The following is a 54,149-nucleotide window of genomic DNA, read 5'->3' as shown; positions in this document are numbered from 1 at the left end:
AGCCGATCAGGAAATAGATGTGCGCAATTCCCCACAGCCACCAGGCCGCCCAACCGGTGAGCTTGATCCAACCGAAATCGATCACCGCGGCGCGCTTGCCGATCGTGGCGAGGTCGCCGTCATGCCTGTAGCGGAATGGCCGTGGGCTGATGTCACCGGCAAGCCGCGCCTTCAGCGCGGCGGCAACATGCCGACCCTGCTGCTTGGCAGCCGGCGCCACACCGGGAACAGGACGTCCATCCGGCCGCAGAACGTGCGCGGCATCGCCGACGACGAAAACCTCCGGGCTGCCCGGTACGGTCAAATCAGGCTCAACGAGCACCCGTCCCGCGCGGTCCGCCGCCGCGCCGAGCCATTCGGCGGCTGGCGAGGCGGCGACGCCCGCCGCCCACAGGATCGTGCCTGCCGCCAGATGCTTGTCGCCGAAGACGACGCCCTCCGCGTCGCACCGCGTAACGGCCCGGCCGAGCTCTATCGTCACGCCGAGCCGCTCGAGCGCCTTCACGGCATAGTTGGAAAGTTTCGGGGCAAAATTGGCCAGGATACGATCGCCGGCCTCGATCAGCACCACGCGCGTTTGCCGTGTATCGATGTTGCGGAATTCACCGCGCAGCGTGTCATGCGCCAGTTCGATGATGGTGCCGGCAAGTTCCACGCCGGTCGGCCCGCCACCGACGATCGCGATGGTCAGCAGCGCCTGGCGCTTGGCGGGATCGGTCTCCCGCTCGGCCTGCTCGAAGGCCAGAAGAATGCGCCGTCGAACCGTGGTGGCGTCCTCCAGTGTCTTCAGGCCGGGCGCGAAGGGTTCCCATTCGTCATGGCCGAAATAGGCGTGGCGGGCACCGGTGGCGAGCAGCAGCGTGTCGTAGGCGACCGCGCTGCCATCATCGAGCAGAACACGTTTACCGGCGCGGTCGACGCCGACGACATTGGCGAGCAACGTCGTCGCATCCTTGCGCTTGCGCAGGAGGTGGCGGACCGGCCAGGCAATCTCGGACGTCGCCAGCGCCGTAGTCGCCACCTGGTAGAGCAGCGGCTGGAACAGATGATGATTGCGCTTGTCGATCATGGTGATGCGGACTGGCGCACCCGCGAGCGCTCGGGTGAATTCGAGACCGCCGAAACCCGCGCCGACAACGACGACATGATGGCTGGCCTGGTTCATCTCATTCACCGCTAACGGATTGCCTAGCCTAGATGTAGGTACTTTTGTGCATCGCAGCAACGCAAGGGTGGTGCCTGAGACTCGTCGTTCTATGTCGTGAACGCACATGTCGTATCGTGTCACGAGGTATAGCGTGATCAAATACGCGATGAGGTAAAGCATGGCTAACGATCATGACGACCAAGGTCCGGCGCAATATGCCTCTCCTCCCTGCTTCATGCATGAACTCGATCCCGCGTTTCAGATACCACTAACCGACTGGACCGACGTCCGGCGCTGGCGCAAGGCCGAGCGCGAACGCCTGATCGCCGCGCGTCTTGCCGTTTCGGCCGACGCGCGAACAGTGATGTCGCAACGCATTGCGGAAGGTCTCGACGCAATCGTCGGCGAGGTCGCCGGCCGCATGGTCAGCCTCTACTGGCCGTTTCGCGGCGAGCCCGACCTGCGGTCATGGATGGCGTCCATCAATGCGCGTGGCGGCCGCACCGCCCTGCCCATCGTTATCGAGAAAGGGCAGCCGCTGATCTTTCGCGCCTACGCGCCGGGCGACCGTCTGGAAAAAGGTGTCTGGAACATCCCGATACCGGCCGAGGGCGATCCGGTGCTGCCGGACATCGTCATCTCGCCGATCGTCGGCATCGATCCCGGCAACTACCGCCTGGGCTATGGCGGTGGCTTCTTCGACCGCACGCTGGCCGCGATGCCGTCCAAGCCACTGGTGATCGGCGTTGGCTACGAACTGCAACGCATAGCCACCATCTACCCGCAGCCGCACGATATCCCGATGGATCGGATCGTCACCGAGGCCTAGGAGGCTTTTTGGAAAATGAGACCGGCTGGATTTCTGTTTCGCTGCAAATATGATTCGCGATGTGGACACGACAGCAGCGAGGCTGGTTGGGCGGGATCACCCGACGTAAAACACCTCAGGTACGGACCCAACGCGTTTCAATCGAAACATACTCCCGCCGTGTAGCAGCGCAAATGTCACGTGACAAAAATCCGACTTGGTCGATAAACAATATGATCCTTAAGGGGACCATGCTGCGGCGGGCCGTTTCGACATGTGCTCTGGGCGGATCCAGCAGTGTCCGGTCGCTCTTTAGATTGGCTGCTTCAAGACAGATGATGATCGGACAAACTATAGCGGCTGCCCTTGCAATTGCTTTTTCCTTTTCGCCTTCGCATGCGCAACCACAGCATCGTTTACCGAGCGGTTATAAATGGGGCCGCTGCCTGCTTATTGTTAGCGGTCAGACACGCATATCCGGAAGATGCTCTTATCAAATCGAGAAGGGTGGCGATTTTAATATCCAGGGGCCTCGGCAAGTTTTTGCAGGCATCGACTATCCTGATACGAATAGTGGGGCTGGTGAAATGTCCGAAGATTACTGGGCAGTTGTCTACAAGGACGGTGATTTTTGGGAAGGCTATGGGAATTCGGACATTCGCGAAACTCACGGTGAACCAGGAGATTGGGGAGAACTTCGCCGCGAAGGCGCATGCTATGTTGGGAAGGACGTCCGGGTGTGCCTTTGGCATTAGGCCATTTCCGGCTTCATGCCCATCGCCGTGCGGTCGACGATCTCACGCAAGGCGAACGACGAGTTGATCTTGGTCACATGCGGCATCGCCGACAGCCACTCCTTGTGGATACGCTCGTAGTCGACGAGATCCTTTGCCGCGATCCTCAGAATATAGTCATATTCGCCTGACATCAGGTGGCAGGACAGCACGTTCGGACAGCGCTTGATCGCCGCCTCGAAATCCGACAGCGTCTTCTCGAACTGTCCCGACAGCGATATGTGCACGATCGCCGTCATCTGGTGGCCAAGTGCGGCATTGGAAAGCCGGGCGTGGTAGCCGCGGATGGTTCCGGATTTCTCCAGATTGTCGAGCCGGCGCGAGCACGCGGACTGCGATAGACCAACCTTCTCGGCAAGTGCTGCATTGGGTATCCTGCCATCCTTCTGCAAAGTCTCGAGAATGGCGATATCGATCCTGTCGAGCGGCATTTTTCGTGAATCCTGCGAACATCTCACTATTTTGCGCAACGATTATCGAAACGCGCCCCTTGGCGCAAGCGCATTCGCAAACACCTGCGCAACGATTCGTGGTTCACTCCACCAATACAGGGAACGAGCCCAAAAGGGCCGGATCAGGAGAAGAAAATGCGCGTCGGCTGCCCCAAGGAAATCAAGAACCACGAATACCGCGTCGGCCTCACGCCCGGCTCGGTCCGCGAATATGTCGCCCATGGCCATGAAGTGCTGGTCGAGACCGGCGCAGGGGCCGGCATCGGCGCCGACGACAATGCCTACCGTGCCGCCGGCGCCACGATCGCCAAGGCGGCTGCCGACGTGTTCGCCAAGTCTGACATGATCGTCAAGGTCAAGGAGCCGCAGCCCAATGAATGGGCGCAGCTTCGCGACGGCCAGATCCTGTACACCTATCTTCACCTGGCTCCGGATCCGGAGCAGACCAAGGGCCTGCTCGCCTCCGGCGTGACCGCCATCGCCTACGAAACCGTGACCGACGACCGTGGCGGCCTGCCGCTGCTGGCGCCGATGTCGGAAGTTGCCGGACGCTTGTCGATCCAGGCCGGCGCCACGGCTCTGCAGAAGGCCAATGGCGGCCGCGGCGTGCTGCTCGGCGGCGTGCCCGGCGTGCTGCCGGGCAAAGTCACCGTGCTCGGTGGCGGCGTGGTCGGCCTGCACGCGGCCAGGATGGCGGCGGGTCTTGGCGCAGACGTCACCATTATCGACCGCTCGATCCCGCGCCTGCGCCAGCTTGACGACCTCTTTGCCGGCCGGGTTCACACCCGCTACTCGACCGTCGAGGCGCTCGAGGAAGAGTGCTTTTCGGCCGACATCGTCGTCGGCGCCGTGCTTATTCCGGGCGCCGCCGCACCCAAGCTGGTTTCGCGCGAAATGCTGTCAGGCATGAAGAAGGGCTCGGTGTTGGTCGACGTCGCCATCGATCAGGGCGGCTGCTTCGAGACCTCGCATGCCACCACCCATGCCGAGCCGACCTATGAGGTTGACGGTGTCATCCACTACTGCGTCGCCAACATGCCCGGCGCGGTGCCGGTCACGTCGGCCCACGCGCTCAACAACGCGACGCTTCATTATGGCCTGCAGCTCGCCGACAAGGGGATGAAGGCGCTGGTCGACGACCACCACCTGCGCAACGGCCTCAATGTCCACAGGGGCAAGATCACCAACCGTGCGGTCGCCGAGGCGCTCGGCTACGAGCTGGTTGAGCCGAAAGCCGTTCTCGCGGCCTGATTTCACCTTAAAGCGACCTCTCGTCAGCCCGCCGGTTCATTCCGGCGGGTTTTTTCTTGACCTGACGGCGGGCAACAAAAAAGCGGAGCCAAAGCCCCGCTTCCTCGATGTCGAGATTTCCCGCCGGTTCATCCGCGGTCGGCAAATCAATCGACAATCGGTTTCTATCGCGACGATGCGACAGGAGTACGACAGCCCCTCCGCCGGCGGTCTCAACGCCTCAGGCGCGCTCGATGCGGCACTGGTAGCAGTTGTTGCGCGCCGAGCGGACATGGACGTAGGCGATATCGTGGCGTTCGAACAAGGTTGCGGCTCGCGCCGCGATCGCTGCGGTCGGGATGACGCCGCCGCTGCCATAGACGATACGATCATCGCTGCCATAGCCGCGCACGATGTAGTCGGGGCTTTCGAGGACCTCGGGCAGCGCGTCGGTCTCGGCGGCGCGGTCGCATTCTTCGGCATGCAGGAAGATCGGCCCGGTTTCGGCATAGGGCTGAAGCTCCGGGAATGGCCGGTAGGCCAGAGTGAGGTAGGCGTCGCCGGCGGCGATGTTTTTCAGACAGTGCCGGCAAGGCATGCCGTCACCATCGGAGATCTTTCGCTCGGGCGTCTGGCCGTAGGCATCGGGGCCGCCGCGCTGCAGCGCCCTGACATCTTCGGTCGGCAGAGCTTTGAACTGGATGGTCATGATGAGATCTCCGGTGTCGTTGACCGGAAATTATGCGCCCACGCCGCTACTTCCCACCCGATTCCTGCCAAGTGTCGAAGGACCGAACGGACCAACTGATGTCACGGCCGCATGACGCTGGCCGAGCGCTCGAGGAACGGCAGCGGATGCACGACTTCCTTCTTCTGCGCCACCGGTGCGAAACCAAGCTTCTGGTAGAGCGGCAGAGCCGCCGGATGATCGAGCGTACAGGTCTGCACCGTCACCCGCTTCGGCCCGTACGACCATGCCGCCGCGATCGCCGAGCCCAGGAACCATCTGCCGATGCCTTGCCCGGTCGCATGTTCCATCATGCCGAAATAGGCGAGTTCGACCTCTTCCGGCAAGTGCGGCTTGAGGTCGAAGAAGCCGGCGGGCGCGCCGTCGAGATAGAGCACCCTAATGTCGCGGTCCTCGCGGTGGATACCGGCTGAAAGCTCATCGTCATCCAGCCTCAGCACATTGACCCAGTGCCATTTTCGCCCCACCCGATCCATCAGGTAGCGGTAGAAATGCAGAGGAATTTCCTTGGTCTTCAAAAGCGCGACCTGGCGGTTGTAGGGCACCGGTGGCGAATAAGCCGGCGGCACATTCATCTCGAGAAACGTCACCGTGACTTCGATGTCTTCCAGAGCGCCGTTTTCCATCGTCCTCATTCCTTGCCGGTCACGACGGGCGTGTCGGAGAGCCCACCCCATTCCGTCCATGAGCCGTCGTAAAGCCTGTTGTCGGTATGGCCAAGAGTTTCCAGCGCCAGCGTCACCACCGCGGCTGTAATGCCGGATCCACACGAGGTGATGACGGATCTCGACAGATCGATGCCAGCCCCCTCGATCACCTTGCGCAGGCGGTCCTTCGACAGCAGCTCGCCATTTTCCGACAGCGCCGAATAGGGCAGATTGCGCGCGCCAGGCATATGGCCTGATCGGATACCCGCGCGCGGTTCAGGCTCCGTGCCGGTAAAGCGGCCCGGTCCACGGGCATCGGCGATCTGGCTTTCCCCGGTATCGACGATCCGGCGCATGTCGGCGAGGCTGGCGACGCGACCGGCATCAAAATCCGCATGAAATACACTTGGCGCGATCTTGGTCGGTTCGGCCGTTACCGGCCGGCCGGCCGCTTTCCAACCATCGAAGCCGCCGTCCAGAATATACGTCTGGAAGACGCCCATCACCCGGAACATCCACCACGCCCGAGGCGCGGAGAAGAAGCCCGGACCGTCATAGACGACGATGGTGTCGTCGGCCGAAACGCCCATGGAACCGACATACTGGGCAAAATGCTGCGGCGACGACAATGTATGCGGCAGCGCCGAAGCCGGGTCCGAAACCGCATCCTGATCCAGAAATCGTGCGCCCGGGATGTGGGCTGCTTCGTATTCGCCGCGCGCATCGCGTTTTTGCGCCGGCAGATACCAGGACGCGTCGACGATCGTCAGGCCGGGTTCGCCGAGGCGCTGCTGCAGCCAGTCCGCATCGACGGTGAAAGGGCTGTCCTCGGCCATTTTGTTCTCCTGCACGCCTTTTGGCGCTGGTTGTCTGATTAAAGCGCGTCGCGTTTAAGCGGATCTAGGCGACGCGCTTTAAGTCCTTGTGGCTTTAAGTCCTTGTGGTTGTCCCAAAACCGGGGCCACTTTTAGGCGACATGCATCAGTTCACCGGCATCGGGCCGAAGCGGATCCGAAAGCGCCGGTTCTCGCGGCCCTTCTTCTCGATCTTGCCGATATGGATTTCGCCGACTTCGCCGGTGCTTTTGACATGGGTGCCGCCGCAGGGCTGGCTGTCCACCGAAGCATTGTCACCGATGCAGACCAGGCGGATCTTGCCGGTGCCAACCGGCGGCCGGACGTTCTTGGATTTCACGAGGCCGGGGTTCGCGGCCAGTTCCTCGTCGCTGATCAACCTGGTGAATATCGGGTGATCGGCCCGCACCAGATCCATCAGGCTGGCCGTCACTTCCTCCTTGCTGAAGCTGGCATCGGGAATATCGAAATCGACTCGGCTGTCGTCCTCGGAAACCGCCGCCCCCGTGATCGGGAACGGGCAGACGACGGTGAGCAGGTGGCAAGCCGCGTGCATGCGCATCAAGAGGTGCCGCCGTTCCCAGTCGATGGCAAGTTTCACCCGCTCGCCAACCTCCGCCACCCCTTGTTCCAGCGCCGGCACATGGATGATCTCGTCCTTGGTCTCACCGGTGATGGTGGCGGCAATGGCGATGTGGCCGCCGTCGGCGCGTTCAAGATGACCGGTATCGCCCGGTTGGCCGCCCGAGGTGGCGTAGAAGATCGTCCGGTCGAGAATAATGCCGCCGCGGTCGTTGACGGCAATGACAGTAGCGTCCGCCGCGCGCAGATAGGCGTCGTCGCGAAAAAGCGCTTCCGTCTTGTGCGCCATTACGCGACCTTTTCGAACGGTACCGAAATGGTGCTGCGCTGCTCCATCCAGCCCGGCACCGGCAGGTTTTTCTCGCGCAGGAATTCCGGGTTGAAAAGCTTCGACTGATAGCGCGTGCCATAGTCGCAAAGAATGGTCACGATGGTGTGGCCGGGCCCAAGTTCGCGCGCCAGACGGATCGCGCCGGCAATGTTGATGCCGGTCGAGCCGCCGACGCAAAGGCCCTCTTCCTGGATCAGGTCGAAGACGATCGGCAGCGCATCCTCGTCTGGGATCTGGAATGAAAAATCCGGCGTGAAGCCATCGAGATTGGCGGTGATGCGCCCCTGCCCGATGCCTTCGGTGATCGAACTGCCTTCGGACTTCAACTCACCGCTGGTGTAGAAACTGTAGAGCGCGGCGCCCAGCGGATCGGCGAGCGCAATCTTGACGTCCTTGCTCTTGGCCTTCAGCCCGGAGGCGACGCCGGCCAGCGTTCCGCCCGAACCCACCGCCGAGACAAAGCCGTCGACCTTGCCACCGGTCTGGTTCCAGATTTCCTGCGCCGTGGTGCGGATATGGCCGTCACGGTTGGCGACATTGTCGAACTGGTTTGCCCATATGGCGCCGTTCGGCTCCGTCCGCGCCATCTGCTCGGCCAACCTCCCCGACAGTTTCACGTAATTGTTGGGGTTCTTGTAAGGCACCGCGGGTACCTCGATCAGCTCGGCACCGAGCAGTTTGATGGTGTCCTTCTTTTCCTGGCTCTGGGTGTCGGGGATGACGATGACGGTGCGGTATCCCAGCGCCTTGGCAACCAGCGTCAGCCCGATCCCAGTATTGCCGGCCGTTCCCTCGACGATGACGCCGCCGGGCTTCAGCAGCCCGCGCTGCTCGGCGTCGCGGATGATGAACAGACCGGCGCGATCCTTGACCGATTGGCCCGGGTTCATGAATTCGGCCTTGCCCAGGATCTCGCAACCGGTTTGTTCAGACGCTTTGTTGAGGCGGATCAGAGGCGTGTTGCCGATCGCGTCGATCACAGAACGGGGCATTCAGGATTCCTTGTGTAGGTGCGCCGAAACCCTAGAAACCCGAAGCTTCGGTTTCAAGGCAAGAATTTGTCTGGTCCAGTCGCATTTGCGGCACTGTTATCGCGCCAACGCTTCTCAACATCGCCTTCATGCCCCACAGTTCATTTCCGCGCGGCGATGAAAAGCACTCTTTTCATTCGATTTCTTCATCGCTAGAGCAGGACACGAACAAGTCGACAGGGCGCAGCATGACACTCTATCGGGCCAACCCGAAGCACGGCGTCGCTTGGATCACGGGCGGCAGCAGCGGCATCGGCCGTGCGCTGGCCAGGGATCTTGCGTCCCAGGGCTACGCCGTCGCGGTGACCGCGCTCGACGACGATCCGATCGACACGCTTGCCGTCGAGACCGCTCAGATGCCTGGCAGTGTCACGGCCTTTCCCTGCGACGTCACCGACGAGCCGCGCATGGCAAAGACCGTCGCCGCTATCGAGAAGGAGCTCGGTCCCATCGTGCTCGCCGTCTTCAATGCCGGAAACTACATATCGACACCGGGCGAGAATCTGGCCGTCGCCGACTTTCGCCGGTCCTTTGAGGTCAACTATTTCGGCATCGTCAACGGCTTGGTGCCTGCGGTCGAGCGCATGCGTGTGCGGGCGCGCGGCCACGTCGTGCTGGTCGGCTCGGTCACCGCTTATTTCGGCTGGCCGACCACGGCTGCCTATGGCGGCACCAAGGCGGCGATCAACATCCTGGCGGAATCGCTGAAGTATGATTTCGACAAGATGAACGTACGCATCCAGGTGATCAATCCGGGCTTCATCGACACCCCGCTGACCGAGAAGAACATGCTGCCGATGCCGGGATTGATGCCGGTCAGCCGAGCGTCGCGCCGCATGGCGCGTGGCATCAAGTCCGGCGGCTTCGAAGTCACCTTCCCGCGCCGATTGAGCTGGCCGCTGAAGCTGCTCAGCCTGCTGCCGAGGCCGCTGTGCAGAGGGGTGATCAGCCTCATGACCAGTTGGAAGGCCCGGCCGCTGCACTACGACCGCAAACCGCCAAGCGAGTAGAACGGCATCGCAATCGGCGAGCCGCCCGCTTTCGAGCCGGCACGTTGCCTGGTTGTGGCCGCCGCCATAGGCTGAGAAATTATTCTCTGGAGTCTGCGATGGGGCGACGGATCGTGCTTGCTGTGCTGGGCCTTGTCGCATTCCTTTCATTGGCTTTCGTGCTTGGCCCGCGTGTTCCTGTCGACACCACGATCCGTTTCGATCCCTCGGTCTTCGGCGACGATCCGCAGGCCTATGTGGCGAAGGCGGAAGCCGCCATACCTGGCATCCGGGACGGGCTGGAGAAAGAGATCGTCTGGGCCAATCCAATTGTGCATGCCAGGACGCCGCTGTCGATCGTCTATATCCACGGCTTTTCCGCCTCGAAGGGAGAGGTCCGGCCGCTGTCCAACGAAGTGGCCGACCAGCTCGACGCCAATCTGTTCTACACTCGCCTTACCGGCCACGGGCAGGACGGCGCGGCGATGACACAAGGCAGCGTCAATGCCTGGATCAACGACTGTGAGGAGGCACTCGCCATCGGCCGGGCGATCGGCGACAAGGTGATCGTCATCTCGACCTCGACCGGCAGCTCACTGGCGACGTGGGCGGCGACGCAGCCGGGCGCGTCGGACGGGGTGGCGGCGATTGCGTTCATCTCGCCGAATTTCGGCGTCCAGGCATCCGGTGCCGAGGTGGGGCAAACAGATCGCAAAACTCGTCGCCGACAAGGAACACAGTTTCGTGCCGCGCAACGCGCCGCACGAGAAATTCTGAACCTATAGATATCCAATTGCCGCGACGCTGCCGATGCAGGCGCTGACCGAGCTTGCTTATGGCGCGCCGGTGGAGAAGGCGACCATCCCTGCCCTGTTCATCTTTTCGGACTCTGACAGAGTGGTGCGCGAAGACCGCACCCGCGAAATCGCCGCGCGCTGGGGCGGGCCGCACGAACTGGTTCCGGTCGAGAACAGCGGCGACCCGGACAACCACGTCATCGCCGGCGACGCGCTGTCGCCATCGATCACGGCCTTTCTGGCGCAAAGGATCGCCGTCTGGGTCGAGGCCGTGGCCAAGTAGCTTACCGACGAAAAGGGCGGCCGAAGCATCGCTTCAGCCGCCCTTTCTTTGTCAGTCACGAGCAATCAGCCAGCCTAGGCTTGACGGATTGCGAAGCGGTCTGGCTTACGCAGCCCGCGCCGCCGGACGCTTGCCGCCGAAGCGGCGCTTGTTGTTGCCCTTGAAGGGCTTGGCGCCTTCAGGCTTGCGCTCGCCAGCGAATGCCGGCTTGTCGCCGAAGCGCTTCTTGCCAAACCCGTTGCCCTTGTTCTCGCCACCGGGCCGCCTGCCGTCGCGACGACCATTGCCGTTGCGATCATTGGCCGGCTCGAAGCGCTCGTTCTTTTCAGCCGGATTGCGCTGCGGATCAGGGTTGCCGAGATGGTCGGCAACGATCGGCAGCTTGGTGCGGATGATGCGCTCCACCTGGCGCAGCTTGCTGTTTTCCGACGGGTCGCAAAGCGTGATGGCGATGCCGTCCATGCCGTTGCGGCCGGTGCGACCAATGCGGTGGACATAGCTTTCGGCTTCGTCAGGCAGGTCGAAATTGACGACATGGCTGATGCCGGGGACGTCGATGCCGCGCGCCGCGATGTCCGTCGCCACGAGAATGCGCACCGAGCCCTCGCGGAAATCGTTCAGCGCCTTTTGGCGGGCATTCTGCGACTTGTTGCCGTGGATAACGGCGGCCTTGAAGCCGTCGCGCTCGAGGTCCTTAGTCACCCTGTCAGCGCCATGCTTGGTGCGCGAAAAGATGATGACGGACTTCATCGCCTCGTCGGCGAGCATCGTCGACAGCACCTGGCGCTTCTGCTTGGTGCGGGCGAAGACGACGCCCTGCACGATCTCGGCCGCCGCCGTGCTGTGGGGGGCGACTTCGACGCGGATCGGGTTCTTCAACAGGCCTTTCGCCAGTTCGGCGATTTCGGCCGGCATGGTTGCCGAGAACAGCACCGTCTGACGGTCCGGAGCGGTCGCCTTGGCGATGCGCTTGACGTCGTTGATGAAGCCCATGTCCAGCATGCGGTCGCCTTCGTCCAGCACCAGCCATTTGGTGTCGGCAAGCACGAGGTCGCCCTCACGCACCAGATCGGTCAGCCGGCCTGGTGTGGCGATCAGGATGTCGACGCCGGGAGCGACCTTCTTCACCTGGCTGAAGCGCGAGACGCCGCCCAGCACGAGCGCGGTCGAGACATGCGCGCCCTTGGCGAGCAGCTTGATCATGTCCTCGATCTGCACGGCGAGTTCGCGCGTCGGCGCCAGAATCAGCGCACGCGCCGTCTTCGGCCGGCGCTTGGTGCCGAGAGCGATGATCTTCGACAGGATCGGCAGCGCAAAGGCCGCGGTCTTGCCCGAACCGGTCTGGGCGATGCCGAAAATGTCACGGCCCTCCAGTTGTGGCGGGATTGCCTGGGTCTGGATCGGCTTCGGCTCGGTGAAGCCGGCGGCATGGGTCGCCTTGAGCAGCGCGCCCGTAATTCCAAGTGCTGCGAAACCGGAGAGTTCCCCAGTACCGAGCAAAGTGTTTTCGTTGGTCAAAATATTCTTCTTTCACGCGGCTCATGGCCGCAAACATCAATGGCGGCAGGGCGCAACCTGCCGTCGGATAAATTGTCATGAAACGACAAGGCGGGCGGACGGTTTCGTCCACTCGGCTGCGCTGTCGTGCCCGCAGGCGTCATGCCACGGGGCTTTTTCGCCGCTTTGTGATGTACCGGAAAGAGGGCCGATATACCGGAAAGAGGGAAAACAGACGCAACCAGTCTCATTTGTCGAGAAGGCCGGATTGTTCCCGGCCCAAGCGCCTATGTCGCCGCATATGGCCCAGTTCGCTGCCAAATGCAAGAGGCGTCATGCTGCAGCGCAACAAAACCGCAGCGCAAGCGGTGCTTGCACTCGCTTGCCGGCACGATTACCACGAAATGCTGCTGGCCTGGGAGGATAACCGATGAAGGACGTGCTGAAGGAACTCGAGCGCCGCCGCGACATCGCCCGCATGGGTGGCGGCCAGGTCCGCATCGATGCCCAGCACAAGAAGGGCAAGCTCACCGCGCGTGAACGCATCGAGGTGTTTCTCGACGAGGGCTCGTTCGAGGAATTCGACATGTATGTCGAGCACCGCTCGACCGATTTCGGCATGGAGAAGACGAAGATCGCCGGCGACGGCGTCGTCACTGGCTGGGGCACCGTCAATGGCCGCCCGATCTATCTCTTCGCCAAGGATTTTACCGTCTTCGGCGGCTCGCTGTCGGAAGCCCATGCCGAGAAGGTGATCAAGGTGCAGGAGATGGCGCTGCGCAACCGCGCGCCGATCATCGGCCTCTATGATGCCGGCGGCGCGCGCATCCAGGAGGGCGTCGCTGCACTCGGCGGCTATGCCGAGATCTTCCAGCGCAACGTGCTGGCGTCCGGTGTCATTCCGCAGATATCGCTCATCATGGGTCCTTGCGCAGGCGGCGACGTCTATTCGCCTGCGATGACCGACTTCATCTTCATGGTCCGCGACACCTCCTACATGTTCGTCACCGGACCGGATGTGGTGAAGACCGTCACCAACGAGACGGTGACCGCCGAGAGCCTCGGCGGCGCCTCGGTCCACACCACGAAATCCTCGATCGCCGACGGCGCCTACGACAATGACGTGGAGGCGCTGCTGCAGATGCGTCGGCTGGTCGACCTGCTGCCCGCCTCCAACACATCGGAGCTCCCCGAGATCGAATGCTACCAGTCGGTCACCGACAATGATCTGTCGCTCGACCGGCTGATCCCCGACAACGCCAACAAGCCCTACGACATCAAGGAGTTGATCTTAAAGACCGCCGACGAAGGCGATTTCTTCGAGATCCAGCAGAATTTCGCCAAGAACATCGTCACCGGGTTCGGGCGGGTCGAGGGCCGTACCGTCGGCTTCGTCGCCAATCAGCCGATGGTGCTGGCCGGCGTGCTCGATTCGGACGCCAGCCGCAAGGCGGCGCGCTTCGTGCGCTTCTGCGACTGCTTCTCGATCCCGATCGTTACCTTTGTCGATGTCCCCGGCTTCCTGCCCGGCACGGCGCAGGAATATGGCGGGCTGATCAAGCATGGCGCGAAACTGCTGTTCGCTTATGCCGAAGCCACCGTGCCGAAGATCACCGTCATCACCAGAAAAGCCTATGGCGGCGCCTATGACGTGATGGCGTCAAAACACCTGCGCGGTGACATGAACTACGCCTGGCCGACGGCGCAGATCGCGGTGATGGGCGCCAGGGGGGCGGTCGAGATCATTTATCGCAAGGACATTGGCGATGCGGAAAAGATCGCAGCGCATACAAAGGCTTACGAGGATCGCTTCCTGTCACCCTTCGTCGCTGCCGAGCGTGGCTATGTCGATGAGGTGATCATGCCGCACTCGACCCGCCGCCGGATCGCCCGCGCACTGCGGATGCTGCGCAACAAGGACATGCAGAACCCCTGGAAGAAGCACGACAACATCCCGCTGTGAGGCGCTGATGTCGCGTCTGGTCCTTTCTATGGGAACGAGCTTCGGCAGGTTTGCCATCCTGCTTTTTGCCCTGCCGCTTTTCTGCCCTGTGCTGCTGTGGCTGTTGTTGCTCGACCGAAATCCGCTCGCGGTTATCGCGGGCGGGGTTATCGCCATACCGGCCGCAATGCTGGCTTTTGTTCTGTTGATCGGAGCATTGTTCGCCGGCTTTCGATCCAGCCAGGTACAAGGCATCTCCCAGCACTCGGCTCCCAAATTGTGGGCTGTGTGGGAAGGTGTTGCTGGCAAACATCGTGCCGGCCGAACAACGATCGTGCTGAGCGACAACCTCAACGCCAGTATAGGGGAAGAGCGTCCGTTTCTCGGCCTGCTTGGTCGTCGGGTGATCTTGACGGTCGGTATTCCGTTGCTTGCGGTGACCGACGACAAGGCGTTTGCGGCGATCTTGGCCCATGAGGACGCGCATCTGAGAAACAGAGATACAAACGGCGGACTCAATCTTGCCGAACTCGACAAAAGCTTCGACTTGATCTTCGACTACGCCCCTCCGGGGAGGACCGTTTCCGGCAGTTTGTTTTACTGGTTGCTCAGTCCACTGTCATCCGCCATGGAACGCGAAGGAATACGGTTGTCACGACGGGCGGAGATCGATGCCGATCGTCATGCAGCGACGTCCGGCGATGCATACCAGGCAGCGCGTGCGCTGCTGCTGATCGGCGCAGCCGACGCGTTCTTCGAGCATCGGGTTTATGATCCACTCAAGCGTGAATTGCTTGGCACGATGGTTCCACCTCCTCCACCGCTCGATAGAGTTTTGAGGGCAGCCAAGGAACTGTCGAGCCACTCCATCCTGCAAGAGTATGCTCAAAGGGCCTGGGATGCCCCAGACAACGAAAGTGCCGATCATCCGCCATGGTCCGAACGTTTGGCTGCGCTCGGATATAGCTCGGTCCCTGCGATGGAGCCGGTTTTGGTTTCAGCCCTTTCCAGCCTTTTGAGCAATGAAGTTGTTACCGAGCGCGTTCATCATTTCGATGGTGAATGGACATCGAAGGTCGCCGACCATCTTGATCGATAGATAGCCACCCGGATTGTTTCTGGGAGCGGCTACTCCTCTTCCGCCGCGCCAAATCCTGCCCCCATGGTGGCACGGACGGAACTGCCCCAGGGCGTCGCGTGGTTGTCGATGCGCATCTGGAAGATGAAATAGGTCGGCGAGCAGAAGCCGATACCCTTGATCTTACCGATGCCAGGCGTATCGGGCGGCAGCGACTGGCACATATAGTCCTCGCGGCAGAAATGATCGGCCGAACAGGTCGGCCGGTTGCCGCGATTGACGGCGCCGCCAAGGCATTGGTCGAAATTGTTGGTGGCCACGCAGATGTCAAATTTCTTGCCGCCGACCAGCCCGCAGATCTCGTTCGGCATCGGCTTGCCGGCTTTGAAGGCCGCGAAGACCCGGTCCTTGTCGTCGCAGCCGCGATAGGCGATGCCGGCAGGAACGCCGATCTTCGGCGGACGGCAGGTGTAGGCGGTGCGCGACACATCCGGCGCGAAGGCTGCCAACTGGCCTGATATGCTGTAGCGGTCGTTGAAAGGCTGCTCAGCGTTGCTGGCGATCGAGCCGGTCAGGCAGGGATGGCCGGAAAACATCTCAGGGCTGTCCTTGGGCAGCAGGCATTGCGCCAGCTTGGTCCGCACGCCCGATGCCGTCGCCAGTGGCGTGCAGACCGTGCCGCCACCGCACTGCCAGGTCCCGCCAAAACGGGCGGCATCTTCCGGCATCAGGCACGGCATGGCCATCTCGGCCGGCGCGTAGTCGACCGCGCCGGCGTCCGTCCAGGCAGCCGGCGGTGCAAAGGAGAGCGGCCGGAAGCGGTTCGGCTCCTTGCCTTGCGCCATGGCGCGCAACCAAGCCTCGCGGCGCGGGATTTCGGCATGAAGATGCGGCGAAATGCCAACCTCGATGCGGTTGAGCGGCGACGTCGTTTTGTCGTCGAGCCCTATGAAATGGAAACCGGCAGTGGAACCAGCCTGATGGCACCCCTGGCAGGCGCCATTGTCCAGCCGCTCGACCAGCGCTTCCGGCGTGCGCAGCAGTTTCAGCCCGGAATAATCGAGCGATGCGAATTCCTCGGGCTGAAGCAGCGGCGTGAACGGGTGGTTGGCCTGCCGCGCACTGCCGAAGGTCGACCAGGAGATGACCTTCCTGGCCAGGAATTCGTCGGGGATTTCGTAGACGCCTTCGTCGACCGCCGGCAGGTTGGCGCTGACATAGGCGGCGAGCCTTGTCTTCAGCGCCGCGTCTTGCGAGAGCCGTGCGGTGTCGGGCGTGTTCTCCAGCGGCTTCTCGCTGACCGTCCCGCCATCGATGCCGAATATCCGCATGAGATAGGCTGCCTGGCCGCCGAACTCGGTTTCCTGGCCGGAGGGAAAGCGCACCACCTGTGCGTTGAGTTCCAACTGCTTGAAGGTCAGCCCGGTTTTCTCCAGCGGTCCGCCGGTCAGCCAGCCGGCATCGACGGTCTCGTCAAGCTGTGGCGTCCAGCGTCCGGCAACGCCGACGCAGCCGCCGTCGGCATCGGGCGCCGCGCTGTAGACGGCGTTGAAATTGAACGGCAGGCGCGACGCCAACAGCTTGCCATTTTTCCGAAAACTGTAGGCAAGGCGGTAGATAAAGCGCACCTCGCCGCAGCTCTTGTCACCCAGCACGGCGGCGAAGTCGTGACGATCGAGCCGGTTGACGACGCCGACCAGCCGGAAGCGGGCGGCATCGGTCTTCAGCCAGCGCATGTCCATGATGCGGCCGACATTGCCGTCGGTGACCTCGTAGAGCGGCCGCCCGCCGGCCTTCATGTCGGCGCGCAGCGCGACGACATCGGCCGCCACAGTGTCGACGACAGCGTGATAGGCCGGCGCCTTGTCGTAGAGAGCTTTCAGATCGCCCGCGCCCGCCGCGCCAAACATCTCGGCAAAGCCATAGCCCTTGGCATCGAGCGCGGCGAGCACCGCCGGATCATCGACGATCGTCACTGGACCTTCGGCGCGCGCTGCCGACGCAACGAAGACAGCAAGGAGGGTGGCTAGCAACAGAGCCAGGGCGCGGCTCATCGAGCGGCCGAACGCGCTTCGACCAGTTCGCGCAGCACCGGCACCAGCGCCAGCGGCAGATCCTCGGCGATCAGCCCCCCCGGCCCGAAGCGGCTGCCGGCCTCGGCATGGATCCACACCGCGGCGCAGGCCGCTTCGAACGCCGGCATGCCTTGGGCAAGCAGCCCGGCGGTGATGCCGGACAGCACGTCGCCCGACCCGGCGGTGGCTAGCCATGGCGCGCCATTGGCGTTGATCGCCGCCCGGCCGTTCGGTGCCGCGATCACCGTGTCGGCACCCTTGTAGACGATTGTTGCATTGGCACGCGCGGCGGCCGCACGCGCCTTGGCGAGCTTGGAGGACGCGCCGTCATCGGCGATATCGGGAAACAGCCTGGCGAACTCCCCTTCGTGCGGCGTCATCACCAGGGCCGGCGCGCCGGGTTGGCGAGAAGCTTCGAACAGGACGTCCGGCGCCTCACGAAAAGAGGTGATCGCGTCGGCATCGAACACGAGGCCGTCAATCCGGGTTGACGTATCCCTTGGCTGGGCACGGCTGAGTAGCGCGAGTGCAAATTGCCGCGTCTTTTCGCCAATGCCGAAACCGGGCCCGAGAACAAAAGCCGACGGCCGGCGTTCGTCGATGAACGAGGCGATGTCGACGCTGTCATCGGCCTTGCGCAGCATGATCGAGGTAAGATGCACAGCGTTTACCTGCACGGCATTGGCCGGCGACAGCACGGTGACCGCCCCTGCCCCGCTTCTCGCGGCGGCTAGTGCCGACAGCCGTGCCGCGCCGGTAGCGCTCGGACCGCCGGAAAAGACGCCGACATGGCCGCGCTTGTATTTGTGTGCGTCCACCGCCGGCACGGGAAATTCCCGCAACCACAGGTCCGGCACATTCTCAAAAGTCGACACGGCGAGCTGGGCGATGACGATGTCGTCGATGCCGATATCGGCGAGCACGGTTTCACCACATTGCTCTCGTCCCGGGAGCAGCAGGTGGCCCGGCTTTTTCCGCGCGAAGGTCACGGTGACCTCGGCGTGAAACGCTCTGCCCAATATTGCGCCGCTGGCTCCTGAGACACCCGATGGCAGGTCGACCGCGACCACAGGCAGGCGCAGAGCTGTTGCAGTGTCAACGGCTTTCGCGGCATCGCCGGCCAGCGGCTTGGACAGCCCTGCCCCGTAAAGCGCGTCGACGACAATCGAGCCGGCCTCGGCGGCAAAATACGACAGTGGCCGAGGCTTGACCGGGCATTGCGCGGCGGCGAGCGCCGCATCGCTTTGCGGCCTCGGCGTGCCGCTGGCCCAGATCGTCGTGCCGACGCCGGCCTCGGCCAGCAACCGCGCGACGACATAGCCATCACCGCCATTGTTGCCGGGGCCGCACAGCACGTGCACTCGCGTCGCGGCGGGATAACGCGCCAGGACCACCGCTGCGACCGCTTCGCCGGCTCTTCGCATCAGGCCGATACCATCGGTTGGACCGGCGGCAATCGTCAGCCGATCGGCCTCGCTCATTTCGGCGGGGGAAAGAAGTTCGTTGCTCATGGATTGCCGATCCGCATTCGATCAAGCATTGTCCAATTTTCGATCCGAAGCAAACAAAGGGGAGTTGGCAAAATTTGCCGCCATATCGTCGGGAGGAAGGCTTCGCAGGCACAAAACTGCCCGCTGAATAGGCGATATGCCTAATTATTATGCGGACCCAGGTTCTGGCACTGTGTCGGCTCCAGCAGCCCATGCCGCACCTGATGCAGTGAATGACGCGAATTTGCATCCCGGTGCGGCGCGACTTTGAAATCGTATGAGACCGCTTCAAATTCGTCCAATTGGCACAGTTCGTGCTTGATGGAGGCGCAAGCGGGGGCTCACAACCCGTTTTTTTGGCAGTGGAGGCCACTTTTTACATGAAAAAGATCGAAGCGATCATCAAGCCATTCAAGCTGGACGAAGTGAAGGAAGCGCTTCAGGAGGCCGGACTGCAAGGCATCACGGTCACCGAGGCCAAGGGCTTCGGTCGCCAGAAGGGGCATACCGAGCTCTACCGCGGCGCTGAATATGTCGTCGATTTTCTGCCCAAGGTGAAGATCGAGGTCGTGCTCGGCGATGACGCGGTCGAAGGCGCGATCGAGGCCATCCGCAAGGCGGCCCAGACCGGCCGTATCGGCGACGGCAAGATCTTCGTCTCCAACATAGAGGAAGTCGTGCGAATCCGCACCGGCGAAACCGGCATGGACGCGGTCTGATCCACCCGGCAATCTTCTGAAAACGTCATCATCAAAAAACGTCATCAAACAGGGATAAATGACATGACGACAGCCAAAGACATCATGAAGCAGATCAAGGACAACGACGTGAAATTCGTCGACCTGCGCTTCACCGATCCGAAGGGCAAGCTGCAACACGTGACGATGGATGTCATCGAGGTCGAGGAAGACATGTTCGCCGATGGCGTGATGTTCGACGGCTCCTCGATTGCCGGCTGGAAGGCCATCAACGAGTCCGACATGGTGCTGATGCCCGATCCGGACACGGTTCATATGGATCCGTTCTTCGCGCAGTCGACCATGGTCATCCTGTGCGACATTCTCGATCCGGTTTCGGGCGAATCCTACAACCGCGATCCGCGCGGCACAGCCAAGAAGGCCGAGGCCTACATGAAGTCGGAAGGCATCGGCGACACCATCTATGTCGGCCCGGAAGCCGAATTCTTCGTGTTCGACGATGTGAAGTACAAGGCCGACCCGTACAACACCGGCTTCAAGCTCGATTCCACCGAACTGCCGTCGAACGACGACACCGACTACGAGACCGGCAATCTCGGCCACCGTCCGCGCATCAAGGGTGGCTATTTCCCGGTGCCGCCGATCGATTCCGCACAGGACATGCGCTCCGAGATGCTGACCGTGCTCGCCGAGATGGGCGTGCGCGTTGAAAAGCATCACCACGAGGTGGCTGCCGCCCAGCACGAACTCGGTATCAAGTTCGACACGCTGGTCCGCAACGCCGACAAGATGCTGATCTACAAGTATGTCGTGCACCAGGTCGCCAACGCCTATGGCAAGACGGCCACCTTCATGCCGAAGCCGATCTTCGGCGATAACGGTTCGGGCATGCACGTCCACCAGTCGATCTGGAAGAACGGCAAGCCGACCTTCGCCGGCAACGAATATGCCGGCCTGTCGGAAAGCTGCCTGTTCTACATCGGCGGCATCATCAAGCACGCCAAGGCGATCAACGCCTTCACCAACCCGCTTACCAATTCCTACAAGCGCCTGGTTCCGGGTTACGAAGCGCCGGTGCTGCTCGCCTATTCGGCGCGCAACCGCTCGGCGTCCTGCCGCATCCCGTTCGGCTCGTCGCCCAAGTCCAAGCGCGTCGAGGTCCGCTTCCCCGATCCGGGCGCGAACCCCTACCTCGCTTTCGCCGCCATGCTGATGGCCGGCCTCGACGGCATCAAGAACAAGATCCACCCCGGCCAGCCGATGGACAAGGATCTCTACGACCTGCCGCCGAAGGAACTGAAGAAGATCCCGACCGTCTGTGGTTCGCTGCGCGAAGCGCTGCAGAGCCTCGACAAGGATCGCGGCTTCCTGAAAGCCGGCGGCGTCTTCGACGACGACCAGATCGACAGCTACATCGAGCTGAAGATGGCCGAGGTGATGCGCTTCGAAATGACCCCGCATCCGGTCGAGTACGACATGTACTACTCGGTCTAAGATTCGATATACTATTCAAGCCCTTGAAAGATTTCCCTCTTTCAAGGGCTTTTTGCTGCGCCGATAGCCGCACATCCCGCCGATCAGTCGTGCTGCCGATTGGTCGCGCAACCGTTGGGCCGAGCATTGCGATTTGAATTTTCGACAATCGCTCGCATACCGGGGCTGATGAGCCCTTTGGCAGGCCCAGCACGCCGGTCTTGATGACGCGTGTCCCAGGCTTAGGCAATGTTCGGTGGACGATGAAGGGTGGCCATTCGGTCGCCAACATTAGAGCCAGGAGCGAGCGGAGCACTGCCTCAGGCTACAGTGACCGCTCGTCCGGCGCCCACGCCTATGCCGCCGTTCAAGTAAACCCCGCCCGTCCGAACAGCATTGCGTGACGTAACCCCAAGACTTGCGAAGTCGCATGCTGCACTGCGATCTGTCAACGCCGCTCATCGGAGGCGCGGATCGCCGATTTTGACGCTTGAACAGAGACTTATGCAATGGAGCGCAAGCAGGCGGAGTCGCCGAAACAGGCCATTTTCTGCGGTTTTTCGGGCTTTCATGGTCCGCGACACTGCCTCACAGAAAGCCGCGCACCAGTCCGGACCGTCACCTGACGACGGTCCTCGCAGCGATCTTTCCGCCTGACTTTTTTTGGGGGCTTTTGTCCAGCAAGGGCTCCCCACAAAAAGAACCCCGGCCTGGGCCGGGGGGTCCTACAGGAGCAGACCGTCGGAGGGACGTGGATGGCGCGCAACAAGCCTGCCATGACCAGCCAGTGGCTACTGCCGATGGTGGCGGAAACCTGGGACGGCTACCTCGATGACATCAACGGCCCGCATGTCACCGTCGACCACGCCATGGCGGCGAATTGACAGCGCTGCCGCCGGTAGCATCGAAGAGGGCTCGGTCGGCGGCGGCACGGGCATGAATTGCTACGCCTTCAAGGGCGGCTCGACGCTTTCTACGCCGCTGTGGTGCAGGCGACCGAGGAGGCCGTGCTCAACGCCTTGGTCGCGAACCAGGAGATGATTGGCCGCGACGGCAACCGCACACCTGCCCTGCCCCATGCGAAGGTCGTTGCTGCACTGAAGGCGCGTGGCATTGTCTGAGGACGGAGACACTGCGCCTTTCCCGCTCGATCCGGCATCTGCAACAAAAAAGCCCCGGCGCGAACGCCGGGGCTTTTTTCATCTATGCCGAAGCCCTTACGCCGCTGCTGAAACCTGGGCGCTCGCCGGTACCGAGGCGATCGTCTTCAGGATCTGCGAGGCGATCTGGTAGGGGTCGCCCTGCGAGTTCGGACGGCGGTCTTCCAGATAACCCTTGTAGTCGTTCTTGATGAAGGAATGCGGCACGCGGATCGAAGCACCGCGATCGGCGATGCCATAGCTGAACCTGTTCCACGGCGCGGTCTCATGCTTGCCGGTCAAACGCTTGTCATTGTCCGGGCCGTAGACGGCGATGTGATCCATCAGGTTCTTGTCAAAGGCTGCCATCAGCGCTTCGAAATAGGCCTTGCCGCCGACTTCGCGCATATAAGCGGTCGAGAAGTTGGCGTGCATGCCCGAGCCGTTCCAGTCGGTGTCGCCGAGCGGCTTGCAGTGGTATTCGATGTCGATGCCGTATTTCTCGGTCAGGCGCTGCATCAGGTAGCGGGCCATCCACATCTGGTCGGCGGCCTTTTTGGAGCCCTTGCCGAAAATCTGGAATTCCCACTGGCCCTTGGCCACTTCGGCGTTGATGCCTTCGTGGTTGATGCCGGCGGCGAGGCAGAGGTCGAGATGCTCCTCAACGATCTGGCGCGCGACAGAGCCGACATTGGAGTAGCCGACGCCGGTGTAGTACGGGCCCTGAGGCGCGGGATAGCCGCTCTCTGGGAAGCCGAGCGGGCGGCCGTCCTTGTAGAAGAAATATTCCTGCTCGAAACCGAACCAAGCGCCCTCGTCGTCGAGGATGGTGGCGCGCTTGTTGGAGGCATGCGGCGTAACGCCATCGGGCATCATGACTTCGCACATCACGAGCACGCCGTTCGTGCGGGCCGGATCCGGATACACAGCGACCGGCTTCAGCACGCAGTCGGAACTGTGGCCCTCGGCCTGCATCGTCGACGAACCATCAAAGCCCCACAGCGGCAGCTGCTCGAGCGTCGGGAATTCGGCGAACTCCTTGATCTGCGTCTTGCCGCGGAGATTGGGGACCGGGGTGTATCCATCGAGCCAAATGTACTCGAGCTTGTATTTCGTCATTCTAGCCTCTCGTTGCTTGATCACCGAACACTGGACGGCGTCGACATGCGTCTGCCACCAGCAGCCGGTCTGCCGGATTACTAAAATGCAATTCGTGTGCCACTCTTGGTCTGGAGGGTGCGGCAAAATTGACGCGGCATTCGGTTGAAGTCGGCAAGCCGCCCAAGCAATGCGTCCGGATCAATCACAGTCGCAAAGCGCACAAATAATGGGCAAATGCTGATCTTTTCGTAGGCATATTGCCTAACTTGATTGCAGACCTTATCTTCGAGACAAGTTGAATCGACAAGGTTCGGCAGAAGAAAGGAGCCCGACAATGGAAATCATTTCCACGCGTCCGTCGGCCAAAATTCTGATGTTCCCGGCGGCAGCCCGCATCTCTGCCTCAAATTTAAGCGGCAAGGCTAAGTTTGCAGCAGAGCTTGCCTCGCTGCGCGGTGTTCGGGCGGATTTCGGTGACGGCTGGTATCACGAGGCGGCTATAGAGGACGCGAGGCAGGACCGGCAAAGCTAACCGCTGTCCTCGTCGCAATGTCGCCATGCATTGAAAAACCCGGCGCGATCGCTCGCGCCGGGTTTTTCGTTGGCTACCGATTATCGGTTACTGCTTGGTGTTCAGATCGGTTCCAAGCGTATCCCTGACAAAGATCATGCCGATGACCAGCGACATCGCGGCGATGATCACCGGATACCACAGACCATAGTAGATATCGCCCTTGTAGGCGCTGAGTGCGAACACGGTCGCCGGCAGCAGACCGCCGAACCAGCCATTGCCGATGTGATAGGGCAACGACATGCCGGTGTAGCGGATGCGGGTCGGGAACATCTCGACCAGGATCGCGGCAATCGGGCCGTAGACCATGGTCACGAACAGGACCAGGATGAACAGGATGCCGATCGTCATCGGCCAGTTGATCGCCGCCGGGTCGGCGAACATGGCGAAGGGGCCGCCACCCGGTATGTTGTAGACGGTGACTTCAGGGGCGCCCGCGGCCTCATCCTTGGTCAGGATCTTGTCCTTGATCGCCTGGTCGACCGGAACAGTCGCCTTCTCACCGGCGCGGATGGCGGCGGCATCGAGCTTCAACTCCGGATTGGCGGCGACAAAAGCATCGAGCTTCTGGTCCGACACTTTGATCGCTGCGCGCTTCAACGGATAGCCGCCGTCCTGCAGCGACATGTTGACGGCCTTGACGAAGGCGGCATCCTTGGCTTTCGCCTGATCGCCAGCGGCGATCGCATCGTAGGAGTCCACCGTTTCATTGCCGATCTTGACCGAAGCCGCAGTTCCTGCCGCAGCCGTCGACACCACGTCGTAGGGAACCGAGTTCTTGGTCAGGAACGAGGTCGCGATGTCGCAGGACGTCGTGAACTTCGCCGTGCCGACCGGATTGAACTGGAACCTGCAGTCGCCGGGTGCCGCCGTCACCGTTGCACGCGTGTTCTGCTGAGCCTTGGCGAGTGCCGGATTGGCCGACCAGGTCAGCGCCTTGAACAAGGGGAAGGTGCAGACGATCGCCAAAGCGAGACCCGCCATGATGATCGGCTTGCGGCCGATCTTGTCGGAGAGCCAGCCGAAGACGACGAAGAAGATCGAGCCGAGGGCGAGCGCAATGGCGATCATGATGTTGACCGATTGGGCTTCGACTTTGAGCACGTTCTGCAGGAAGAACAGCGCGTAGAACTGGCCATTGTACCAGACCACGGCCTGACCGGCGGTAAGGCCGAGCAGCGCCAGGATCGCGATCTTGGCATTCTTCCACTGGCCAAAGGCTTCCGAAAGCGGCGCCTTGGAACCCTTGCCTTCGTCCTTCATCTTCTGGAAGGTCGGCGACTCGGAGAGAGACAGCCGAATCCAGATTGAAACGGCAAGCAGCACGAAGGAGACGATAAAAGGAATGCGCCAACCCCAGGCGGCGTAGCTCTCCTTGGTCAGTGACGCCTGCACGATCAGGATGACGATCAGCGACAGGAAAAGGCCGAGCGTCGCCGTCGTCTGGATCCATGACGTGTAGAAACCACGGCGGTCATCAGGCGCATGCTCGGCGACATAGGTCGCCGCACCGCCATATTCACCACCGAGCGCCAGGCCCTGCAGCATGCGCAGGACAATCAGGATCACGGGAGCCGCGATGCCCAAAGTCGCATAACCAGGCAGCAGGCCGACCAGGAAGGTCGATAGGCCCATGATCGTCATGGTGACAAGGAATGTGTATTTGCGGCCGACAAGGTCGCCGATGCGGCCGAACAGCAGTGCGCCGAACGGGCGCACCAGGAAGCCGGCGGCGAACGCCAGCAGCGCGAAGATGTTGCGCGTCGCCTCCGGAATGGTTGGACTGAAAAAGGTCGAACCAATGAACACCGCCAGCGAACCGTAGAGATAGAAATCGTACCATTCGAAAACGGTGCCGAGCGAGGAAGCGAAGATGACCTTCTTCTCTTCCCGCGTCATGCCGCGGCTTGCTCCGCCGGCAGTCGATGCCATTGCCATAGAATTGTCCTCCCGTGAGACCCATTGCCTCGATGCTGCGTGTCATTGTCCGCGTTCTCCTCCGAACACAGACTCAAGCACAGCGATCACGGAAAAAATGACAGAAAGCGCGCGCCAATGTCAGGGCGTCTTTGGGATTATGACTTTGGTATTAGGTGCACTGCGGGATGCAACGGGGCAGCGCGGTGGAGCGTCAGCCCTTGATCGCTTCCAGCAGGCCGACGGCAGCGATCATGTCGCGCTTGCGTGCCGCGCGGCGCGCGACAGCCTCGGCGTCCTGTCCCCAATGCTCGATCTGCCAGTCCTCGTCGACATGGCCCGCGGCCCACGCACCCTCGGCATCGAGTTCGCCGAAATCGACAGCCAGCGCCAGCAGCGCCGAACCGGTCAGCGAGGTCATGACATGGATGGCGGCGAGCCGAAGCGGGTCGGCGCGCTGGGCAAGGTGGCTGCCCAGTATGGCAATAGCTTCGCGTGACTGCTCGACATGGATGATCCCCTCGGCGAGATTGAACCTTGCCCCGAGGCTGCCGCGCGCCCAATCGAGGACCGGGTCCCAATGTTCGTTCTGCCGCTCCACCAAGCCTTGCGGCGCGTCGGCGCGATAGCAGAGCAGATCGGACGAAGCGAAGCGCAGGATGTCTTCCAGCACCACCTGTGTATCGCTGGCGACACCATCGATGGCGGTGTTGACGAGGCGCATCACCGGCATCGTCACCGGGTTGATGGTTTCGCCTTGCGCGGCGAACTCGTCGGCGACGAGCGAAGCCGCCGCCTCGGTCGGCAGTGCCAGCAGCGCCTTGCCCGGCGTACGCACCGGCTTGCCGTCGAGATGCACGGCAAAGCCGCCTTCCACCTGTGCGACCGAGACGGTCTTGTAGAAGCGCTTCGGCAGATGCGTCTTCATCTGGATCTGGGCGCGGCGGACCGGATCCGGATCGGAAAGATATTTGCCCGCTTCGAGGTCGTTGAGGATGTCGCGCATAAAAAGTCTCTCTTACACGGGCGTCAGCTTGCGCACCGGCCGGTTGACGATGATCAGGCCGGCGGCAATCAGGCCAAGTGCCAGGAAAATGCGAATGGTCAGCGGCTCATTCAAGAACATGGCGCCGCACAGCACACCGAAAACCGGCGACAGGAAGGTGAAGCTGGACAGGCCGGACGCCGGATAGCGCCGCAGCAGCCAGAACCAGAGCACATAGGTGAAGGCGACGATGTAGACCGCCTGAAAAAGCAGGGCCAATGTCGGCAGCACGCTAGGGTCGCGAACGGGCGGACCGGCGAGAGGCAGCACCAGCACGCCGACGATTGCGGCTCCGGCGAGTTGATAGAGGAGCAGCTTCTCGGCGCTCGCCTCGACCAGCCTCGAGCGCTTGATGAGAATGTTGGTCAAAGCCCAGAAAAATCCGGAGCCCAGGCTCAGGAGATCGCCGAACAGCATGTCCCCGCCGCCGCCAAGCTTGTCGGAAAAGACCGCGGCGAGGCCGGCAAAGGCCAGCAGCAGGCCGAGGAACTTGCGCAAGGTGATCTGCTCGCCCAGCAGGAAGTGGCCGCCAATCAGCATCCAGAACGGCATTGTGTTGACCAGCAGCGTGTTGCGGGCAACGGTCGTGTGCTCCAGGCCGACATAAAGAAAAAGGAACTCGACGCCGAAAAGGGCGCCAACCGCGATGCCGGCGAGCAATGTCCCATCGCGCGTGAAAAGCGCGATGCCACGCCAGCGGCACCAGGCGAAGACGCACAAGCCGCCGATGATCGAGCGCGCGATCGACAGGAAGACAGGATCGTAACCGGCGTAGGAGATCTTGGCGGCGACGTAGTTCAGTCCCCAGGAAAACGTCAGGCCGACCATGATCGCGGCGGCCGCCAAGTCGACCGTGTCTCGCCGGTCGAGCGTATCGGTGGCGCCGCTCACGATCAGTCCTCCGCGCTGGCGTCGTCGAAGCCGATCAGGTTCCAGCTCTGGCGCATATGCGGCGGCATCGGTGCGGTAACATCGATAACGCCCTTGTCCGGGTGCGGAATGATGATGCGGCGCGCATGCAGATGCAGGCGGTTTTGTATGCCGCCGGGAAAATCCCAGTTGGTGTCGGCCTCGAAATATTTCGGGTCGCCGAGGATTGGGCAGCCGATATAGGCGGCATGGACACGAAGCTGGTGCGTGCGGCCGGTATAGGGCTCCATTTCAAGCCAGGTCATCGTCTGCGCCGCCTGCTCGATGATGCGGTAGTAGGACACAGCGTGGTCGGCGCCCTTTTCGCCATGCGCGGCGACGCGCACGCGATCGCCATCGGGCGTCGGCTCTTTGATCAGCCAGGTCGAGATCTTGTCCTCGCGCTTGGGCGGCACGCCCTTGACCAGCGCCCAATAGGTCTTCTTGGTCTCGCGGGCGCGAAACGCTTCGGCAAGCTTCATGGCGGCTAGCCGGGTGCGGGCGACGACCAGCACGCCCGAAGTGTCGCGGTCGAGCCGGTGGACAAGACGCGGCTTCTCGCCCTTCTGGTTGCGCCAGGCCTCCAGCATGTCGTCGACATTGCGGGTGACGCCCGAGCCGCCCTGCACCGCAAGGCCCGCCGGCTTGTTGAAGACGAAGACCTTGGGATCTTCATGGATCAGCATTTTCGCCAGAACGTCGGCATCGCCCTGATTGCGGATCGAGTGACCGGTCAGCGCACTCTCGCCCTTCTTGTCCACTTCCAGCGGCGGAACGCGGACCATCTGGCCGGGTTCGACACGGGTGTCGGCCTTGACACGGCCGCCATCGACGCGGATCTGGCCGGAGCGCAGCAGCTTTTGCAGGTGGCCGAAGCCGAGGCCCGGGAAATGGGTCTTGAACCAGCGGTCGAGCCGCATGCCCGCCTCGCCGGCCTCCACTGTGATTTGTTCAACGCCTGCCATATTTTTTCGCTTATCCGTTTCCCGAGCAGGGTTCGAGCCCACTCTCGGCGCGGCAATAACATTATGAAACGGTTCTTGCGAGCCAAAGTCCCAGAAACAGGGCGATAATGGCGCCAATGACGCTGGCAAGGGCATAAGCTAGCGCCGGCAGTGTGGCTCCACGCTCCCACAAGGTGGCGAAATCGAGCGAAAACGCGGAAAAGGTGGTGAAGCCGCCAAAGATGCCGGTGGCGACGAACAGCCTGAGCTCGTTCGAACCGCCGCGGCGCGCCAGGGTGGCGATGAATAGGCCCATGGCGAACGAGCCGATGATGTTGATGGCCATCGTGCCCCAGGGATAGTTAGGGCCGACAAGGCGCAGTGCGCCGATGTTGGTGAGATGACGAATGCCGGCGCCGATGCCGCCGCCGACCACAACGAGAAGCAGATTGAACATAACCGTTTACTGCCCCCACAAGGGCGGCCTGGTCAATCCCCAGTGCGTGCGGGCGCCGGCACGGCGCAGACAATCGAGCGCGTCAGGAATCGCCTCTCGCGCCCGTTGTCGAGCGAGAACATGCCGCCCCTGCCCGGCACCACGTCGATGATGAGATCGGTGTGCTTCCACACCTCATATTGCGAGGCGCTGATATAGACCGGCGTCTCGCCGATTTCGCCCAGCATGACATCATTGTCGCCGACGATGAAATCGCTTTGCGGATAACACATTGGCGAGGAACCATCGCAACAGCCGCCCGACTGGTGAAACAGCACCTGACCATGGTCGGCGATGATTTCGGCCAGAAAGGCCCGGGCCGCCGGCGTGGCCGAGACTTTTCCCAAGGAAGCTTTGTCGAGCATGCCGTCCTCCACCCCGAAGCGCCCTTGTTCACGAAGAGAGATAGAGGCGCGGCCATGTCGGCCGCGCCCCTTGCCTGGATCACGCATGATCGTTCGGAAAGCATCATGCGCCGCCTCGGCAGGCGATCAGAAGAAGCCGAGTTTCTTCGGGCTGTAGCTGACCAGCATGTTCTTGGTCTGCTGATAGTGGTCGAGCATCATCTTGTGGTTCTCGCGGCCGATGCCCGACTGCTTGTAACCGCCGAACGCCGCATGCGCGGGATAGGCATGGTAGCAGTTGGTCCAGACGCGACCGGCCTGGATGGCGCGGCCGAAACGGTAGCAGCGGTTCGCGTCACGGCTCCAGATGCCGGCGCCGAGACCGTAGAGCGTGTCATTGGCGATCGACAACGCTTCGTCGTCATCCTTGAAGGTGGTGACAGACACAACGGGCCCAAAAATCTCCTCCTGGAAGACACGCATCTTGTTGTGGCCCTTGAACACGGTCGGCTTGACGTAGTAGCCGCCGGCCAGATCACCCGGCAAATGGTTCTGCTCGCCGCCGATCAGCACTTCTGCACCTTCCTGGCGCCCGATGTCGAAGTAGCTCAGGATCTTCTCCAGCTGCTCGCTCGATGCCTGGGCGCCGATCATGGTCGCCGGGTCGAGCGGATCGCCCTGGACGATCGCCTCGACGCGTTTCAGCGCCTTTTCCATGAACTTGTCGTAGATCTTCTCATGCACCAGCGCCCGGCTGGGACAGGTGCAGACCTCGCCCTGGTTGAGCGCGAACATGACGAAGCCTTCGATCGCCTTGTCGAAGAAGTCGTCGTCCTCGGCGGTCACGTCCTGGAAGAAGATGTTGGGCGACTTGCCGCCGAGTTCGAGCGTTACCGGGATGAGGTTCTGGCTGGCATATTGCGAGATCAGCCGGCCGGTCGTCGTCTCGCCCGTAAAGGCGATCTTGGCGATGCGGTTCGACGACGCCAGCGGCTTGCCTGCCTCGAGACCAAAGCCATTGACGATATTGAGCACGCCGTCGGGCAACAGGTCCCCGATCAAGTCAGCCCATAGCATGATGGTGGCGGGCGTCTGTTCGGCCGGCTTCAGGACGACGCAATTGCCCGCGGCAAGTGCGGGCGCCAGCTTCCACACTGCCATCAGCAGCGGGAAGTTCCACGGGATGATCAGGCCGACGACGCCAAGCGGCTCATGGAAATGATAGGCGACGGTGTCATTGTCGATCTCGGAGATGCCGCCTTCCTGGCTACGCACGGCGCTGGCGAAATAGCGGAAATGATCGATGGCCAGCGGCAGGTCGGCGGCGGTCGTCTCACGGATCGGCTTGCCATTGTCCCAGGTCTCGGCGAGCGCAAGGAGATCGAGATTGTCCTCCATGCGGTCGGCAATGCGGTTGAGGATCAGAGCGCGTGCGGCAGCGCTTGTCTTGCCCCAGGCATCCTTGGCCTTGTGCGCGGCGTCGAGTGCCGCCTCGATGTCCCTCGCTTCAGAGCGAGCGATCTCGCCCAGCGGCCGGCCGGTGACCGGCGATATGTTGTCAAAGTATTTTCCGGAAAGCGGGGCGACCCATTTGCCGCCTATGTAGTTGTCGTAGCGCTTGGCAAAGGGAACCTTGGCCGTGCGGGAAAATTCTACCTTGTTCATTAGTCTTCCTCCCAACAAGCAGCGCCGCGGGATGCGGCGCGTCGTTGGCAAGAGTTGCGGATGGGGTCGGACTTGTCAGCCCCGGCCAAGCACTCGCCGGCGCCAACTGTCGCAGATCTGCGACAGTTGCGAGCTGGAAAGCTCAATGCGACCGGCGGATGCCGAAGCGGGTGAGCTTGCGATGCAAGGTGGCGCGAGAAATTCCGAGATTGCTGGCGGCAGCCGACACATTGCCTTGGGCGCGCGCGATGGCACGCTGGACCACGCCGCGCTCTGCTTCGTCCAGGTCTTCGGCGGGCCTGGCCGAGTCGCCAAGAATATCGGCGGCCGGCAACCCTTTGGCCAAGGCCTGCTGGGTGATGCCGAGAGCGAGGCGCGCCGAACGCGTCGCGCCCACCACCAGATCGTCGGCATCGACGGCGATCAGCGCGCCGGTGCTGCGCTCAGCGACTGGTGCCAGCAAGAGGCGGGCGTTGGCAAACCTCAGGCGGAAATTCTCGGCCTCGATGCGGCGCGCGGCATCGCCAACCGCAATGGCGATCAGGTTGACAAAGCCTTCGGTCAGGTCCGACCGGCAAGACGAGACATCGAGTGCCGCCGCCAGATTGCCTTCGTGATCGTAGATCGGCGCGGTGGTGCAACTGAGCAGCGTGTTGCGCGCGAAGAAATGCTGATCGCGGTCAATGGTGAGCGCGCGCTGGTCGGCAAGGCAGGTGCCGATGCCGTTGGTGCCCTCGGAGTCCTCGCTCCAGACGGTGCCGGTCCACAGACCCCACTCGTCGAACGTGTCGTCATCGGCGACCGCGCCGCGGCGTTCGACCGGGATGCCTTCGCGATCGGCAAGCAGCACGCAGCAGCCGACACCGCCAACTGCCAGGTAGAGACGATCCAGGCTCAGATCGGCGGCGCGAAGCAATGGTTCCATGCGTTGCCTTGCTTCGCTCAGCTCGCCCGCGGTCAGGCGTCGGGGCGCCTTGCGCTCGGCCGGATCGAGACCGTGCAATGTGAGCGAGCGCCGCCAAGAGGCAACCAGCGCCGAGCGCGCCGCATCGCTGCTGGCGAGGGACGCCTGGATGAAATCCGCATGATGACCCGTCGGCTGCCGTCCGCTCACCTTATCCTCCCAAGGCGAATGTCGCTCCAACTCAAAGCAGCGTTATATCCGGCTAGATATATCCGCTGCATCGAGTTGTAGGGATCCCGCTTCGATGAGGCTATAGGACGATGGTGCAACGACCGCCGCTGGGGAGTGGACGCACAGGCACTGCGCGTGAGCGATCGACCTGGTCATCACCACTCAGGCGTTGCCCAGCCTGGGTATTTTTTCCGGAACTCGCTGTAGAGGGCGTCGATTTCCGTTTTGCTGACCGGGCGCACCTGTTCATAGAGGTAGCCCTTGACGTCGTCGGACAACTCGTATGCCGCAATGCGCTTGTAGGCGGCACCAATGCCCTTCCCTTCGACAATGTCGTGATCCGGGATCGTAACGCAGATCTGCGCACCCGATTGCAGATGCGTCACGGGAGGGTCGGTTACGACGATGTATCTGGATTTCAACGCCCCCGGCCAGAATCGATCGCGACTGTCAACCTGGCAAGACCATTCGATACGAGGGTAAAGGTCCTTATCCATTTCATACAAGAGCGAGTCATTCATGACCGCGCCTGAGGCAAATACCGAAAAACGGTCCTCAGGTCGCATTTCCCTGACAAGGTCGTCGATAAGGCGCCGGTATTCAGGAAGATTGTCGAGGTGGAGAGGAAGCGTGGCTTCCCTGGCAAAAACGTAGCTGACCGGTGACAGCAGCTGGCGGCCGATCGGGAAAAAGGTACCCAAATAGGCAGACCCGGCGACAATGGCTATGGCGACGGTTGACCATCGCGATCTCAGCGCCGGCAACGAAACGATCGCAACGACTGCCTGGGCGTATGCAGGAAAGAGCCAAAGAAACATCGACATCGAATGATGACGGTCCGGGTCCTGCGTCCGGGTAAAGAGGAAAAAGGTGAGTGCCGAGGCAAGGGTACAGAACAAAGAAAAACTGTTGCGGCGTATGACAGAGATATAAAGGCCCACTGTGATCATTAGCCAATTCACATAGCTGAGCCGCGATCCTAGCTGGTCAATCTGCGAAACGAGACCCGTTTTGTACCCGCTATAGATGTCACCATAGCTGGTTCCCAGAATCTTGAGGATCAGGGGTTGCTGGAAGGCCAATGCGGCTCCGGCAATAGTGAAAATCGCACACACGCCCCCTAACGCAGCTTTCCGGAGCGCCGGAAAGTCGCGGTCTTTTGCGACCTGAAACAGACAAAAGAAGGCCGCGGAAATTGTGATGCCCAAGACAGCGTATGCATACCAACGGCGCAGCACGAACGCCAACCACAGGCTTATGCCGACGCGTATTCCGTTGATCACCGGTTCGCGGGTCAGGAACCTTGATTTCCAAAGAAAATAGGTCGCTGCAGAAAGCGCGAGACAGCCGGCAATATCCGGCAATCCACGAAGCGTCGCTGCCCAGAACGGCGTGTAGAGAAAGGCAGCAATCCAGACGGCAGGCCAGCTTTGGGAAGAAGATGTTTCGGAGGTGGCCTCCTGGTAGCTCATTCTTCCTATGAAAAGAGCGGTGGGGACCAGGTAAACCGTGACTATTCCGGCGATGTAGGAAAGCCTTGAGCCGCCAAAAAATACGTGAAACGGCATAAGAGGCACCAAGATTGCCGCACTGTAGTCATCCCTCGCGATAGAGCTCCTCAACTGGCTCAGCCATTGGAGAGGGCTCTCGGCCAGGAGCGCGCCATATTGGTTGAATCCATTGAAATAGGCGGCGAAATCCCAATAATAGACTGGCTCTTCAAGTTTTATGTATAGGGTGACGAATACAACGCCCAACAACACCGTACATATGTAGATTTTTAGCCAGAATCCGAGAATTTCGTTCTTCGTCACTTGAGGCCGCCAAGGAAGGGAAGAAGCAGGACTGTCGAGGTCAAACAGGGACTCCCGCCGACGCAGCCAAGGGCCGTTCCGGCAAATAGAAATCCCACGCGATTCGTATCGGGAACTCTTGAGCTTGAAGGGATGTATACTTGAACGGGTGGCCACCGCAAGCGTTGAGAGCACCTTCAAACGGCGCCCGCGAGGCGGGCGTTTTCCAAAAGGCTTTCAGTGTATCAAGGCCTGGCCACGCACGGGGCGGCGGCATGACCGGCGCGCCAACATGGGTTAATTCCCGGACCTATGCCCCCAAAGGCTGCCGGCAGAGCCGACAGCACTGACGATTTCAAGCTCAGGTCGTCCCGACCTTCTTCGGCTTGCTCGAACCAATCATCTTCCAGTTCTTGTAGAACATCGAGTTGATGCGCTCGACGCTTACCGAGACGACAGCCAGCATGCCCGCGATCAACCCGGGAACCGGGGATGGGCGGATGATATCCATGAACACGCAGTAGCGGCGGCCGTCATACTCATTGACAGAGCGATGCAGCAGCGTGTCATCGAAGATGAACAGCGGATTGTCGTACCAGTAGTTCTTGACGTTGCCGCATTCGACGAAAATCTCCGACTTCACCGGGATCAGATTGTAGAGAATGCGCAGGCTGAGCCGCAGCGGCCCGAAGTGCCATGACGTCGATTCGCGCTTGCTGAAGACGGAAACGGCGATCGTCTTGATGTATTTGAAATCCTTGTTGAACTCGGCGACGTTGTCGATCTTGTGCTTGCCGTACCACTGATAGACATACATGCCGCGCCGGCCGGCGCCGAAATTGGCGTCGATGTCGGCGATGATCTCGTCCTTGCGCGCCTTGAAGATGTCCAGGACCTCATTGACCTCACGCTGATAATCGGCGGGAAACTGCTCCAGCTTCCAGACGCCGGGATTCCTGTAGCACAAGAGATCGACCAGCAGGTTGAAGGGCGAAAGCAGCCAGGTGAACAGGCCGTTGCCGAGGAAATAGCCGCTGAAGAGCGACAGGTCCTTGCGGTCGTTGCGCAGGACATCAATGAGGCCGAGGACGATAAAGACCGAAGTCAGGATCGGGATGAAATAGAAGCCAAGGGCGAGAAGCGGGATAGCAATGGCGAATTTGCGAAGGGTTTTGCGAAGGGTTTTTGTCATTTTTCCACGCGCGAAGCGCGATCCTGTTGCGAAAGAGTAGCGCCAAAATCATGGCATCGACCACCGCCCGGCCGTGCGCCTTGATAAGGTTTTTTGGGTCCCCGCACAACGCCCCCATCGCGGCCGACGCTCCAGCGCTTTGAGCGGTTTGGCGGTGCGAACGCGACCGAGGGCAACATCGGTCAATGCACCGCCGGCAAACCAAGCTCGTCCCATTTCTCCTTCGCCACGGGATCACCGACCAGAAACTCGAAGCCGATGACGCTTTCGCCATCCTGCGCGAGCCGGCAATTGAACTTCAGGCCGTACCAGTTTCTCCGGCTGCGGAAGGCAGCACCGTCGGCGGCGATTGTCGTGCCGGCAATCTTTTCCTCGGCTGTGGCGTAAGGCACCACCCGCTCGGGCTGGAAATCCGTGCGCCATTTACGGATCTGATCCATGGCTTCGAGATTGCACAGTTGAACCATGCGCTCGTCGGAAGCGAAGGTGGCGAGGTCGGCGCGCGCCTGCCGGCTGCGCGGATCGGCCAGCGTCTTGGCCGACAGCATTTCGGTCGGGCGGATCATCGCCGGAGCGGTGGGCGGTTGCTGTGTGCCCAGAGCAGGCGGAGGCACCGCTGCAGGCGCCTCGGGCTCTGCCGGTGTCACCGGAGCAGGTGGCGGCCTGGTCGCCGCCTCGAACTGCCGAGGCGTCAGGATGTCGACCGACACCCGCTCCTCCTCCAGCCGCTTTGGCCGCTTTGGCAACGGCATCAAGGCCAGCATCGCAGCCAGCAGCGTGTGGAGTACGACCGAAGCGGAAATGCCCCAAGGCGAAGCCTCGTTTCGAAGCGTGACGACGACCGGGCTGCGCAAGCCAGCTATTCCCGCTCTTTGCGCAGCTTCGCCCAATAATCGAGCCGCTTTCTGATGTCGCGCTCGAAGCCGCGTTCAGGCGGATCATAAAAGGTCTGTCGGCCCATCTTCTCGGGAAAATAGTCCTGGCCCGAAAAGGCATCCGGCTCGTCATGGTCGTAGCGATAGCCGGAGCCGTAATCCTCCTCCTTCATCAGCTTGGTCGGCGCGTTGAGGATATGCTTCGGCGGCAGCAGCGAGCCATGTTCCTTCGCCGCACGCGTGGCTGCCTTGAAGGCGGTGTAGACGGCATTGGATTTGGGCGCGGTGGCGAGATAGACGGTGGCCTCAGCAAAGGCGAGTTCGCCCTCGGGCGAGCCGAGATAATCGTAGGCGTCCTTGGCGGCGTTGGCGATGACCAGCGCCTGCGGATCGGCCAGGCCGATGTCTTCCATGGCCATGCGCACCAGCCGGCGGCCGAGATAGAGCGGATCCTCGCCGGCATCGAACATGCGCGCGAGATAATAGAGCGCGGCGTCGGGATCGGAGCCACGCACCGATTTGTGCAGCGCCGAGATCAGATTGTAATGGCCGTCCTGGCCTTTGTCGTAGATCGGAGCGCGGCGTTGGACGATGCGCTGCAGGCCCTCTGGATTGAAAATCTCGCCTGGCTTGGCGGCGCGCCAGACTTCTTCCGCGAGGGTAAGGGATGCACGACCATCGCCATCGCTCATGCGGATGAGCATCGCCCTAGCCTCGTCATCAAGCGGCAGCGCCCTGCCCTCGGTCTCCTCGGCCCGCGCCATCAGCTTGGCGATGCTTTCCTCGCCCAATGAGTGGAAGACCAGCACGCGGGCGCGCGACAGCAACGCAGCATTCAGTTCGAAGGACGGATTTTCGGTGGTGGCACCGACGAGCACGACGGTCCCATCCTCCATGACCGGGAGAAAGGAATCCTGCTGGGCACGGTTGAAGCGATGGATCTCGTCGACGAACAGCAAGGTCTGGCGGCCATTGGTGCGGCGCAGCTTGGCTGCTTCGAACACCTTTTTCAGGTCGGCGACGCCGGAAAACACCGCCGATATCTGCTCGAAGGCAAGGCTGGTTTCACCGGCCAGCAACCGCGCCACCGTCGTCTTGCCGGTGCCGGGCGGCCCCCAGAAGATCATCGAGCCGAGCGAACCCGAACCAATCAGCCGGGTCAGCGCGCCGTCTGGACCGGTCAGATGCTCCTGGCCGACGACCTCGCCAAGATTCTTCGGCCGCAGCCTGTCGGCCAGCGGCCGCCCGGGCGGTGCCCTTTCAGGTTCATCGACGCTGAACAGATCGGCCATGCACTTCTTTTTGGTTGGAGCATGAGCCCGAACACGGGACCGGCTCTAATAACGCAACACCTGGCGCAGTATCTGCCCGCCGCGCTCGACGGTAAAGCGCCACCAGCGTGTATCGGCCTTGGCGGCTTGCTCCAAGGTCGCCGCGGTATCGATGGTGGTGCCGTTCACCTCACGCACGATGTCACCCGGCTGGAAGCCGAAATCGGCGGCCGGCGAATCGCGGTTGATGTCGACCACGGTGACGCCCTTGATGTCGGTGCGCAGGCCAAGCTTCTGGGCGAGCCGGGGCGACAGTTCGGCGACCTTGGCGCCGGAAAACGGGCTGCGGCCGTGCAGCGTGACTTCAGCAGCCTTCATGCCTTCTGGAGCGCGCTCCAGCGCGATGTCCATGGCCGCCTGCTGGCCCTTGGTCAGAACCGCGAAGTTGGCGTTGGTGCCAATCGACAGCGTCGCCATCCGGTAATCCAGCGCTTCGATGCTCTCGACCGGCTTGCCGTTGAGCTGCAGCACGACGTCCCCGGGCTTGAGCCCCGCCTTGGCGGCCGGTCCGGTCGCCTCGACCGACGAGACCAGCGCGCCGGTCGGCTTCTCCATACCGAGCGATTCGGCGATCTGCGGCGTCACCGCTTCGAACTCGGCGCCGATATAGGGCCGTTCGAAGAAATCCAGTCCGGCCTTGGCCGCGTCGGCGAAGGCGCGCACCATGTTCGCAGGGATGGCAAAGCCGATGCCGATCGAGCCGCCGCTGCGGCTGTAGATGGCCGTGTTGATGCCGACCAGTTGGCCGCCCATGTTGATCAGCGCGCCGCCCGAATTGCCAGGGTTGATGGCGGCGTCGGTCTGAATGAAGAAGCTCGAATCGGACACGCCGATATGGCTGCGGGCAAGGGCTGAAACGATGCCGCTGGTGGTGGTCTGGCCGACGCCAAAGGGATTGCCGATGGCCAGCACCAGATCGCCAACTTCGAGCGCGTCGGAATCGCCGATGGCGATGACCGGAAACGGCTTGTCGGCGGAGATCTTGAGGACGGCGAGGTCGAGCGTCTCGTCCTTGAGCATCACCTTGCTGTCGAATTCACGCCCGTCCGCGGTCGCCACCTTGACCTGATCGGCATCCTTGATGACGTGGTAATTGGTGACCACGATGCCGGTTGGATCGACCAGCACGCCGGAGCCGAGCGAGGACTGGGCGCGCGGCTGCGAGCGGCCGAAAAATTCCTCGAAGAACGGATCGCCGTCGAAAGGCGACGTCACCTTGGCGGTCTGCGAGGCATAGACGTTGACCACGGCCGGCGCCGTCTGCTTGACCAGCGGGGCAAATGACAGCTGCACTTCCTCGCGGCCGAATGGCACGCGCTTGTCGGGACCGGACGTGGAGTTCTCGCCTTCGACGCCATGCAGCAGGTCGGTCAGCACGTCGGACAGGCCGGGATCGGTCTTGGTTTCTTCGGCCAATGCCTGCCTGACCGCCGGTGCGGCTGCGAACGCCATGATGGCGAAGAGCAGAACAAGGGACAGTCGGTTGGCGCGCATTCACGAATCCTCCAAGACAAGTTCGGGGGCATTGTCCCGACGATTGTGCAAATTGAAAGGCTAAGCCGCTGAAATCCGATTATTTTGGGCAAAGAGCCTCGGTTCCGACCAGGAGATCGGCTCTGTCAGCAATTTGCTGCTCCCAGAAAACAAAAAGGGGCCCGCAGGCCCCTTTGACTTCATTCCGGAAAGACCAAGCCTTATGCGGCTGCGGCGTCCGCGTCGGTGCCTTCGGCTTCGATGCGGGCGCGATCGCCCGCGCCCTTGGCCGAGGTGTCGCGATCGACGAACTCGATGACCGCCATCGCGGCATTATCACCGTGGCGGAAGCCCGCCTTCATGATGCGCAGATAGCCGCCATTGCGGGTGGCGTAGCGCGGGGCGATGGTGTCGAACAGGCGCTTGACGACGCCTTCATTGCCGATCTGCGCGATCACCTGGCGGCGGGCGTGCAGGTCGCCGCGCTTGCCCAGCGTCACCAGCTTCTCGACGATCGGACGCAGGTCCTTCGCCTTCGGAAGGGTGGTGACGATCTGCTCGTGCTCGAGCAGCGACACGGCCAGGTTGGCGAACATCGACTTGCGGTGGCTTATGCTGCGGGCGAACCGGCGGCCCTTAAATCCGTGGCGCATGGCTCTTCTCCTTCATTGCGGGTTCAAGAGGCCTCAGCCTCAACTGGTTAGCCGCATGATCTTGCCCGAAAAGTCGCGCAACTTTTCGGGATCATGCTCAGTACTGATCTTCGTAACGCTTGGCGAGGTCTTCGATGTTTTCCGGCGGCCAATCCGGCACTTCCATGCCGAGGTGCAGGCCCATCGCCGCCAGGACTTCCTTGATCTCGTTCAGCGACTTGCGGCCGAAGTTCGGGGTGCGCAGCATCTCGGCTTCGGTCTTCTGGATCAGGTCGCCGATATAGACGATGTTGTCGTTCTTCAGGCAGTTGGCCGAACGCACCGAAAGCTCCAGCTCGTCGACCTTCTTGAGCAGCGCCGGGTTGAAGGCGAGCTCGGTGACGGCTTCGGCGGCGACTTCCTTCTGCGGCTCGTCGAAATTGACGAACAGGCCGAGCTGGTCCTGCAGGATGCGGGCGGCGAAAGCCACCGCGTCCTCGCCGGTGATCGAACCGTCGGTCTCGATCGTCATGGTCAGCTTGTCATAGTCGAGCACCTGGCCCTCGCGGGTATTCTCGACCTTGTAGGAGACCTTCTTGACCGGCGAATAGAGGCTGTCGACCGGGATAAGGCCGATCGGCGCGTCTTCGGCGCGGTTGCGGTCGGCCGGCACGTAACCCTTGCCGGTGTCGACGGTGAATTCCATGCGGATTTCAGCGCCTTCGTCCAGCGTGCAGATGACGTGGTCGGGGTTGAGGATTTCGACATCGCCAACCGTCTGGATGTCGCCGGCGAGAACCGCACCCGGTCCCTGCTTACGCACGACCATGCGCTTGGGGCCATCGCCTTCCATACGGATGGCGATTTCCTTGATGTTCAAGACGATGTCGGTCACGTCCTCGCGCACGCCGGCGATGGACGAGAATTCGTGCAGAACGCCGTCGATCTGCACGGCGGTAACAGCCGCACCGCGCAGCGAAGACAGGAGCACGCGGCGCAGCGCGTTGCCGAGCGTCAGGCCAAAGCCACGCTCGAGCGGCTCGGCGACCAGCGTGGTCAGCGTCTTCTTCTTCGACGAGAACTCGATCTTGTTCGGCTTGATCAGTTCCTGCCAATTTTTCTGGATCATGATGCTTTCCTTCCGTTGACCCGCCACCATCCAATCGTGGCGGGCGACCTGGAATGCCGTGGAGGAGCGCCCCAAGGGGCGCTCGCGCGGCGTTCGGTAATTTTCTTAGACGCGGCGCTTCTTGCGCGGGCGGCAGCCATTGTGCGGGATCGGCGTCACATCACGGATCGAGGTGATGGTGAAGCCGGCCGCCTGCAAGGCGCGCAGTGCCGATTCACGACCGGAACCGGGTCCGCAGACCTCGACTTCGAGCATGCGCATGCCGTGTTCCTGGGCCTTCTTGGCAACGTCCTCGGCAGCCATCTGGGCAGCGAACGGGGTCGACTTGCGCGAACCCTTGAAGCCCTGGGCACCGGCCGACGACCAAGCAATCGAATTGCCCTGTGCGTCGGTGATGGTGATCATCGTGTTGTTGAAGGTCGAATTGACGTGGGCAACGCCCGACGAGATGTTCTTGCGTTCGCGACGGCGAACACGAGCGGCTTCCTTGGCCATGATAGTCCTTTCAGTTGATCTCTACACCGCCGTAATGCCAGCGGCTCCACCTTGCAAAAGCGAGTTGGGAGTAGCGAATAGTGGGTAGAAACCTATTCGCTACGAGCCAATCGCTGTTCGCTCAATTACTTCTTCTTGCCGGCGATCGACTTGGCCGGACCCTTGCGGGTGCGCGCATTGGTATGCGTGCGCTGGCCGCGAACCGGCAGCGAGCGGCGGTGACGCAGGCCGCGGTAGCAACCGAGGTCCATCAGCCGCTTGATGTTCATCGAGACTTCGCGGCGCAGGTCGCCCTCGACCTGATAGTCGCGGTCGATGGTCTCGCGGATCTGCAGCACTTCCGCGTCGGTGAGCTGGTTGACGCGACGCTCGGCCGGGATGCCGACCTTGTCGACGATCTCCTGGGCGAACTTCTTGCCAATGCCGTGAATGTACTGAAGCGCAATGACGACGCGCTTGTTGGTCGGAATGTTGACGCCGGCTATACGAGCCATATTCTTCTCTTCTCCATGTGGGCCGGACGAACCGGCGCTATCTTAAGTTGCCCCGCGTCCGGTGGAGGCCGGCCCATGCGGGAGTTTCCAGTTCAAAGCGGCTGCCTTGCCCTTGCGGACAAGCAAAGCCGATGCCTGATAGGAAGACGGGCCGCCATACCGCAGCGAACCGCTCCCGTCAAGTGCAATCGCTTAAATTCCCCGCGTTGCGTCCCTGAGCACCGCTTCGATCTGTCCCGTCACGGCATCGATATCGGCCATGCCGTCGACGCTGCGGAGCTTGCCCTTGGCATAATAGTAGCCAATCAGCGGCGCCGTCTTCTTGTAGTATTCCCTCAGACGCTCCTCGAACACGGTAGGATTGTCGTCCTTGCGCACGGGCTGGCCGGCGGCCTGCGCCTCGTTGGCGCGCTTGACGATACGACCAACCAGCGCCTTGTCGTCGACGACAAGTTCAATGACCGCATCGAGGCCCTGCGAGCGTTCCGAAAGCATCTGCTCTACCGCGTCCGCCTGCACCAGGGTTCGCGGATATCCGTCGAGGATGAAACCCTTCGCGCAATCCGGCTGATCGATACGTTCGGCGACGATGGCGTTGACGATGGCGTCGGAAACCAGTTCACCGGCATCCATCACCGCCTTGGCGCGTTTGCCGACTTCGGTGCCAGCCTGGACTGCAGCACGCAGCATGTCGCCCGTCGAGAGCTGGGGTATGCCGTGTTTTTCTACCAGTCTTTGTGCTTGTGTCCCCTTGCCCGCCCCTGGCGGCCCAAGCAATATCAACCTCATCTGGCTTTCTTCCCCCCGCGCAACTTCGACTTCTTGATCAGGCCTTCATACTGGTGCGCAATCAGGTGGCCCTGAATCTGCGCAACCGTATCGAGCGTGACACTGACCACGATCAGAAGCGATGTGCCACCAAGGTAGAATGGTACGCCAGTCGCCGAGATCAGGAACTCCGGCAGCAAGCACACCAGCACCAGATAGATGGCGCCGACGACGGTGATGCGGGTGAGAACGTAATCGATGTAATCGGCGGTGCGCTCGCCCGGACGATAGCCCGGGATGAAGCCCGAATGCTTCTTGAGCTGGTCGGCGGTGTCCTTCGGGTTGAAGACAATCGCAGTGTAGAAGAAGGCGAAGAACACGATCATCGCCGCGTAGAATGCCATGTAGAGAGGCTGGCCGTGGCCGAGCGACGCCAGGACAGTGCTCGCCCAGGCCGGCATGTTGGTCGTCTGCGAGAAACCGGCGACGGTGGCCGGCAGCAACAGCAGCGACGAGGCGAAGATCGGCGGAATGACGCCTGACGTGTTGAGCTTCAGCGGCAAATGCGAGGTATCGCCCTGGAACATGCGGTTGCCGACCTGGCGCTTCGGATACTGGATCAGCAGGCGGCGCTGGGCGCGTTCGAAGAACACGATGAGCGCAATGACGACGACAGCCAGAACGATGATCGCCAGGATCAGACCGGTCGACAGCGCGCCGGTGCGGCCAAGCTCCAGCGTGCCGGAGATGGCGTGCGGCAGGCCGGCGACGATGCCGGAGAAGATGATCAGCGAGATGCCGTTGCCGATCCCGCGGGCGGTGATCTGCTCGCCGAGCCACATCAGGAACATGGTGCCGCCGACCAGCGTGACGACAGTCGAGATTCGGAAGAACATGCCGGGATCGCTGACGATGCCGTTGCCGCCCTCCAGGCCGACCGAAATGCCGTAGGCCTGAACCAGCGCAAGCAGCACGGTGCCGTAGCGCGTGTACTGGTTGATGACCTTGCGGCCCTGTTCGCCTTCCTTCTTCAGCGCTTCCAGTGACGGGATGACCGAGGTCATCAGCTGCATGATGATGGAGGCGGAAATGTACGGCATGATGCCGAGCGCAAAGATCGCCATGCGCTGCACGGCACCGCCGGCGAACATGTTGAACATGCCGAGCACGCCCTTGCTCTGCGAGGAGAAGGCCTGGGCGAAGGCGTCGGGATTGATGCCGGGAAGCGGGATATAGGTGCCGAGACGATAGACGAGCAACGCGCCGATGGTGAACCAGATGCGTTTCTTCAGGTCCTCCGCTTTGGCGAAGGCCGAGAAATTCAGATTCGAGGCTAGTTGTTCAGCAGCCGAAGCCATGCCTGATTCTCCGCTTGGTAACGCTTGATGGCCCTTGAGGTCAGGCGGCGCGTTTCACCGAAGCTCACGAGATAAGCTCCGGGCTCTAAACATGCAAGCGGCCGCGTTGACGCGGCCGCCCAATTGAACAGATCAAAGCGCAATCGTGGACCAAAACGGATCCCGCTCGCGCTTCAATTTGCTGTTACTCGGCAGCTGCCTTTTCCGGCAGCTTGACCGACCCGCCAGCCTTCTCGATCTTCTCGATCGCGGCCTTGGAGGCGCCGGCAACGTCAAAGGCGAGCTTCGCCTTGATCTCGCCGTCCGAGAGGATGCGCACGCCGTCCTTGACGCGGCGGATGACGCCGGCGGCGACCAGCGATTCAGCCGTCACGGTTGCCTTGGCATCGAGCTTCTTGGCGTCGATGGCCACCTGGATGCGGGCCAGCGAGACGACGGTGAAGCTCTTGGCGAAGATGTTGTTGAAGCCACGCTTCGGCAGGCGCCGGTAGAGCGGCATCTGGCCACCCTCGAAGCCGTTGATGGCGACGCCGGAGCGCGCCTTCTGGCCCTTGACGCCGCGACCGCCGGTCTTGCCGGAGCCGGAACCGATGCCACGGCCGAGACGCTTCTTGGAGTGCGTAGCGCCGTCCTTGTCACGCAGATCGTTGAGTTTCATCTGGGTTCTCCTGCGCTCTGGTTCAGCCCTCGTCCACGACGCGGACGAGATGCTGGACGGCAGCGATCATGCCGCGCACGGAGGGTGTATCTTCCAGCGTGCGCTGCTTGTGCATCTTGTTGAGGCCGAGCCCGACCAGCGTCGCGCGCTGTTCCTTCGGGCGGCGGATCGGCGAGCCGATCTGCTCAACGGTGACGGTCTTTGTTGCTTTCTTGGCCATGGTCAAAATCCCTGGTCAGATCGACTATTCTTCAGCCGCAACGGCGGTGCCGCGGCGGGCCTGAAGGGTCGAGTACTTGATGCCACGAGCAGCAGCCACATCCTTGGGATGCATCTGGCTCTTCAGCGCGTCGAAGGTGGCGCGAACCATGTTGTAGGGGTTCGACGAACCCATCGACTTGGCGACCACGTCATGCATGCCGAGCGTCTCGAAGACAGCGCGCATCGGGCCACCGGCGATGATGCCGGTACCTTGCTTGGCAGCGCGCAGCAGCACGCGTCCCGCGCCCCAGCGTCCTTCGACGTCGTGGTGCAGCGTACGACCCGAGCGCAGCGGCACGAAGATCATGTCGCGCTTGGCCGATTCAGTTGCCTTGCGGATGGCTTCAGGCACTTCGCGCGCCTTGCCGTGACCAAAGCCGACACGGCCCTTCTGGTCGCCGACGACGACGAGTGCTGCAAAACCGAAGCGACGGCCGCCCTTGACGACCTTGGCGACGCGGTTGATGTGGACGAGCTTGTCCACCATGCCGTCATCGCGTTCTTCACGATCGCGGCCGCGGCCGCCATCCCTACGTTCCTGTGCCATATCCTGTTCCTTGTTTTTTTCCGGAAGCACGGTTGCTGATAAGATCCGGCGCCTCTGTGGGTCACCGGGGGCGAAACTTATTTTTTCCTTTGCATGATCTTATCCGAAAAGTCTGCAACTTTTCGGGATCAAGCATTAGAAGCTCAAGCCACCTTCACGGGCAGCCTCGGCGAGCGCCTTGACGCGGCCGTGATAGATGTAGGCGCCGCGGTCGAAGACGACTTCCTTGACGCCAGCCTTGGTGGCGCGCTCGGCGATCAGCTTGCCGATCGCGGCAGCAGCGGCGGTGTCGGCGCCGGTCTTGAGCGAACCCTTGAGGTCCTTCTCGAGCGTCGAAGCAGCAACGATGGTGTGGCCCTTGGCGTCGTCGATGACCTGAACATAGATGTTCTTCGACGTGCGGTGGACCGACAGACGCGGACGCTCGCCGGCGACCTTCTTGATCTGACGGCGGACGCGCTGCGCACGGCGCTGCGTGGATTCCTTGGTACCCATGATAGTCTTCCTTGCCTTCAAAAAACGGGGGCCGCCATATGCGGTAGGCGAAAGCGCCTCCCGCGACCGCTCCCCGCGGCGTTACAATTACTTCTTCTTGCCTTCCTTGCGGACGATCTTCTCGCCAGCGTAGCGGACGCCCTTGCCCTTGTAGGGCTCGGGACCGCGATATTCGCGGATCTCGGCGGCAACCTGGCCAACCTGCTGCTTGTCGATGCCGGTCACGGTGATTTCGGTCGGCTTCGGCACAGTGATCGTGATACCGGCCGGCGTCTCGTAGACGACGTCATGGCTGAAGCCAAGTGCCAGCTGCAGGTTCTTGCCCTGCATGGCGGCGCGATAGCCGACGCCGGTGATCTCGAGCTTCTTCTCGAAGCCGTCCTTGACACCCTGCAGGATGTTGACGATCTGCGTGCGCGACATGCCCCACTTGGAGCGCGCCGTCTTGGTCTGGTCGCGCGGCTGGACAGCGATCTCGCTGCCTTCCATCTTGACCAGCACTTCTTCGTTCACCACGAACTTCAGCTCGCCCTTGGGGCCCTTCGCCGTAACGGTCTGGCCGTTGACGGTCGCGGTCACGCCCTGCGGCAGCGAAACGGGTTTCTTTCCAATACGAGACATTTTGTTGTCCTCGTCACTTCTCTTGTTTCAGGTCTCTGTCTTCGGGCATGATCCCGAAGACCGGATTCCGATTTTGCCGGTCACACGCCAGATCAGAATATCTGGCAGAGGATTTCACCACCGACGTTCTGTTCGCGCGCTTCGTGGTCGGCCATCACGCCCTTCGGTGTCGAAAGGATGGCGATGCCGAGGCCGTTGGCGACGTGCGGGATCGACTTGGCCGAAACGTAGACGCGGCGGCCAGGCTTCGAAACGCGGGCGATTTCACGCACGACCGGCGCGCCGTCGAAATACTTCAGCTCGATTTCGATCTCGGACTTGCCGTTGTCGAAGTCGGTCTGGCTGTAATCGCGGATGTAGCCTTCAGCCTTCAGCACGTCGAGGACGCGGGTACGCAGGCGCGAAGCCGGCGTCGAGACGCTCGACTTCTTGCGGCCGTAGGCGTTGCGGATGCGGGTCAGCATATCGCCGAGAGGATCGCTCAATGACATATTATATCCTCCTTACCAGCTCGACTTGACCAGGCCCGGGATCTGGCCGTTGTTGCCGAGATCACGGAGCGCGATGCGCGATACTTTGAGCTTGCGATAGTAGGCACGCGGACGGCCGGTGACTTCGCAGCGGTTGCGGATGCGGATCTTGGCCGAGTTGCGCGGCATGGCGGCAAGCTTGAGCTGAGCGCGGAAGCGCTCTTCCATCGGCTTGGACTGATCCATGATGATCGCCTTCAGGGCAGCACGCTTGGGACCGTACTGGTCGGCAAGCTTGCGGCGCCTGTTGTTCTTCTCGACTGAGCTGGTCTTTGCCATTTCAGATTTTTCCTTTTCTCGCTGCCGTTACTGGCGGAAGGGGAAGTTGAAAGCCTTGAGCAATGCCCTGGCTTCGTCGTCCGTCTTCGCAGTCGTACAAACGATGACGTCCATGCCCCAGATCTGATCAACCTTGTCGTAGTTGATCTCCGGGAACACGATGTGTTCCTTGATGCCCATGGCGTAGTTGCCACGGCCATCGAAGCTCTTCGGATTGAGTCCGCGGAAGTCGCGGACGCGTGGCAGTGCGATGTTCACGAGGCGGTCAAGGAACTCGTACATGCGTTCCTTGCGCAGCGTGACCTTGGCGCCGATCGGCATCTTCTCGCGGACCTTGAAGCCGGCGATCGAGTTGCGGGCACGGGTGACGACGGCCTTCTGGCCGGCGATCATCGCCAGGTCTTCGGCCGCAATCGAAGGCTTCTTCGAATCGCCGGTCGCTTCGCCAACGCCCATGTTCAGCACGATCTTGTCGATGCGCGGAACCTGCATCTCGTTCTCGTAGCCGAACTGCTCCTGCAGCGCCTTGCGGATGGTCTCGTTGTAGACCTGCTTGAGGCGCGGCGTGTTCTGGGCCTTGGACTGCTTGCTTTCAGCCTTGGGCTTCGTGGTTTGAGCCTTAGCCATTGATGACTTCTCCCGAGCGCTTGGCGACGCGCACCTTCTTGCCGTCCTTCTGGAAGATGAAACCGACGCGGGTCGGCTTGCCATCCTTGGGGTCGGCCAGCGCGATGTTCGACAGCTGGATCGGCGCTTCCTTGGTGATGATCCCGCCCTCTTGGGACTGGGACTGCTTCTGGTGACGACGGATCATGTTGACGCCGCGCACCAGCGCGGTGTCTTCCTTCGGCTGAACCGAGAGGACTTCGCCCGAACGGCCCTTGTCCTTGCCGGCCAGCACGACGACCTTGTCGCCTTTTCTAATCTTTTGCATTGGTCCGGCTCCTTACAGCACTTCAGGCGCGAGCGAGATGATCTTCATGTGGTTCTTGGCGCGGAGTTCGCGCGGAACCGGTCCGAAGATACGCGTGCCGATCGGCTCTTTCTTGTTGTCGACGAGAACGGCCGCGTTCTTGTCGAAACGGATCACGCTGCCGTCCGGGCGGCGGATGTCCTTGGCCGTGCGAACCACGACCGCCTTCATCACATCGCCCTTCTTCACGCGGCCGCGCGGGATGGCTTCCTTGATCGACACCACGATGATGTCGCCCACGGAAGCGTATTTCCGCTTCGAGCCGCCCAGCACCTTGATGCACATGACACGACGGGCGCCGGAATTATCCGCGACGTCGAGGTTTGTTTGCATCTGAATCATGACTGGCCGCCTTCTTCTTTTCTAACGGGACGAGCTCAAAGCCCTTCCCCGGTCTGTCCAAAATTCGTTTGTTTACGCCTGATCCGAAGACACGACGATCCAGCGCTTATCCTTGGAAATCGGCTTCGATTCCTGGATGAACACCTGATCGCCAACCTTGTGGGCGTTGTTCTCGTCGTGCGCCTTGTACTTCTTGGTCATGCGCACGGTCTTCTTCATCACGGGATGCGTGAAGCGCCGTTCGACCTTGACGACTACCGTCTTCTCGTTCTTGTCGCTGACGACGGTGCCCTGCAGAATGCGCTTTGGCATGGTTTTCGTCCTTAAGCCTTCTTAGCCGCGGACTTTTCCGCAGCGATGGTCTTGATACGCGCAATGTCCTTGCGGACCTGTCTCACGCGCGCGGTCTTCTCGAGCTGGCCGGTGGCCTTCTGGAAGCGCAGGTTGAACTGCTCCTTCTTCAGGCTGGCCAGATCGTCGGTCAGCTGGTCTTGGGTCTTGGTCCGGATGTCTTCGGCTTTCATGATCAGCCCGTCCTTATTCTGCGATGCGCTGCACGAAGCGCGTCTTGACCGAGAGCTTGGCCGCGCCGAGACGCAGTGCCTCACGGGCGGTTTCTTCATTGACGCCGTCGATCTCGAACATGATGCGGCCCGGCTTGACGCGTGCCGCCCAGTAGTCGACCGCGCCCTTGCCCTTACCCATGCGGACTTCGGTCGGCTTCGAAGTGACCGGCACGTCCGGGAAAATACGAATCCAGACGCGTCCGGCGCGCTTCATTTCACGCGTGATCGCGCGGCGGGCCGCTTCGATCTCACGTGCGGTGACGCGGTTCGGCTCAAGCGCCTTCAGCCCGAAACCACCGAAATCCAAGTTGGTGCCGCCCTTTGCGGTACCATGGATACGGCCCTTGAACTGCTTGCGGAACTTTGTGCGCTTTGGCTGCAGCATCGTTCTAACTCCAAATTCCTAAATGTCTCAGGCGTTTTCGCGACGACGACCGCGTTCGCGATCACCACCACCGCCATGTGCAGCATCGCCCTCGGTCGCACGACGCTCCGAAGCCATCGGGTCGTGCTCGAGGATCTCGCCCTTGAACACCCAGACCTTGACGCCGCAGATGCCGTACGCCGTATTCGCCTCGGCCGTGCCGTAGTCGACATCGGCACGCAGCGTATGCAGCGGCACGCGGCCTTCGCGATACCATTCCATGCGCGCGATCTCGGCGCCGCCAAGACGGCCGGCGCAGTTGATGCGGATGCCTTCGGCACCGAGGCGCATCGCCGACTGCACGGCGCGCTTCATGGCGCGACGGAAGGCGATACGGCGCTCGAGCTGCTGGGCGATCGACTGTGCGACCAGGGTCGCGTCGATCTCCGGCTTGCGCACTTCAACGATGTTGAGGTGCGTCTCGGACTTCGTCATCTCCATCAGCTTCTTGCGAAGCTTCTCGATGTCGGCGCCCTTCTTGCCGATGATCAGACCCGGGCGCGCGGCATGGATGGTGACGCGGCACTTCTTGTGCGGGCGCTCGATGACGACCTTCGAGATCGCAGCCTGCTTGAGTTCCTTCTCAAGATACTTGCGGATCTTGATGTCCTCATGCAGCAGCTTGCCGTACTCGCCGGTGTTCGCGAACCAGCGCGAATCCCAGGTGCGGTTGATGCCGAGGCGAAGACCGATCGGATTGACTTTCTGGCCCATTATGCGGCCTCCCCTTTTTCTTCGACTTCACGAACGACGATCGTGAGGTGCGAGAACGGCTTCTCGATACGGCTGGCGCGACCACGGCCACGGGCATGGAACCGCTTCATGACGATCGACTTGCCGACATAGGCTTCCGCCACGATCAGTGCATCGACGTCGAGGTCGTGGTTGTTTTCCGCGTTGGCGATTGCCGATTCCAGAGTCTTCTTGACCGTGCCGGAAATCCGCTTGGCCGAGAATTCGAGATCGGAAAGCGCTGTCGCGACCTTCTTGCCGCGGATCAGCGCGGCAACGAGGTTCAGCTTCTGCGGGCTGATACGGATCGTGCGCAATACGGCGCGCGCTTCGTTGTCAGCAAGCCTGCGCGGAGCTTTGGCCTTGCCCATGATTATTTCCTCTTCGCCTTCTTATCCGCGCCGTGACCGTAATAGGTCCGGGTCGGAGCGAATTCACCGAACTTGTGACCGACCATGTCCTCGTTCACCGAAACGGGAACATGCTTCTGGCCGTTGTAAACACCGAAGGTGAAGCCGACGAACTGCGGCAGGATGGTGGAGCGACGGCTCCACATCTTGATCACCTCATTGCGACCACCTTCACGAACCTTGTCCACCTTCTTGAGAAGGTAGCCGTCGATGAAGGGGCCTTTCCAAATAGAACGAGTCACTTGGCGTTACCTCTTCTTAGCTCTTGCGCTGATGGCGCGAGCGCAGGATGAACTTGTCGGTCGCCTTGTTGGACCGCGTCTTCTTGCCCTTGGTCGGCTTGCCCCAGGGCGAAACCGGATGGCGGCCACCCGAGGTGCGGCCTTCGCCGCCGCCGTGCGGATGGTCGACCGGGTTCATGGTCACGCCGCGATTGTGCGGGCGCTTGCCGCGCCAAACCGTGCGGCCGGCCTTGCCGTCATTGATGTTGCCGTGGTCCGGATTGGACACGGCACCGACGGTGGCCATGCAGGAGCCGTGAACGACACGCTGCTCGCCCGAGTTGAGGCGCAGGATCGCCATGCCCTGGTCGCGACCGACCAGTTGGCCATAACCACCTGCCGAACGGGCGACCTGAGCGCCCTTGCCGGGCTTCAGCTCGATGTTGTGGACGATGGTGCCGACCGGCATCGAGGCCAGCGGCATCGCATTGCCCGGCTTCACGTCGACGGCTTCACCGGACACGATCTTGTCGCCGGGAGCCAGACGCTGCGGAGCGATGATGTAGGACAGCTCGCCATCGTCATACTTGATCAGCGCGATGAAGGCGGTGCGGTTCGGATCGTATTCGATACGCTCAACCGTGCCGACAACGTCGAACTTGCGGCGCTTGAAATCGATGATGCGGTACGAACGCTTGTGGCCACCACCGATGAAGCGGGCGGTGATGCGACCGTGATTGTTGCGGCCGCCCGACTTGGTCAGGCCCTCGGTCAGACCCTTGACGGGCTTGCCCTTGTAGAGGCCCGAGCGGTCGACGATGACCAGCTGGCGGGTGCTCGGCGTTACCGGGTTGAATTTTTTCAGTGCCATTGTTCTGTCCTCGCGGCCTTGCTCAGAGACCCGTCGCGACGTCGATCGACTGGCCGTCGGCCAGCGTCACAATCGCCTTCTTGACGTCGCTCTGGCGGCCGATCGTGCCGCGGAAGCGCTTGATCTTGCCCTTGCGGACAAGCGTGTTCACGGCCATCACCTTGACGCCGAACAGCGCTTCGACGGCGGCCTTGATTTCCGGCTTCGACGCCTTCTTGGCGACGTTGAAGACGACCTGGTTGTTCTCGGAGGCCATGGTCGACTTTTCGGTGATCGCCGGCGAGACGATCACGTCGTAATGACGAAGGTCGGTCATTTAAAGCGCTCCTCGAGAGCCTCGACGGCGGCCTTCGAAAGGACCAGCGTGCCGCGGCGCAGAATGTCGTAGACGTTGATGCCCTGGATGGGCAGCACGTCGATGTTGGGGATGTTCGTCGCCGCCAGCTTGAAGTTCTTGTCAAGCTCGGCACCGCCGATCACCAAAGCGTTGGTCAGGCCCAGCGTCGCGAAATTCGCGATCAGCGCCTTGGTCTTGGCCTCGGTCAGCTTCAGCTCGTCGATGACGATGATCGACGCGCTCTTGGCCTTGGCCGAGAGAGCATGCTTGAGGCCGAGCGCGCGAACCTTCTTCGGCAGCTCGTGCTCATGGCTGCGAACGACCGGGCCGTGAGCCTTGCCGCCGCCGCGGAACTGCGGAGCGCGTGCCGAATGGTGACGGGCGCGGCCCGTACCCTTCTGCTTGTACATCTTGGCGCCGGTGCGCGCGATCTCGGCGCGGCCCTTGGCCTTGTGCGTGCCCTGCTGCTTCTTGGCGAGCTGCCAGCGCACGACGCGCTGCAGGATGTCTTCGCGCGGATCAAGGCCGAAAATCTCCTCGGAGAGTTTCACCTTGCCGGCGTCCTTGCCGCCAAGCGTTGTGATCTTGAGATCCATTATTCCGCTCCCTCTGTGGCCGGAGCCTCATTCTTGACAACGGCGCGGATCGCGGCGGGCTTCGGCGCATTGGCCGGCAGTGCCACCTTGGCCGCATCGCGGACCAGGATCCAGGCGCCCTTCGATCCGGGAACCGCACCGCGGATCAGGATCAGGCCGCGGTCGGCATCGGTCGAAACGATCTCGACATTCTGCGTGGTGACGCGGGTGTCGCCCATGTGGCCAGCCATATGCTTGCCCTTGAACACTTTGCCCGGGTCCTGGCGCTGGCCGGTCGAACCGTGCGTACGGTGCGAGACCGAGTTGCCGTGCGTTGCACGACCACCGCCCATGTGGTGGCGCTTGATGACGCCCTGGAAACCCTTGCCGATCGTCGTGCCCGTCACATCGACCTTCTGGCCGGGGACGAAATGCTCGACGGTGATCTCGGCGCCGACGTCGATCATGTTGTCGGCGGAGACGCGGAACTCGGCGACCTTCGCCTTCGGCTCGACGGAAGCGGTCGCGAAATGGCCGCGCATCGCCTTCGACGTGTTCTTCACCTTGGCAAGGCCAACGCCGAGCTGAACGGCGGTGTAGCCATTCTTCTCCTGCGTGCGCTGCGCCACGACCTGACAGTTCTCCATCTGGAGAACGGTGACGGGAACATGTTCCCCGGCATCGTTGTAGATGCGGGTCATTCCCACCTTCTTTGCAATCACACCTGAACGCATCGGTTCAATTCCTTTAGAGTTCCGGGCCAGGGGCACCGCCCCTTACCGCGCTCTCATTCCCTTAGAGCTTGATCTCGACGTCCACACCGGCGGCCAGATCGAGCTTCATCAAAGCATCGACCGTCTGCGGGGTCGGATCGACGATGTCGAGCAGACGCTTGTGCGTGCGCATCTCGAACTGCTCGCGGCTCTTCTTGTCGACGTGAGGCGACCGGTTGACCGTAAACTTTTCGATCCGCGTCGGCAGCGGAATGGGGCCGCGGACGTTGGCACCGGTGCGCTTGGCCGTCGACACGATTTCCTTCGTCGAGGCGTCGAGCACGCGGTGATCAAACGCCTTCAGGCGGATGCGGATATTCTGTCCGTTCATGCGTCACTTCCTTGTTCTGGCGCGGCGCGGGCAACTCCTGCGCCCGCGACAGATCGGTTTAAGTCCAAATTACTCTTTGATGGTGACGACGATGCCGGCACCGACGGTGCGGCCGCCTTCACGGATGGCGAAGCGCAGCTTCTCTTCCATGGCGATCGGCACGATCAGCTCGACATCGACCGTGATGTTGTCGCCCGGCATCACCATCTCGGTGCCTTCCGGCAGCGACACAATGCCGGTCACGTCCGTCGTGCGGAAATAGAACTGCGGACGGTAGTTGGTGAAGAACGGCGTGTGACGGCCACCTTCGTCCTTGGTCAGGATGTAGGCTTCAGCCACGAACTTCTTGTGCGGCTTCACCGTGCCCGGCTTGGCCAGAACCTGGCCGCGCTCGACACCTTCACGATCAACGCCGCGCAGCAGCGCGCCGATGTTGTCGCCAGCCTGGCCC

Annotated in this window: 64 protein-coding genes and 2 pseudogenes (1 of these 66 running past the window's edge); 13 read left to right on the top strand and 53 right to left on the bottom strand. The window is 61.8% G+C overall.

All coding sequences use genetic code 11. From position 1 onward, the window contains the following. A protein-coding gene (locus AC1D10_RS34340) for an NAD(P)/FAD-dependent oxidoreductase (protein WP_477279568.1) crosses the window boundary here: on the bottom strand, nt 1–1,165 show its 5' portion. It extends 101 nt beyond the left edge of the window; only the first 1,165 of its 1,266 coding nucleotides appear in the window; it begins with the start codon at nt 1,163–1,165; the stop codon falls past the left edge of the window. 160 nt (nt 1,166–1,325) lie between these two features. On the opposite strand from AC1D10_RS34340, the gene AC1D10_RS34335 reads away from it, so the two are divergent. Both AC1D10_RS34335 and AC1D10_RS34330 read left to right on the top strand, forming a co-directional pair. Next, nucleotides 1,326–1,976 carry a 5-formyltetrahydrofolate cyclo-ligase gene (locus AC1D10_RS34335; protein WP_477279566.1) on the top strand — a complete coding sequence of 217 codons (651 nt, stop codon included), beginning with the start codon at nt 1,326–1,328 and terminating at the stop codon, nt 1,974–1,976. A gap of 173 nt (nt 1,977–2,149) precedes the next feature. Further along, entirely contained in the window at nt 2,150–2,710 is a 561-nt protein-coding gene (locus tag AC1D10_RS34330; protein WP_477279564.1) for a hypothetical protein, read from the top strand. Here AC1D10_RS34330 and AC1D10_RS34325 read toward each other — a convergent pair. Next, nucleotides 2,707–3,180 (bottom strand): Lrp/AsnC family transcriptional regulator, encoded by a 474-nt coding sequence (locus AC1D10_RS34325; protein ID WP_010909317.1) that lies wholly within the window; start codon nt 3,178–3,180, stop codon nt 2,707–2,709. The genes AC1D10_RS34330 and AC1D10_RS34325 overlap by 4 nt on opposite strands. 156 nt (nt 3,181–3,336) lie before the next feature. On the opposite strand from AC1D10_RS34325, the gene ald reads away from it, so the two are divergent. Then, nucleotides 3,337–4,452 (top strand): alanine dehydrogenase, encoded by a 1,116-nt coding sequence (ald, locus tag AC1D10_RS34320; RefSeq protein ID WP_477279562.1) that lies wholly within the window; start codon nt 3,337–3,339, stop codon nt 4,450–4,452. A 7-nt stretch (nt 4,453–4,459) separates the two neighbouring features. On the opposite strand, the gene AC1D10_RS34315 is transcribed toward ald, so the two are convergent. From AC1D10_RS34315 to AC1D10_RS34290, 6 genes are all read right to left on the bottom strand, one after another. Then, nucleotides 4,460–4,609 (bottom strand): hypothetical protein, encoded by a 150-nt coding sequence (locus AC1D10_RS34315; protein ID WP_477279560.1) that lies wholly within the window; start codon nt 4,607–4,609, stop codon nt 4,460–4,462. A gap of 63 nt (nt 4,610–4,672) precedes the next feature. Next, nucleotides 4,673–5,140, bottom strand: coding sequence for a DUF1203 domain-containing protein (locus tag AC1D10_RS34310; RefSeq protein WP_477279558.1), 468 nt, complete (start codon nt 5,138–5,140; stop codon nt 4,673–4,675). Nucleotides 5,141–5,241: 101 nt separating this feature from the next. Continuing rightward, nucleotides 5,242–5,805 carry a GNAT family N-acetyltransferase gene (locus AC1D10_RS34305; protein WP_477279556.1) on the bottom strand — a complete coding sequence of 188 codons (564 nt, stop codon included), beginning with the start codon at nt 5,803–5,805 and terminating at the stop codon, nt 5,242–5,244. Between the two features lie 5 nt (nt 5,806–5,810). Further along, entirely contained in the window at nt 5,811–6,662 is an 852-nt protein-coding gene (sseA, locus tag AC1D10_RS34300) for a 3-mercaptopyruvate sulfurtransferase (protein WP_477279554.1), read from the bottom strand. 145 nt (nt 6,663–6,807) lie between these two features. Beyond that, entirely contained in the window at nt 6,808–7,551 is a 744-nt protein-coding gene (locus AC1D10_RS34295; protein ID WP_477279552.1) for an alanyl-tRNA editing protein, read from the bottom strand. Then, nucleotides 7,551–8,585, bottom strand: a complete 1,035-nt coding sequence (locus tag AC1D10_RS34290; protein ID WP_477279550.1) for a cysteine synthase A — start codon at nt 8,583–8,585, stop codon at nt 7,551–7,553. Before AC1D10_RS34290 ends, AC1D10_RS34295 begins: the two co-directional genes overlap by 1 nt. Before the next feature lie 227 nt (nt 8,586–8,812). Between AC1D10_RS34290 and AC1D10_RS34285 the strand changes: the two genes are divergently transcribed. Together AC1D10_RS34285 and AC1D10_RS34280 are read left to right on the top strand one after the other, a co-directional pair. Next, entirely contained in the window at nt 8,813–9,634 is an 822-nt protein-coding gene (locus AC1D10_RS34285) for an SDR family oxidoreductase (RefSeq protein WP_477279548.1), read from the top strand. A gap of 98 nt (nt 9,635–9,732) precedes the next feature. Continuing rightward, a pseudogene (locus AC1D10_RS34280) lies at nt 9,733–10,693 on the top strand (alpha/beta hydrolase). Nucleotides 10,694–10,798: 105 nt separating this feature from the next. Here AC1D10_RS34280 and AC1D10_RS34275 read toward each other — a convergent pair. Then, nucleotides 10,799–12,211: a DEAD/DEAH box helicase gene (locus AC1D10_RS34275; RefSeq protein ID WP_379097770.1), complete on the bottom strand. Its 1,413-nt coding sequence runs from the start codon at nt 12,209–12,211 to the stop codon at nt 10,799–10,801. Nucleotides 12,212–12,620: 409 nt separating this feature from the next. On the opposite strand from AC1D10_RS34275, the gene AC1D10_RS34270 reads away from it, so the two are divergent. Both AC1D10_RS34270 and AC1D10_RS34265 read left to right on the top strand, forming a co-directional pair. Then, nucleotides 12,621–14,153 carry an acyl-CoA carboxylase subunit beta gene (locus tag AC1D10_RS34270; protein ID WP_477279546.1) on the top strand — a complete coding sequence of 511 codons (1,533 nt, stop codon included), beginning with the start codon at nt 12,621–12,623 and terminating at the stop codon, nt 14,151–14,153. A 7-nt stretch (nt 14,154–14,160) separates the two neighbouring features. After that, on the top strand, nt 14,161–15,231 hold the full coding sequence (locus AC1D10_RS34265) for a M48 family metalloprotease (RefSeq protein WP_477279544.1): 1,071 nt from the start codon (nt 14,161–14,163) through the stop codon (nt 15,229–15,231). Between the two features lie 29 nt (nt 15,232–15,260). Here the strand turns inward: AC1D10_RS34265 and AC1D10_RS34260 are convergent, their stop codons facing one another. Both AC1D10_RS34260 and AC1D10_RS34255 read right to left on the bottom strand, forming a co-directional pair. After that, a complete protein-coding gene (locus AC1D10_RS34260) occupies nt 15,261–17,186 on the bottom strand; it encodes a hypothetical protein (RefSeq protein ID WP_477279542.1) in 1,926 nt (641 codons plus the stop codon). A gap of 74 nt (nt 17,187–17,260) precedes the next feature. Then, on the bottom strand, nt 17,261–18,796 hold the full coding sequence (locus AC1D10_RS34255; RefSeq protein WP_477279540.1) for an NAD(P)H-hydrate dehydratase: 1,536 nt from the start codon (nt 18,794–18,796) through the stop codon (nt 17,261–17,263). Between the two features lie 359 nt (nt 18,797–19,155). Between AC1D10_RS34255 and AC1D10_RS34250 the strand changes: the two genes are divergently transcribed. The 5 genes and pseudogenes from AC1D10_RS34250 (at nt 19,156) to AC1D10_RS34230 (ending at nt 22,067) form a co-directional block, all read left to right on the top strand. After that, entirely contained in the window at nt 19,156–19,494 is a 339-nt protein-coding gene (locus tag AC1D10_RS34250; RefSeq protein ID WP_006205430.1) for a P-II family nitrogen regulator, read from the top strand. A gap of 63 nt (nt 19,495–19,557) precedes the next feature. Continuing rightward, nucleotides 19,558–20,967, top strand: a complete 1,410-nt coding sequence (gene glnA, locus AC1D10_RS34245; protein ID WP_379097757.1) for a type I glutamate--ammonia ligase — start codon at nt 19,558–19,560, stop codon at nt 20,965–20,967. A gap of 734 nt (nt 20,968–21,701) precedes the next feature. After that, entirely contained in the window at nt 21,702–21,830 is a 129-nt protein-coding gene (locus AC1D10_RS34240) for a P1 family peptidase (protein ID WP_477279537.1), read from the top strand. Then, nucleotides 21,796–21,873 (top strand): annotated as a pseudogene (locus tag AC1D10_RS34235) (hypothetical protein); the annotation flags it as partial. The gene AC1D10_RS34240 and the pseudogene AC1D10_RS34235, both read left to right, overlap by 35 nt. 14 nt (nt 21,874–21,887) lie before the next feature. Continuing rightward, on the top strand, nt 21,888–22,067 hold the full coding sequence (locus AC1D10_RS34230; RefSeq protein ID WP_477279535.1) for a P1 family peptidase: 180 nt from the start codon (nt 21,888–21,890) through the stop codon (nt 22,065–22,067). Between the two features lie 96 nt (nt 22,068–22,163). On the opposite strand, the gene AC1D10_RS34225 is transcribed toward AC1D10_RS34230, so the two are convergent. Beyond that, nucleotides 22,164–23,204, bottom strand: coding sequence for a glutamine synthetase beta-grasp domain-containing protein (locus AC1D10_RS34225; RefSeq protein WP_477279533.1), 1,041 nt, complete (start codon nt 23,202–23,204; stop codon nt 22,164–22,166). A 316-nt stretch (nt 23,205–23,520) separates the two neighbouring features. Here AC1D10_RS34225 and AC1D10_RS34220 point away from each other — a divergent pair, with 316 nt between their 5' ends. Beyond that, complete coding sequence (locus tag AC1D10_RS34220) at nt 23,521–23,718, top strand: DUF2735 domain-containing protein (RefSeq protein WP_379097749.1); 198 nt, start codon at nt 23,521–23,523, stop codon at nt 23,716–23,718. An 87-nt stretch (nt 23,719–23,805) separates the two neighbouring features. On the opposite strand, the gene AC1D10_RS34215 is transcribed toward AC1D10_RS34220, so the two are convergent. The 41 genes from AC1D10_RS34215 to AC1D10_RS34015 form a co-directional block, all read right to left on the bottom strand. Beyond that, the gene (locus AC1D10_RS34215) at nt 23,806–25,695 is read right to left on the bottom strand and encodes an MFS transporter (RefSeq protein ID WP_477279531.1); all 1,890 of its coding nucleotides are present in this window, start codon (nt 25,693–25,695) and stop codon (nt 23,806–23,808) included. A 193-nt stretch (nt 25,696–25,888) separates the two neighbouring features. Then, on the bottom strand, nt 25,889–26,680 hold the full coding sequence (locus tag AC1D10_RS34210; protein ID WP_477279529.1) for an ATP12 family chaperone protein: 792 nt from the start codon (nt 26,678–26,680) through the stop codon (nt 25,889–25,891). Nucleotides 26,681–26,692: 12 nt separating this feature from the next. After that, nucleotides 26,693–27,610 carry a DMT family transporter gene (locus AC1D10_RS34205; RefSeq protein ID WP_477279527.1) on the bottom strand — a complete coding sequence of 306 codons (918 nt, stop codon included), beginning with the start codon at nt 27,608–27,610 and terminating at the stop codon, nt 26,693–26,695. Between the two features lie 2 nt (nt 27,611–27,612). Then, nucleotides 27,613–28,593: an RluA family pseudouridine synthase gene (locus AC1D10_RS34200; RefSeq protein WP_023757961.1), complete on the bottom strand. Its 981-nt coding sequence runs from the start codon at nt 28,591–28,593 to the stop codon at nt 27,613–27,615. Between the two features lie 61 nt (nt 28,594–28,654). After that, complete coding sequence (gene crcB, locus AC1D10_RS34195) at nt 28,655–29,029, bottom strand: fluoride efflux transporter CrcB (protein ID WP_477279525.1); 375 nt, start codon at nt 29,027–29,029, stop codon at nt 28,655–28,657. A gap of 32 nt (nt 29,030–29,061) precedes the next feature. Then, nucleotides 29,062–29,433 carry a DUF779 domain-containing protein gene (locus AC1D10_RS34190; protein WP_477279523.1) on the bottom strand — a complete coding sequence of 124 codons (372 nt, stop codon included), beginning with the start codon at nt 29,431–29,433 and terminating at the stop codon, nt 29,062–29,064. 126 nt (nt 29,434–29,559) lie between these two features. Continuing rightward, the gene (adh, locus tag AC1D10_RS34185; RefSeq protein ID WP_477279521.1) at nt 29,560–31,077 is read right to left on the bottom strand and encodes an aldehyde dehydrogenase; all 1,518 of its coding nucleotides are present in this window, start codon (nt 31,075–31,077) and stop codon (nt 29,560–29,562) included. A 142-nt stretch (nt 31,078–31,219) separates the two neighbouring features. Then, nucleotides 31,220–32,191, bottom strand: coding sequence for a helix-turn-helix domain-containing protein (locus tag AC1D10_RS34180; protein WP_477279519.1), 972 nt, complete (start codon nt 32,189–32,191; stop codon nt 31,220–31,222). Between the two features lie 176 nt (nt 32,192–32,367). Next, the gene (locus tag AC1D10_RS34175; protein WP_477279517.1) at nt 32,368–34,026 is read right to left on the bottom strand and encodes a hypothetical protein; all 1,659 of its coding nucleotides are present in this window, start codon (nt 34,024–34,026) and stop codon (nt 32,368–32,370) included. A gap of 340 nt (nt 34,027–34,366) precedes the next feature. Continuing rightward, on the bottom strand, nt 34,367–35,197 hold the full coding sequence (locus AC1D10_RS34170; protein WP_379097728.1) for an aspartyl/asparaginyl beta-hydroxylase domain-containing protein: 831 nt from the start codon (nt 35,195–35,197) through the stop codon (nt 34,367–34,369). A gap of 182 nt (nt 35,198–35,379) precedes the next feature. After that, the gene (locus tag AC1D10_RS34165) at nt 35,380–36,051 is read right to left on the bottom strand and encodes a DUF930 domain-containing protein (protein WP_477279515.1); all 672 of its coding nucleotides are present in this window, start codon (nt 36,049–36,051) and stop codon (nt 35,380–35,382) included. A gap of 5 nt (nt 36,052–36,056) precedes the next feature. Further along, a complete protein-coding gene (locus AC1D10_RS34160; protein WP_477279513.1) occupies nt 36,057–37,364 on the bottom strand; it encodes a replication-associated recombination protein A in 1,308 nt (435 codons plus the stop codon). Between the two features lie 45 nt (nt 37,365–37,409). After that, nucleotides 37,410–38,897, bottom strand: a complete 1,488-nt coding sequence (locus AC1D10_RS34155) for a DegQ family serine endoprotease (protein WP_477279511.1) — start codon at nt 38,895–38,897, stop codon at nt 37,410–37,412. A gap of 200 nt (nt 38,898–39,097) precedes the next feature. Further along, the gene (gene rplQ, locus AC1D10_RS34150) at nt 39,098–39,529 is read right to left on the bottom strand and encodes a 50S ribosomal protein L17 (protein WP_056588614.1); all 432 of its coding nucleotides are present in this window, start codon (nt 39,527–39,529) and stop codon (nt 39,098–39,100) included. Nucleotides 39,530–39,626: 97 nt separating this feature from the next. Continuing rightward, nucleotides 39,627–40,637: a DNA-directed RNA polymerase subunit alpha gene (locus AC1D10_RS34145; RefSeq protein ID WP_013531438.1), complete on the bottom strand. Its 1,011-nt coding sequence runs from the start codon at nt 40,635–40,637 to the stop codon at nt 39,627–39,629. 105 nt (nt 40,638–40,742) lie between these two features. Further along, nucleotides 40,743–41,132, bottom strand: a complete 390-nt coding sequence (gene rpsK, locus AC1D10_RS34140) for a 30S ribosomal protein S11 (protein WP_006205444.1) — start codon at nt 41,130–41,132, stop codon at nt 40,743–40,745. 125 nt (nt 41,133–41,257) lie between these two features. Further along, on the bottom strand, nt 41,258–41,626 hold the full coding sequence (gene rpsM / locus AC1D10_RS34135; RefSeq protein WP_006205445.1) for a 30S ribosomal protein S13: 369 nt from the start codon (nt 41,624–41,626) through the stop codon (nt 41,258–41,260). A gap of 192 nt (nt 41,627–41,818) precedes the next feature. Beyond that, complete coding sequence (locus AC1D10_RS34130) at nt 41,819–42,415, bottom strand: adenylate kinase (RefSeq protein ID WP_477279508.1); 597 nt, start codon at nt 42,413–42,415, stop codon at nt 41,819–41,821. Continuing rightward, complete coding sequence (gene secY, locus AC1D10_RS34125; protein WP_379097713.1) at nt 42,412–43,752, bottom strand: preprotein translocase subunit SecY; 1,341 nt, start codon at nt 43,750–43,752, stop codon at nt 42,412–42,414. The genes AC1D10_RS34130 and secY overlap by 4 nt, the downstream gene beginning before the upstream one ends. A 184-nt stretch (nt 43,753–43,936) precedes the next feature. After that, entirely contained in the window at nt 43,937–44,410 is a 474-nt protein-coding gene (gene rplO / locus AC1D10_RS34120; RefSeq protein ID WP_027028844.1) for a 50S ribosomal protein L15, read from the bottom strand. Nucleotides 44,411–44,432: 22 nt separating this feature from the next. Continuing rightward, a complete protein-coding gene (rpmD, locus tag AC1D10_RS34115; RefSeq protein ID WP_023736690.1) occupies nt 44,433–44,630 on the bottom strand; it encodes a 50S ribosomal protein L30 in 198 nt (65 codons plus the stop codon). Nucleotides 44,631–44,654: 24 nt separating this feature from the next. Continuing rightward, on the bottom strand, nt 44,655–45,218 hold the full coding sequence (gene rpsE, locus AC1D10_RS34110; protein WP_006333394.1) for a 30S ribosomal protein S5: 564 nt from the start codon (nt 45,216–45,218) through the stop codon (nt 44,655–44,657). Nucleotides 45,219–45,353: 135 nt separating this feature from the next. Continuing rightward, on the bottom strand, nt 45,354–45,713 hold the full coding sequence (gene rplR / locus AC1D10_RS34105; protein WP_023757972.1) for a 50S ribosomal protein L18: 360 nt from the start codon (nt 45,711–45,713) through the stop codon (nt 45,354–45,356). 87 nt (nt 45,714–45,800) lie between these two features. After that, nucleotides 45,801–46,334: a 50S ribosomal protein L6 gene (gene rplF / locus AC1D10_RS34100; RefSeq protein WP_091584610.1), complete on the bottom strand. Its 534-nt coding sequence runs from the start codon at nt 46,332–46,334 to the stop codon at nt 45,801–45,803. Nucleotides 46,335–46,426: 92 nt separating this feature from the next. Beyond that, nucleotides 46,427–46,825 (bottom strand): 30S ribosomal protein S8, encoded by a 399-nt coding sequence (gene rpsH, locus AC1D10_RS34095; RefSeq protein ID WP_006205453.1) that lies wholly within the window; start codon nt 46,823–46,825, stop codon nt 46,427–46,429. Nucleotides 46,826–46,837: 12 nt separating this feature from the next. After that, the gene (gene rpsN, locus AC1D10_RS34090) at nt 46,838–47,143 is read right to left on the bottom strand and encodes a 30S ribosomal protein S14 (protein ID WP_013895695.1); all 306 of its coding nucleotides are present in this window, start codon (nt 47,141–47,143) and stop codon (nt 46,838–46,840) included. Nucleotides 47,144–47,170: 27 nt separating this feature from the next. Then, nucleotides 47,171–47,770: a 50S ribosomal protein L5 gene (gene rplE / locus AC1D10_RS34085; protein ID WP_111548980.1), complete on the bottom strand. Its 600-nt coding sequence runs from the start codon at nt 47,768–47,770 to the stop codon at nt 47,171–47,173. Next, nucleotides 47,763–48,077 (bottom strand): 50S ribosomal protein L24, encoded by a 315-nt coding sequence (rplX, locus tag AC1D10_RS34080; protein ID WP_013531428.1) that lies wholly within the window; start codon nt 48,075–48,077, stop codon nt 47,763–47,765. Before rplX ends, rplE begins: the two co-directional genes overlap by 8 nt. Nucleotides 48,078–48,089: 12 nt before the next feature. Beyond that, nucleotides 48,090–48,458 carry a 50S ribosomal protein L14 gene (gene rplN / locus AC1D10_RS34075; RefSeq protein WP_006205457.1) on the bottom strand — a complete coding sequence of 123 codons (369 nt, stop codon included), beginning with the start codon at nt 48,456–48,458 and terminating at the stop codon, nt 48,090–48,092. Between the two features lie 72 nt (nt 48,459–48,530). Then, a complete protein-coding gene (rpsQ, locus tag AC1D10_RS34070; RefSeq protein WP_010909280.1) occupies nt 48,531–48,770 on the bottom strand; it encodes a 30S ribosomal protein S17 in 240 nt (79 codons plus the stop codon). 11 nt (nt 48,771–48,781) lie between these two features. Beyond that, nucleotides 48,782–48,982 carry a 50S ribosomal protein L29 gene (rpmC, locus tag AC1D10_RS34065; RefSeq protein WP_006205459.1) on the bottom strand — a complete coding sequence of 67 codons (201 nt, stop codon included), beginning with the start codon at nt 48,980–48,982 and terminating at the stop codon, nt 48,782–48,784. A 13-nt stretch (nt 48,983–48,995) separates the two neighbouring features. Then, nucleotides 48,996–49,409 carry a 50S ribosomal protein L16 gene (rplP, locus tag AC1D10_RS34060; protein WP_013531427.1) on the bottom strand — a complete coding sequence of 138 codons (414 nt, stop codon included), beginning with the start codon at nt 49,407–49,409 and terminating at the stop codon, nt 48,996–48,998. A 27-nt stretch (nt 49,410–49,436) separates the two neighbouring features. Then, nucleotides 49,437–50,162 (bottom strand): 30S ribosomal protein S3, encoded by a 726-nt coding sequence (rpsC, locus tag AC1D10_RS34055; RefSeq protein ID WP_013895697.1) that lies wholly within the window; start codon nt 50,160–50,162, stop codon nt 49,437–49,439. Further along, a complete protein-coding gene (rplV, locus tag AC1D10_RS34050) occupies nt 50,162–50,551 on the bottom strand; it encodes a 50S ribosomal protein L22 (RefSeq protein ID WP_006205462.1) in 390 nt (129 codons plus the stop codon). Before rplV ends, rpsC begins: the two co-directional genes overlap by 1 nt. Before the next feature lie 2 nt (nt 50,552–50,553). Further along, nucleotides 50,554–50,832, bottom strand: a complete 279-nt coding sequence (rpsS, locus tag AC1D10_RS34045; RefSeq protein ID WP_006205463.1) for a 30S ribosomal protein S19 — start codon at nt 50,830–50,832, stop codon at nt 50,554–50,556. A gap of 16 nt (nt 50,833–50,848) precedes the next feature. Continuing rightward, the gene (rplB, locus tag AC1D10_RS34040; RefSeq protein WP_027026960.1) at nt 50,849–51,682 is read right to left on the bottom strand and encodes a 50S ribosomal protein L2; all 834 of its coding nucleotides are present in this window, start codon (nt 51,680–51,682) and stop codon (nt 50,849–50,851) included. A gap of 22 nt (nt 51,683–51,704) precedes the next feature. Next, a complete protein-coding gene (locus tag AC1D10_RS34035) occupies nt 51,705–51,998 on the bottom strand; it encodes a 50S ribosomal protein L23 (RefSeq protein WP_379097707.1) in 294 nt (97 codons plus the stop codon). Then, nucleotides 51,995–52,615: a 50S ribosomal protein L4 gene (gene rplD, locus AC1D10_RS34030; RefSeq protein ID WP_477279500.1), complete on the bottom strand. Its 621-nt coding sequence runs from the start codon at nt 52,613–52,615 to the stop codon at nt 51,995–51,997. Before rplD ends, AC1D10_RS34035 begins: the two co-directional genes overlap by 4 nt. Further along, nucleotides 52,615–53,328: a 50S ribosomal protein L3 gene (gene rplC / locus AC1D10_RS34025; RefSeq protein ID WP_111548978.1), complete on the bottom strand. Its 714-nt coding sequence runs from the start codon at nt 53,326–53,328 to the stop codon at nt 52,615–52,617. Before rplC ends, rplD begins: the two co-directional genes overlap by 1 nt. A 61-nt stretch (nt 53,329–53,389) precedes the next feature. Further along, nucleotides 53,390–53,698, bottom strand: a complete 309-nt coding sequence (rpsJ, locus tag AC1D10_RS34020) for a 30S ribosomal protein S10 (protein ID WP_010909272.1) — start codon at nt 53,696–53,698, stop codon at nt 53,390–53,392. Nucleotides 53,699–53,767: 69 nt separating this feature from the next. Beyond that, nucleotides 53,768–54,149 (bottom strand): EF-Tu C-terminal domain-related protein (locus tag AC1D10_RS34015; protein ID WP_477279498.1); only part of this gene is annotated, 382 nt, incomplete at its 5' end.

Source organism: Mesorhizobium sp. P2_A8 (genome assembly GCF_056404935.1).
Note: the sequence above shows the minus strand (reverse complement) of the source record. Positions and strands in the feature narration are given on the sequence as shown.

Excerpts from the sequence above, each read along its gene's own strand:
- AC1D10_RS34335 (WP_477279566.1), top strand. The coding sequence starts at position 1,326 with ATGGCTAACGATCATGACGACCAAGGTCCGGCGCAATATGCCTCTCCT.
- AC1D10_RS34330 (WP_477279564.1), top strand. The coding sequence starts at position 2,150 with ATGTCACGTGACAAAAATCCGACTTGGTCGATAAACAATATGATCCTT.
- AC1D10_RS34325 (WP_010909317.1), bottom strand. The coding sequence starts at position 3,180 with ATGCCGCTCGACAGGATCGATATCGCCATTCTCGAGACTTTGCAGAAG.
- ald (WP_477279562.1), top strand. The coding sequence starts at position 3,337 with ATGCGCGTCGGCTGCCCCAAGGAAATCAAGAACCACGAATACCGCGTC.
- AC1D10_RS34310 (WP_477279558.1), bottom strand. The coding sequence starts at position 5,140 with ATGACCATCCAGTTCAAAGCTCTGCCGACCGAAGATGTCAGGGCGCTG.
- AC1D10_RS34305 (WP_477279556.1), bottom strand. The coding sequence starts at position 5,805 with ATGGAAAACGGCGCTCTGGAAGACATCGAAGTCACGGTGACGTTTCTC.
- sseA (WP_477279554.1), bottom strand. The coding sequence starts at position 6,662 with ATGGCCGAGGACAGCCCTTTCACCGTCGATGCGGACTGGCTGCAGCAG.
- AC1D10_RS34295 (WP_477279552.1), bottom strand. The coding sequence starts at position 7,551 with ATGGCGCACAAGACGGAAGCGCTTTTTCGCGACGACGCCTATCTGCGC.
- AC1D10_RS34290 (WP_477279550.1), bottom strand. The coding sequence starts at position 8,585 with ATGCCCCGTTCTGTGATCGACGCGATCGGCAACACGCCTCTGATCCGC.
- AC1D10_RS34285 (WP_477279548.1), top strand. The coding sequence starts at position 8,813 with ATGACACTCTATCGGGCCAACCCGAAGCACGGCGTCGCTTGGATCACG.
- AC1D10_RS34270 (WP_477279546.1), top strand. The coding sequence starts at position 12,621 with ATGAAGGACGTGCTGAAGGAACTCGAGCGCCGCCGCGACATCGCCCGC.
- AC1D10_RS34265 (WP_477279544.1), top strand. The coding sequence starts at position 14,161 with ATGTCGCGTCTGGTCCTTTCTATGGGAACGAGCTTCGGCAGGTTTGCC.
- AC1D10_RS34255 (WP_477279540.1), bottom strand. The coding sequence starts at position 18,796 with ATGAGCAACGAACTTCTTTCCCCCGCCGAAATGAGCGAGGCCGATCGG.
- AC1D10_RS34250 (WP_006205430.1), top strand. The coding sequence starts at position 19,156 with ATGAAAAAGATCGAAGCGATCATCAAGCCATTCAAGCTGGACGAAGTG.
- glnA (WP_379097757.1), top strand. The coding sequence starts at position 19,558 with ATGACGACAGCCAAAGACATCATGAAGCAGATCAAGGACAACGACGTG.
- AC1D10_RS34240 (WP_477279537.1), top strand. The coding sequence starts at position 21,702 with ATGGCGCGCAACAAGCCTGCCATGACCAGCCAGTGGCTACTGCCGATG.
- AC1D10_RS34225 (WP_477279533.1), bottom strand. The coding sequence starts at position 23,204 with ATGACGAAATACAAGCTCGAGTACATTTGGCTCGATGGATACACCCCG.
- AC1D10_RS34220 (WP_379097749.1), top strand. The coding sequence starts at position 23,521 with ATGGAAATCATTTCCACGCGTCCGTCGGCCAAAATTCTGATGTTCCCG.
- AC1D10_RS34215 (WP_477279531.1), bottom strand. The coding sequence starts at position 25,695 with ATGGCAATGGCATCGACTGCCGGCGGAGCAAGCCGCGGCATGACGCGG.
- AC1D10_RS34210 (WP_477279529.1), bottom strand. The coding sequence starts at position 26,680 with ATGCGCGACATCCTCAACGACCTCGAAGCGGGCAAATATCTTTCCGAT.
- AC1D10_RS34200 (WP_023757961.1), bottom strand. The coding sequence starts at position 28,593 with ATGGCAGGCGTTGAACAAATCACAGTGGAGGCCGGCGAGGCGGGCATG.
- crcB (WP_477279525.1), bottom strand. The coding sequence starts at position 29,029 with ATGTTCAATCTGCTTCTCGTTGTGGTCGGCGGCGGCATCGGCGCCGGC.
- AC1D10_RS34190 (WP_477279523.1), bottom strand. The coding sequence starts at position 29,433 with ATGCTCGACAAAGCTTCCTTGGGAAAAGTCTCGGCCACGCCGGCGGCC.
- adh (WP_477279521.1), bottom strand. The coding sequence starts at position 31,077 with ATGAACAAGGTAGAATTTTCCCGCACGGCCAAGGTTCCCTTTGCCAAG.
- AC1D10_RS34170 (WP_379097728.1), bottom strand. The coding sequence starts at position 35,197 with ATGACAAAAACCCTTCGCAAAACCCTTCGCAAATTCGCCATTGCTATC.
- AC1D10_RS34160 (WP_477279513.1), bottom strand. The coding sequence starts at position 37,364 with ATGGCCGATCTGTTCAGCGTCGATGAACCTGAAAGGGCACCGCCCGGG.
- AC1D10_RS34155 (WP_477279511.1), bottom strand. The coding sequence starts at position 38,897 with ATGCGCGCCAACCGACTGTCCCTTGTTCTGCTCTTCGCCATCATGGCG.
- rplQ (WP_056588614.1), bottom strand. The coding sequence starts at position 39,529 with ATGCGCCACGGATTTAAGGGCCGCCGGTTCGCCCGCAGCATAAGCCAC.
- AC1D10_RS34145 (WP_013531438.1), bottom strand. The coding sequence starts at position 40,637 with ATGATCCAGAAAAATTGGCAGGAACTGATCAAGCCGAACAAGATCGAG.
- rpsK (WP_006205444.1), bottom strand. The coding sequence starts at position 41,132 with ATGGCCAAGGAAGCCGCTCGTGTTCGCCGTCGCGAACGCAAGAACATC.
- rpsM (WP_006205445.1), bottom strand. The coding sequence starts at position 41,626 with ATGGCTCGTATAGCCGGCGTCAACATTCCGACCAACAAGCGCGTCGTC.
- AC1D10_RS34130 (WP_477279508.1), bottom strand. The coding sequence starts at position 42,415 with ATGAGGTTGATATTGCTTGGGCCGCCAGGGGCGGGCAAGGGGACACAA.
- secY (WP_379097713.1), bottom strand. The coding sequence starts at position 43,752 with ATGGCTTCGGCTGCTGAACAACTAGCCTCGAATCTGAATTTCTCGGCC.
- rplO (WP_027028844.1), bottom strand. The coding sequence starts at position 44,410 with ATGAAACTCAACGATCTGCGTGACAAGGACGGCGCTACGCACTCCAAG.
- rpmD (WP_023736690.1), bottom strand. The coding sequence starts at position 44,630 with ATGGCCAAGAAAGCAACAAAGACCGTCACCGTTGAGCAGATCGGCTCG.
- rpsE (WP_006333394.1), bottom strand. The coding sequence starts at position 45,218 with ATGGCACAGGAACGTAGGGATGGCGGCCGCGGCCGCGATCGTGAAGAA.
- rplR (WP_023757972.1), bottom strand. The coding sequence starts at position 45,713 with ATGGGTACCAAGGAATCCACGCAGCGCCGTGCGCAGCGCGTCCGCCGT.
- rplF (WP_091584610.1), bottom strand. The coding sequence starts at position 46,334 with ATGTCTCGTATTGGAAAGAAACCCGTTTCGCTGCCGCAGGGCGTGACC.
- rpsH (WP_006205453.1), bottom strand. The coding sequence starts at position 46,825 with ATGTCATTGAGCGATCCTCTCGGCGATATGCTGACCCGCATCCGCAAC.
- rpsN (WP_013895695.1), bottom strand. The coding sequence starts at position 47,143 with ATGGCAAAGACCAGCTCAGTCGAGAAGAACAACAGGCGCCGCAAGCTT.
- rplE (WP_111548980.1), bottom strand. The coding sequence starts at position 47,770 with ATGGCTAAGGCTCAAACCACGAAGCCCAAGGCTGAAAGCAAGCAGTCC.
- rplX (WP_013531428.1), bottom strand. The coding sequence starts at position 48,077 with ATGCAAAAGATTAGAAAAGGCGACAAGGTCGTCGTGCTGGCCGGCAAG.
- rplN (WP_006205457.1), bottom strand. The coding sequence starts at position 48,458 with ATGATTCAGATGCAAACAAACCTCGACGTCGCGGATAATTCCGGCGCC.
- rpsQ (WP_010909280.1), bottom strand. The coding sequence starts at position 48,770 with ATGCCAAAGCGCATTCTGCAGGGCACCGTCGTCAGCGACAAGAACGAG.
- rpmC (WP_006205459.1), bottom strand. The coding sequence starts at position 48,982 with ATGAAAGCCGAAGACATCCGGACCAAGACCCAAGACCAGCTGACCGAC.
- rplP (WP_013531427.1), bottom strand. The coding sequence starts at position 49,409 with ATGCTGCAGCCAAAGCGCACAAAGTTCCGCAAGCAGTTCAAGGGCCGT.
- rpsC (WP_013895697.1), bottom strand. The coding sequence starts at position 50,162 with ATGGGCCAGAAAGTCAATCCGATCGGTCTTCGCCTCGGCATCAACCGC.
- rplV (WP_006205462.1), bottom strand. The coding sequence starts at position 50,551 with ATGGGCAAGGCCAAAGCTCCGCGCAGGCTTGCTGACAACGAAGCGCGC.
- rplB (WP_027026960.1), bottom strand. The coding sequence starts at position 51,682 with ATGGCACTGAAAAAATTCAACCCGGTAACGCCGAGCACCCGCCAGCTG.
- AC1D10_RS34035 (WP_379097707.1), bottom strand. The coding sequence starts at position 51,998 with ATGACCGACCTTCGTCATTACGACGTGATCGTCTCGCCGGCGATCACC.
- rplD (WP_477279500.1), bottom strand. The coding sequence starts at position 52,615 with ATGGATCTCAAGATCACAACGCTTGGCGGCAAGGACGCCGGCAAGGTG.
- rplC (WP_111548978.1), bottom strand. The coding sequence starts at position 53,328 with ATGCGTTCAGGTGTGATTGCAAAGAAGGTGGGAATGACCCGCATCTAC.
- rpsJ (WP_010909272.1), bottom strand. The coding sequence starts at position 53,698 with ATGAACGGACAGAATATCCGCATCCGCCTGAAGGCGTTTGATCACCGC.